This is a genomic window from Microcystis flos-aquae FACHB-1344, assembly GCF_014698375.1.
In the GTDB taxonomy this organism is placed as follows: Bacteria; Cyanobacteriota; Cyanobacteriia; order Cyanobacteriales; family Microcystaceae; genus Microcystis; species Microcystis aeruginosa.
Genome location: NZ_JACJSW010000019.1, coordinates 1 through 41,359, shown reverse-complemented (window position 1 = coordinate 41,359; position 41,359 = coordinate 1). Strand labels below are relative to the sequence as shown.

Annotated in this window: 44 protein-coding genes and 3 pseudogenes; 31 read left to right on the top strand and 16 right to left on the bottom strand. The window is 42.7% G+C overall.

From position 1 onward, the window contains the following. The 4 genes and pseudogenes from H6G48_RS00970 to H6G48_RS00955 all read left to right on the top strand — a co-directional run. Positions 1-350: pseudogene (locus tag H6G48_RS00970) on the top strand (hypothetical protein); the annotation flags it as partial. A 159-nt stretch (positions 351-509) separates the two neighbouring features. After that, positions 510-1,610 carry a type IV pilus twitching motility protein PilT gene (locus H6G48_RS00965; protein WP_002797770.1) on the top strand — a complete coding sequence of 367 codons (1,101 nt, stop codon included), beginning with the start codon at positions 510-512 and terminating at the stop codon, positions 1,608-1,610. Between the two features lie 173 nt (positions 1,611-1,783). Continuing rightward, on the top strand, positions 1,784-2,998 hold the full coding sequence (locus tag H6G48_RS00960; protein WP_190718190.1) for a type II secretion system F family protein: 1,215 nt from the start codon (positions 1,784-1,786) through the stop codon (positions 2,996-2,998). Between the two features lie 87 nt (positions 2,999-3,085). Further along, positions 3,086-3,622: a hypothetical protein gene (locus tag H6G48_RS00955; RefSeq protein WP_061432556.1), complete on the top strand. Its 537-nt coding sequence runs from the start codon at positions 3,086-3,088 to the stop codon at positions 3,620-3,622. Positions 3,623-3,664: 42 nt separating this feature from the next. On the opposite strand, the gene H6G48_RS00950 is transcribed toward H6G48_RS00955, so the two are convergent. Beyond that, on the bottom strand, positions 3,665-6,235 hold the full coding sequence (locus H6G48_RS00950) for a TIGR03960 family B12-binding radical SAM protein (protein ID WP_190718188.1): 2,571 nt from the start codon (positions 6,233-6,235) through the stop codon (positions 3,665-3,667). 266 nt (positions 6,236-6,501) lie between these two features. Here H6G48_RS00950 and H6G48_RS00945 point away from each other — a divergent pair, with 266 nt between their 5' ends. The 7 genes from H6G48_RS00945 (at position 6,502) to H6G48_RS00915 (ending at position 12,273) form a co-directional block, all read left to right on the top strand. Next, positions 6,502-7,284 carry an ABC transporter ATP-binding protein gene (locus H6G48_RS00945; protein WP_002739028.1) on the top strand — a complete coding sequence of 261 codons (783 nt, stop codon included), beginning with the start codon at positions 6,502-6,504 and terminating at the stop codon, positions 7,282-7,284. A 46-nt stretch (positions 7,285-7,330) separates the two neighbouring features. After that, positions 7,331-8,662, top strand: a complete 1,332-nt coding sequence (locus tag H6G48_RS00940; RefSeq protein ID WP_190718184.1) for an MlaD family protein — start codon at positions 7,331-7,333, stop codon at positions 8,660-8,662. Positions 8,663-8,844: 182 nt separating this feature from the next. Then, positions 8,845-9,948 (top strand): non-hydrolyzing UDP-N-acetylglucosamine 2-epimerase, encoded by a 1,104-nt coding sequence (gene wecB, locus H6G48_RS00935; protein ID WP_190718181.1) that lies wholly within the window; start codon positions 8,845-8,847, stop codon positions 9,946-9,948. 3 nt (positions 9,949-9,951) lie between these two features. Beyond that, on the top strand, positions 9,952-10,437 hold the full coding sequence (locus H6G48_RS00930; RefSeq protein WP_002763127.1) for a crossover junction endodeoxyribonuclease RuvC: 486 nt from the start codon (positions 9,952-9,954) through the stop codon (positions 10,435-10,437). Positions 10,438-10,698: 261 nt separating this feature from the next. After that, positions 10,699-10,950: a hypothetical protein gene (locus H6G48_RS00925; RefSeq protein ID WP_002778026.1), complete on the top strand. Its 252-nt coding sequence runs from the start codon at positions 10,699-10,701 to the stop codon at positions 10,948-10,950. Continuing rightward, positions 10,937-11,164, top strand: coding sequence for a hypothetical protein (locus H6G48_RS00920; RefSeq protein WP_002778028.1), 228 nt, complete (start codon positions 10,937-10,939; stop codon positions 11,162-11,164). Before H6G48_RS00925 ends, H6G48_RS00920 begins: the two co-directional genes overlap by 14 nt. A 215-nt stretch (positions 11,165-11,379) precedes the next feature. Beyond that, positions 11,380-12,273, top strand: a complete 894-nt coding sequence (locus tag H6G48_RS00915) for a rhomboid family intramembrane serine protease (RefSeq protein WP_190718178.1) — start codon at positions 11,380-11,382, stop codon at positions 12,271-12,273. Between the two features lie 36 nt (positions 12,274-12,309). Here the strand turns inward: H6G48_RS00915 and H6G48_RS00910 are convergent, their stop codons facing one another. From H6G48_RS00910 to H6G48_RS00895, 4 genes are all read right to left on the bottom strand, one after another. After that, a complete protein-coding gene (locus H6G48_RS00910) occupies positions 12,310-12,672 on the bottom strand; it encodes a DUF5615 family PIN-like protein (protein WP_190718175.1) in 363 nt (120 codons plus the stop codon). Continuing rightward, positions 12,647-13,000: a DUF433 domain-containing protein gene (locus H6G48_RS00905; RefSeq protein ID WP_190718196.1), complete on the bottom strand. Its 354-nt coding sequence runs from the start codon at positions 12,998-13,000 to the stop codon at positions 12,647-12,649. Before H6G48_RS00905 ends, H6G48_RS00910 begins: the two co-directional genes overlap by 26 nt. 45 nt (positions 13,001-13,045) lie before the next feature. Further along, positions 13,046-13,423, bottom strand: coding sequence for a pentapeptide repeat-containing protein (locus H6G48_RS27040; protein WP_242034480.1), 378 nt, complete (start codon positions 13,421-13,423; stop codon positions 13,046-13,048). Positions 13,424-13,623: 200 nt separating this feature from the next. After that, a complete protein-coding gene (locus H6G48_RS00895; RefSeq protein WP_190718171.1) occupies positions 13,624-13,884 on the bottom strand; it encodes an IS66 family transposase in 261 nt (86 codons plus the stop codon). Positions 13,885-14,229: 345 nt separating this feature from the next. Between H6G48_RS00895 and H6G48_RS00890 the strand changes: the two genes are divergently transcribed. Further along, the gene (locus H6G48_RS00890; RefSeq protein ID WP_190718168.1) at positions 14,230-14,553 is read left to right on the top strand and encodes a helix-turn-helix transcriptional regulator; all 324 of its coding nucleotides are present in this window, start codon (positions 14,230-14,232) and stop codon (positions 14,551-14,553) included. Here H6G48_RS00890 and secF read toward each other — a convergent pair. The 3 genes from secF to H6G48_RS00875 all read right to left on the bottom strand — a co-directional run bounded on the left by secF (position 14,550) and on the right by H6G48_RS00875 (position 18,021). Beyond that, complete coding sequence (secF, locus tag H6G48_RS00885; protein WP_190718166.1) at positions 14,550-15,482, bottom strand: protein translocase subunit SecF; 933 nt, start codon at positions 15,480-15,482, stop codon at positions 14,550-14,552. The genes H6G48_RS00890 and secF overlap by 4 nt on opposite strands. Positions 15,483-15,604: 122 nt before the next feature. Continuing rightward, on the bottom strand, positions 15,605-17,011 hold the full coding sequence (secD, locus tag H6G48_RS00880) for a protein translocase subunit SecD (RefSeq protein WP_061432536.1): 1,407 nt from the start codon (positions 17,009-17,011) through the stop codon (positions 15,605-15,607). A gap of 26 nt (positions 17,012-17,037) precedes the next feature. After that, complete coding sequence (locus H6G48_RS00875; protein ID WP_002763149.1) at positions 17,038-18,021, bottom strand: alpha-ketoacid dehydrogenase subunit beta; 984 nt, start codon at positions 18,019-18,021, stop codon at positions 17,038-17,040. A gap of 488 nt (positions 18,022-18,509) precedes the next feature. Between H6G48_RS00875 and H6G48_RS00870 the strand changes: the two genes are divergently transcribed. The 5 genes from H6G48_RS00870 (at position 18,510) to H6G48_RS00850 (ending at position 22,700) form a co-directional block, all read left to right on the top strand. After that, complete coding sequence (locus tag H6G48_RS00870) at positions 18,510-20,078, top strand: YcjF family protein (RefSeq protein ID WP_190718163.1); 1,569 nt, start codon at positions 18,510-18,512, stop codon at positions 20,076-20,078. Between the two features lie 80 nt (positions 20,079-20,158). After that, the gene (gene yqeK, locus H6G48_RS00865; protein WP_190718160.1) at positions 20,159-20,755 is read left to right on the top strand and encodes a bis(5'-nucleosyl)-tetraphosphatase (symmetrical) YqeK; all 597 of its coding nucleotides are present in this window, start codon (positions 20,159-20,161) and stop codon (positions 20,753-20,755) included. Between the two features lie 55 nt (positions 20,756-20,810). Beyond that, complete coding sequence (rsfS, locus tag H6G48_RS00860) at positions 20,811-21,215, top strand: ribosome silencing factor (protein ID WP_002739249.1); 405 nt, start codon at positions 20,811-20,813, stop codon at positions 21,213-21,215. A 5-nt stretch (positions 21,216-21,220) separates the two neighbouring features. Further along, positions 21,221-21,724: a CGLD27 family protein gene (locus H6G48_RS00855; RefSeq protein ID WP_002763155.1), complete on the top strand. Its 504-nt coding sequence runs from the start codon at positions 21,221-21,223 to the stop codon at positions 21,722-21,724. Positions 21,725-21,746: 22 nt separating this feature from the next. Next, positions 21,747-22,700 carry an asparaginase gene (locus tag H6G48_RS00850; protein WP_190718157.1) on the top strand — a complete coding sequence of 318 codons (954 nt, stop codon included), beginning with the start codon at positions 21,747-21,749 and terminating at the stop codon, positions 22,698-22,700. A gap of 344 nt (positions 22,701-23,044) precedes the next feature. On the opposite strand, the gene H6G48_RS00845 is transcribed toward H6G48_RS00850, so the two are convergent. Next, entirely contained in the window at positions 23,045-23,758 is a 714-nt protein-coding gene (locus H6G48_RS00845; RefSeq protein WP_190718154.1) for a PEP-CTERM sorting domain-containing protein, read from the bottom strand. 162 nt (positions 23,759-23,920) lie between these two features. On the opposite strand from H6G48_RS00845, the gene H6G48_RS00840 reads away from it, so the two are divergent. The 5 genes and pseudogenes from H6G48_RS00840 to H6G48_RS00825 all read left to right on the top strand — a co-directional run bounded on the left by H6G48_RS00840 (position 23,921) and on the right by H6G48_RS00825 (position 26,794). Then, complete coding sequence (locus tag H6G48_RS00840; RefSeq protein WP_002763166.1) at positions 23,921-24,415, top strand: helix-turn-helix domain-containing protein; 495 nt, start codon at positions 23,921-23,923, stop codon at positions 24,413-24,415. Between the two features lie 54 nt (positions 24,416-24,469). Continuing rightward, complete coding sequence (locus H6G48_RS00835; protein ID WP_190718151.1) at positions 24,470-24,775, top strand: type II toxin-antitoxin system HicB family antitoxin; 306 nt, start codon at positions 24,470-24,472, stop codon at positions 24,773-24,775. A gap of 83 nt (positions 24,776-24,858) precedes the next feature. Further along, a pseudogene (locus H6G48_RS27035) lies at positions 24,859-24,948 on the top strand (divergent PAP2 family protein); the annotation flags it as partial. A gap of 44 nt (positions 24,949-24,992) precedes the next feature. Next, positions 24,993-26,150 (top strand): AAA family ATPase, encoded by a 1,158-nt coding sequence (locus tag H6G48_RS00830; RefSeq protein ID WP_190718148.1) that lies wholly within the window; start codon positions 24,993-24,995, stop codon positions 26,148-26,150. Between the two features lie 2 nt (positions 26,151-26,152). Next, positions 26,153-26,794: a DUF3226 domain-containing protein gene (locus H6G48_RS00825; protein ID WP_190718145.1), complete on the top strand. Its 642-nt coding sequence runs from the start codon at positions 26,153-26,155 to the stop codon at positions 26,792-26,794. Positions 26,795-26,880: 86 nt separating this feature from the next. On the opposite strand, the gene H6G48_RS00820 is transcribed toward H6G48_RS00825, so the two are convergent. Next, a complete protein-coding gene (locus H6G48_RS00820; RefSeq protein ID WP_190718142.1) occupies positions 26,881-28,734 on the bottom strand; it encodes a peptidoglycan D,D-transpeptidase FtsI family protein in 1,854 nt (617 codons plus the stop codon). Between the two features lie 212 nt (positions 28,735-28,946). After that, entirely contained in the window at positions 28,947-29,504 is a 558-nt protein-coding gene (locus H6G48_RS00815) for a hypothetical protein (protein ID WP_190718140.1), read from the bottom strand. Between the two features lie 130 nt (positions 29,505-29,634). Between H6G48_RS00815 and H6G48_RS00810 the strand changes: the two genes are divergently transcribed. Beyond that, the gene (locus H6G48_RS00810) at positions 29,635-29,787 is read left to right on the top strand and encodes a hypothetical protein (RefSeq protein WP_190718136.1); all 153 of its coding nucleotides are present in this window, start codon (positions 29,635-29,637) and stop codon (positions 29,785-29,787) included. Positions 29,788-29,831: 44 nt separating this feature from the next. On the opposite strand, the gene H6G48_RS00805 is transcribed toward H6G48_RS00810, so the two are convergent. The 3 genes from H6G48_RS00805 to H6G48_RS00795 all read right to left on the bottom strand — a co-directional run bounded on the left by H6G48_RS00805 (position 29,832) and on the right by H6G48_RS00795 (position 32,612). Further along, on the bottom strand, positions 29,832-31,196 hold the full coding sequence (locus tag H6G48_RS00805; RefSeq protein ID WP_190718133.1) for a GTP-binding protein: 1,365 nt from the start codon (positions 31,194-31,196) through the stop codon (positions 29,832-29,834). Positions 31,197-31,440: 244 nt separating this feature from the next. Further along, complete coding sequence (gene folK / locus H6G48_RS00800) at positions 31,441-31,905, bottom strand: 2-amino-4-hydroxy-6-hydroxymethyldihydropteridine diphosphokinase (protein ID WP_052588148.1); 465 nt, start codon at positions 31,903-31,905, stop codon at positions 31,441-31,443. Further along, positions 31,902-32,612, bottom strand: a complete 711-nt coding sequence (locus tag H6G48_RS00795) for a sirohydrochlorin chelatase (protein ID WP_190718193.1) — start codon at positions 32,610-32,612, stop codon at positions 31,902-31,904. The genes folK and H6G48_RS00795 overlap by 4 nt, the downstream gene beginning before the upstream one ends. 295 nt (positions 32,613-32,907) lie before the next feature. Here H6G48_RS00795 and H6G48_RS00790 point away from each other — a divergent pair, with 295 nt between their 5' ends. The 3 genes from H6G48_RS00790 to H6G48_RS00780 all read left to right on the top strand — a co-directional run bounded on the left by H6G48_RS00790 (position 32,908) and on the right by H6G48_RS00780 (position 34,228). Further along, positions 32,908-33,180, top strand: coding sequence for a hypothetical protein (locus H6G48_RS00790; RefSeq protein ID WP_190718131.1), 273 nt, complete (start codon positions 32,908-32,910; stop codon positions 33,178-33,180). After that, positions 33,170-33,757 carry a hypothetical protein gene (locus H6G48_RS00785; RefSeq protein ID WP_190718128.1) on the top strand — a complete coding sequence of 196 codons (588 nt, stop codon included), beginning with the start codon at positions 33,170-33,172 and terminating at the stop codon, positions 33,755-33,757. The genes H6G48_RS00790 and H6G48_RS00785 overlap by 11 nt, the downstream gene beginning before the upstream one ends. Positions 33,758-33,961: 204 nt before the next feature. Further along, entirely contained in the window at positions 33,962-34,228 is a 267-nt protein-coding gene (locus tag H6G48_RS00780) for a hypothetical protein (protein WP_190718125.1), read from the top strand. On the opposite strand, the gene H6G48_RS00775 is transcribed toward H6G48_RS00780, so the two are convergent. Continuing rightward, positions 34,225-35,889, bottom strand: a complete 1,665-nt coding sequence (locus H6G48_RS00775) for a transglutaminase domain-containing protein (RefSeq protein ID WP_190718122.1) — start codon at positions 35,887-35,889, stop codon at positions 34,225-34,227. The two genes, H6G48_RS00780 and H6G48_RS00775, sit on opposite strands and share 4 nt — an antisense overlap. Positions 35,890-36,001: 112 nt before the next feature. On the opposite strand from H6G48_RS00775, the gene cofG reads away from it, so the two are divergent. Both cofG and H6G48_RS00765 read left to right on the top strand, forming a co-directional pair. Beyond that, positions 36,002-36,889, top strand: a complete 888-nt coding sequence (gene cofG, locus H6G48_RS00770; RefSeq protein WP_190718119.1) for a 7,8-didemethyl-8-hydroxy-5-deazariboflavin synthase subunit CofG — start codon at positions 36,002-36,004, stop codon at positions 36,887-36,889. A 437-nt stretch (positions 36,890-37,326) separates the two neighbouring features. Beyond that, on the top strand, positions 37,327-38,640 hold the full coding sequence (locus tag H6G48_RS00765; RefSeq protein ID WP_190718116.1) for a cytosine deaminase: 1,314 nt from the start codon (positions 37,327-37,329) through the stop codon (positions 38,638-38,640). Here the strand turns inward: H6G48_RS00765 and H6G48_RS00760 are convergent. Continuing rightward, positions 38,617-38,958: a DUF952 domain-containing protein gene (locus H6G48_RS00760; protein ID WP_190718114.1), complete on the bottom strand. Its 342-nt coding sequence runs from the start codon at positions 38,956-38,958 to the stop codon at positions 38,617-38,619. The genes H6G48_RS00765 and H6G48_RS00760 overlap by 24 nt on opposite strands. Before the next feature lie 235 nt (positions 38,959-39,193). Between H6G48_RS00760 and H6G48_RS00755 the strand changes: the two genes are divergently transcribed. The 3 genes and pseudogenes from H6G48_RS00755 to H6G48_RS00745 form a co-directional block, all read left to right on the top strand. Then, a complete protein-coding gene (locus H6G48_RS00755) occupies positions 39,194-40,189 on the top strand; it encodes an L-lactate dehydrogenase (protein WP_190718109.1) in 996 nt (331 codons plus the stop codon). A gap of 253 nt (positions 40,190-40,442) precedes the next feature. After that, positions 40,443-40,775 carry a hypothetical protein gene (locus tag H6G48_RS00750; protein WP_190718106.1) on the top strand — a complete coding sequence of 111 codons (333 nt, stop codon included), beginning with the start codon at positions 40,443-40,445 and terminating at the stop codon, positions 40,773-40,775. A gap of 271 nt (positions 40,776-41,046) precedes the next feature. Then, positions 41,047-41,249: pseudogene (locus H6G48_RS00745) on the top strand (ISL3 family transposase); the annotation flags it as partial. Positions 41,250-41,359: the final 110 nt, after the last annotated feature.

Genomic DNA, 41,359 nt, shown 5'->3' with positions numbered 1-41,359 from the left:
AATGGCAGAGTTGGAAAAACAGATTAATCGACTTCCCCATTTGCCAAAGTGGTTTGTGGAAATCCCTTATCAAACCACTTGACTATTGGATCATCTTTTTTATGGAGTTCTCTAAGGAGACGGCCGTCGATGAGGGCATGGTGACACTCCTAGCCTACAGTTTAAATCTGGTGCGCGAGGGTTACACCACCCTCGAAGAAGTGGAACGGGTGACATTTACCGATTCCGGTCTGGAAGCGGAACTAAAAGCCAAACGGAAAAGCGGTTTAATCTGTCGTGGTTGTCGCGCCGAACTACAACCAGAATGGCTCGATTGTCCCTATTGTATGACACCGCGATTTAGTGATTAAGACAGTTTTTCAGTTATCAGTTATCAGTTATGAGATTTGAGTTTTAAGTAAGGAGTATTAAGTGAGTAGTCTTAAATAGCACTTTCCCAATGTCTTTTCACTATTCACTGGTTACTGGTTACTGTTCACTGATTTTACCTTATAGATGGGGTTTAACTTATGGAATTAATGATCGAAGATTTAATGGAACAATTGGTCGAGATGGGCGGTTCCGATATGCACATTCAGTCTGGGGCGCCGGTCTATTTTCGCATTAGTGGCAAACTGTCCCCGATTAATGAAGAATCTTTAACCCCGCAAGATTGTCAGAAATTGATTTTTAGTATGCTCAATAATACCCAAAGAAAAGAGTTAGAGCAGAATTGGGAATTAGACTGTTCCTACGGGGTGAAAGGATTAGCAAGATTTAGGGTCAATGTTTATAAAGAAAGGGGGGCTTATGCAGCTTGTTTACGGGCTTTGTCCTCTAAAATTCCTAACTTTGAACAATTAAATTTACCTAGAGTAGTACGGGAGTTATCGGAAAGACCGAGGGGATTAATTCTCGTAACTGGCCAAACAGGTTCAGGTAAAACTACCACTTTAGCGGCAATTTTAGACTTAATTAATCGGACTAGGTCTGAACATATTTTAACTGTAGAAGACCCAATTGAATACGTTTTTCCTAATATAAAAAGTCTGTTTCACCAACGACAAAAAGGAGAAGATACCAAGAGTTTTGCTAACGCTTTAAGAGCATCTTTACGGGAAGATCCTGATATTATCCTTGTGGGAGAAATGCGGGATTTAGAAACAATTAGTTTGGCAATCACGGCGGCAGAAACCGGTCACTTAGTCTTCGGAACCCTACACACTAGCTCGGCAGCGGGAACAGTGGATCGGATTATTGACGTTTTTCCGGCTAACCAACAGGCACAAATTCGCGCCATGTTATCCAATTCTTTACTAGCAGTTTTTAGTCAAAACCTAGTCAAGAAAAAAAATCCTAAACCGGGGGAATTTGGTCGGGCAATGGTACAGGAAATCATGGTGGTAACTCCAGCGATCGCTAACCTAATTCGGGAAGGAAAAGCCCCCCAAGTCTATTCAGCAATTCAAACGGGAATGAAGTTAGGAATGCAAACCATGGAACAGGGATTAGCTAATTTAGTTGTTAGGGGTGTTGTCTCTTTGGAAGAAGCCATTTCTAAAAGCGGTAAACCCGATGAATTACAACGTCTTATCGCCGGGGCTGGCGCTAACGCTAAAGCCCGGATTTAATAACAAATAGTAACCTTTAAGCGTTCGTCAGCCCCTATCAGTTATCAGTGAACAGTAACCAGTAATCAGTGAAAAGAAAGTACCGAAGTTTTCACTTAACACTATCTACCCACTTAAAACTCCAATCTGATAACTGATAACTGATAACTGATAACTGATAACTGATTTGTCCTATGCCTAATTTTGTCGCACAAGTTAAAAACGGCTCTGGAAAAGTTTTCCAAGAGAAAGTTGAGGCCATGTCTCCCGAACAGGCCCGGTCGATGCTGAAGGCGAAATATGCCGCCGTCGGTAAGGTCAAAAAAGTGGGGGGAGAGATCGATCTTTCCGGTTTAAAGTTGATGTTTGCCAGCATTTCCATCAAAGATAAAGCGGTTTTTTCCCGTCAATTTTCGGTAATGATTAATGCTGGTGTGGCGATTGTGAGATGTTTGGGAGTTTTGGGGGATCAATGCGGTAATCCCAAGATGAAAAAAGCCCTACAAGCGATTAGTGCTGAGGTACAGCAAGGGAGTCCGTTATCGGAAGCGATGGCCAAACATCCCGAATGTTTTGATGAACTTTATGTCAGTATGGTCGAAGCTGGAGAGACGGGGGGGGTACTCGATGAAGTGCTGAACCGTCTCTCGAAACTTTTGGAAGATATGGCCCGCTTGAAAAACCAGATTAAATCAGCGATGACTTATCCGGTAGCGGTGGGAATTTTGGCGGTAATTGTGTTTTTCGGGATGACAATTTTTTTAATTCCCGTGTTTGCGAAAATTTTCATCGATTTAAACGTGCCACTACCGGCCTTAACGCAATTTATGCTCTTTTTAAGTGGTGTGATGCGTAGTTGGTTAATTTTAATTCCGATTGTCACCATTGTTGCCACGGTTTTTTTACTGCGTCGCTATTACAAAACCCCGATGGGTCGTCTGCAAATTGACCAGTTTTTCCTTAAAATGCCTCTTTTTGGTGATTTGAATGAAAAATCGGCTGTGGCTAGATTTTGCCGGGTTTTTGGGACTCTGGCGCGTTCTGGTGTCCCGATTTTAAGTTCCCTCGACATCGTTTCTAATACGGTGGGTAATCAGGTAATTGCCAATGCGATCGCTGGTGCCAAAGCGGAAATTCAGCAGGGGGGAATGATGAGTTTGGCCCTACAAAAAGCCAATGTTTTCCCACCTTTGGCAATTCAAATGATTAGTATTGGCGAGGAAACAGGAGAATTAGATGCCATGATGATGAAAGTGGCGGATTTCTACGAAGATGAGGTGGAACAGGCCATTAAAGCTTTAACCAGTATCATTGAACCCTTGATGATGGTTGGTGTTGCGGGGATGGTGGGAACTATTCTTTTGTCTATGTACCTGCCCATGTTTAAAATCTTCGATGCGTTGGGATAAGTTGATCAGTGATCAGTGACTATTGCCGGTAGCTGGAAATCGGCAAGATTTGAATTTTCATCTCCTTTTATTTGATTAGGTGAATCTGTGTCTTACGAAACTTTATTAGCGGAATATAGCTGTCGTGAGGGGGCGATCGAATTATTGCGACAATATCGCCCCTATTTAGAGTTAATTCCTAGTATGCGTCGTCCTGAAGAGAGTTTAATTACTATTCCCTTGCCCTTGGTCAGAATTCGTCCATCTTCTGCCCTTGAATCTAGAAAGACGGTACAATTAGCCTGTGATTTGGCGATTCTGATGTGTGATCCGGAATGGAAAATTAAATTAGGTTCAGAAATCCTGATTTTTATCCATCGTCCGGGGGAAGATTTTTCTGATTTGTTGAAACGCTGGCGCGAAACACAAATATGTTTAGATAAAGAATATGAATGGTTAATGCCCCCCAGAGAACAACATATGTTTAGTGAAGGTGCAGAAACAATTCATCCTTTATTTGTGGTTTTTGATCAAACGGCCGAGAGAATAAAAAAGGGTTTAAGAGGGGCTTTTTTACCGATGGTTGTTCAAAGTTATCGGCCAGCTTTGATTGATGATTGCTTAGAATTAGTCGATCAAGATTAGCTGACTCTCTGGGGTGAGTATAAAGGGAACAGTTGACGATGGTTAAGTTCCTAAAATCAAGCCCTGACGATGGCAATTAAGCAGCGAAATTTCCTGTCCAGAAACCCTTTCTAACATCTCGACGAGATGATCGGGCTGTAGTAAAGTGCCATCATTGCGACAACTGCCCACATAGCACAAAACGGCTTCCTTGTCAACAGTTTTTAACTCTAATTCATATAATTGTTCTCGCAGATTAATCGTGACTTTTTTGCCGGATTTGGTGGTTTTTTCCCGTTCCATCACCGTTGCTTGCTTAATCGCCTCGAGCCAATTTTGCCATTGTTGGCAGTCGATTCCCTCACTGTTAAAAGTGAGCAAATACTCCGCTTTTTCCAACAAACGGGTGGCAGCCGGGGCATTTAAGGGAATTTCTTCCACCTGATAAACTGGTAAATCTGCGGGCAATTGTGCGCTTAATTGCTGTTTAAACCTCTCTAAATCGATCACTTTTGTCAATTCAAAATCGACAATCTCACCGCTACTGGTTGCTCCCAAGGATAAAGCATTGGCGATCGAAATGCGCGGACCAGGGTGAAATCCACCGGTAAAGGAAATGGGAATAGCAGCCCGACGGACGACGCGATCAAATAAACGCACCAGATCCAAGTGGCTAACTAGGGCCATTTCGCCAATTTTGCCAAACCAAACCCGAATTCTTTGGGTGCGTTCTTGATTGGGTTGAAAATGTCCGGCAAAAGCGGGAATCGGGGGCGCTTCAATGACGATATTATGACCAAAATCGAGGCTACAAACGCCACAATGGGAACAACCCTCAAAAGAACAATCGGGGACCGTTGCCGCGTCTAGGGCGCGTTTTAAGTCCTCCTGTAGCCATTTTTTATCGATACCGGTATCCAGATGATCCCAGGGCAAAGGACGCTCTAAAATATCTTTGTCTGCATCGGCAAAAATATGCCATTCTCCCTGTTCTATCTGACGATATTTCCAAGTTAAACCGGATTCTTTGATCGCCTGTGACCATGCTTGATAGGCTTTCTCTGTATTATCCCACCAAGCATCCATCCCGGCTCCCAATTGCCAAGCGCGCAGCACCACTTTCCCTAAACTTCTGTCACCGCGACCGATAAAATCTTCCATGGCCGAGATGCGGACATCGGTATAATTGACTTTTACCCCTCTCATGCCTTGGAATTCCTGTCTTAATAACTCCTGTTTGCGGATAAATTCGGCCGTCGAGACGGAATGCCACTGGAAGGGGGTATGGGGTTTAGGGGTAAAATTAGAGATAGTTAGGGTAAAATCGAGGGGTTTCCGCTTCGGTAAACGACATTCCCGACGCAACCAACGCAGGGTTTCCGCGATACCGATGACATCCACATCGGTTTCCCCTGGCAAACCAATCATAAAATAGAGTTTGACCTTATCCCAACCCTGTTCGACAGCAGTTTTTATCCCTCTGAGTAATTCTTCGTTGGTTAACCCTTTGTTAATCACATCGCGCATTCGTTGGGTTCCCGCTTCCGGTGCAAAGGTTAAACCCGATTGACGATTGCCCCCAATTATGTTAGCAATATTTTCATCAAAGCGATCGACTCTTTGACTGGGTAAGGATAGAGATATATTCTCATTCTGGAGACGGTTTTTAATCTCCATACCCACGGCAGGTAAAGCTAGATAATCGGAGCAACTGAGAGATAATAAGGAAAATTCGTTATATCCCGTCGCTCGCATTCCTTTTTCAATCGATTCGATTACTGCTTCCGGTTGCACATCCCGCGCGGGACGGGTTAACATCCCCGGTTGACAGAAACGACATCCCCTAGTGCAACCGCGACGAATTTCCACCACCAGGCGATCGTGAACCGTTTCCACGAAGGGAACTAAACCGATAGAATAGGCTGGGATAGGAGTCGCTACCCGGCGTAAAATTCTTGGCGGTACATCGTCACGATTGGGGATAACTGCACCGATTGGGGTGACATCGTAGAAACGCGGGACATATACCCCCGGAATTTGGGCTAAATCTAGTAATAGTTCTTCTTTGCTTAGATTAGCTAGTTTACCTTCTTCTAAAATTAAACCGATTTCTGGCAATAATTCTTCGCCATCACCAAGGGCGATAAAATCAAAAAAGTCGGCATAGGGTTCGGGGTTAGAGGTGGCAGTTTGTCCCCCGGCAAAAATTAGCGGATAGTTACCCGAGTCTCTTGCTCTCCAAGTCAAGGGAATTGCCGCTAGGTCGAGCATTTCTAAAATATTGGTGGCTCCTAGCTCATAACTGAGACTAAAACCCAGAATATCAAAATCTGTGAGGCAACGACGGGATTCTAGGGCAAATAAGGGGGTTTTTGTCTGTTTGAGTTTTTGGGCTAAATCCGGTGCGGGTAAATAAGTGCGATCGCAGAGTTGGCGGGGTTGAGCATTGAGGATATTGTAGAGGATAATATGGCCGAGGTTAGATGCCCCCACTTCGTACACTTCCGGATAGGTTAACACCCAACGCACCACAGCACTTGCCCATTCTTTATGTTTAGCGCCTAACTCGTTGCCCAAATAACGCGCTGGTCGAAAAATGTCGGGGGTAAGCAGTTGGTCTAAAGCAATAGTCACGGCAATCTACCTCAGATATCGTCAGCAATGGGTGCTTTTCTACTATAGCAGCCAGAATCGAGTCAGTATTCAGGAGTCGGGAGATAGGGTTTTGGGGTGATAGGGTGATAGGGTGATAGGGTGATGAGACAGCTTCCCCACTTCCCCACTTCCCCACTTCCCCACACCCCACACCCCACACCCCACACCCCACTTCCCCACTTCCCTATCTACCCCACTTCCCCATCTCCCTAAAATTCCAGAGGCTATAAGATAATTAAGCGACGATGAAAGAACCGTTAATTGAATTGAGAGGAGTATCGAAAAGATTCGGGGATAATGTTATTCTCGATGGTTTAGATTTAACCATTTATCGAGGGGAGGCCCTGGTAATTATCGGGCCGTCGGGAACGGGAAAATCAACGGTTTTACGGTTAATTGCGGGATTAACGGGGATAAATGCTGGAGAAATTCGTATTAAAGGTCAATTGCGTCAGGGATTGCTAGAAGATGGTCGAGAAGCGATGCGAACTTCCTTAGTTTTTCAACAAACGGCCCTGTTTGATTCTCTCACCGTCGGGGAAAATGTCGGTTTTTATCTTTATGAACAAACTAATTTAAAAAAAGCCATAATTAGGGAATTAGTGGAAAAAAGCCTGGAAATGGTCGGTTTACAGGGAATTAGTGACCTTTATCCTTCGGAACTATCGGGGGGAATGCGTAAACGGGTGGCTTTTGCCCGCGCTATTATCACTAATCCCGATAATCCAGCTGATAATCCTGAATTACTGCTGTATGATGAACCTACCGCCGGATTAGACCCGATAGCTTCCACAATTATCGAGGATCTAGTGCGGACTCTCCATGAAAAATCAGGGTCTGCGAACACTTATGTGATGGTTTCTCACCAACAAAGCACCATCCGACGCACCGCCGATCGAGTAGTATTTCTCTATCAGGGAAAAGTGCAATGGCAGGGATTAGTGGCAGATATCGATCGTACCGATCATCCCATGATCCGGCAATTTTTTAGCGCCAGCATTGAAGGCCCGATTAGGACAATCGTTTAAGCTAGATTAAGCTAAATTAAGAACTATCGAGAATGAGAGAAAAATCATGCAGAGTTCGCGAGCTTTACGGGAAGGAAGACTAGGTTTGTTTGCTCTAGGCGGATTATTGGTCTTTGGGGCGCTCGCTATCTGGGTTCGCGGGGGAGGATTTGGTCAAAGAACCTATCAATTAATCTTCGAGTTTGCTGACGTGGAAGGGTTACAAGTCGGGGCACCGGTGCGTTTTCGCGGGGTGAGAGTGGGAAGAATTACGAGTTTTATCCCGGGGAGTAATCAAGTGGAGGTTATTGCCGAGATTGCTTCTGCTACTTTAGTTATGCCTAGGAAGGTAACTGTTACTACCAATCTTTCCGGATTAATTGGGGAGGCAGCCATCGATATCACTCCCTTAGTTTCTTTAAGTGCTGAGTCCAAAAATCTCGACCCTCTGAGTCCCGACTGTGATCAACAGCTAATTCTCTGTAATAATACTCGTTTACAGGGGACAACAGGAACACAATTAATGTCTAGTGTTGGTCGTTTAGTGGATACTTTTACCAGTCCTGAATTTGTGGGTAATCTCAATGATGTCACCAAAAATACCGCTATAGCAGCTCAAAAAATCGCCCGTTTATCCGATGATACCTCCCAGACTATCCGTAATGCCCAAAGAGAAATCTCTCGTCTATCTTTGGAATTAGCTACCACCAGTCGCTCGGTGACTAATACAGCTAATAATGCCTCCCGTTTTGTCAATACTTTAGATAATACCGTTCAGGAAAATCGCAGTCAAATCAGCAGAACTTTTCAACAATCTTCCCAATTGGTCGCTAATCTCAATGCTGTTCTCAGCGAAAATCGGGGACAAATTGTTAATACTCTCGATAATATTAATCAAGCTAGTTTAGGTATTGGTAGTCTCGCTAATAATCTCAATAATACCGCCCTGAGGTTGAATGCAGGTTTAGATGAAATTGATACTAAACAAGTCATGCAAAATATCGAGACTATTTTGAATAATGCGGTGGAAACATCGAATAATTTACGAGAAATTACTAAAACTATTAACGATCCTGCTACAATTGTCGTACTGCAAAAAACTCTCGAATCCGCTAGGGTGACTTTTGAAAATACTCAAAAAATCACCTCCGATATCGATGAGTTAATTGGTGATCCCCAATTTCGCGAGAATTTAAGACGTTTAATCGATGGCTTAAGTAATCTGCTTTCTTCCGGGGAACAATTAGAATATAATTTGCGTATCGCTCAAACTTTAGATACCATGACTCAAGAGTTAGCTAAACAAAAAGTTTTGACCATCTCTCGACCTTTAAATCCTAAGCAAATGCAACTCTATCCCCAATTTATCGTTCAACAACCACAAACGAGTGAAAAATGACAAAACAGCACAATTCAAGAGATAGAATATGAATTATGAATTATGAATTGTGAATTATGAATTATGAATTAGGGAGAATAAATAAAAATAATCCTCCTGTCTCGGAGTCTCCTGTCTCGGAGTCTCCTGTCTCGGAGTCTCCTGTCTCCTGACGGCTAAAATAACTGATAACTGATAATAATATGTTGAAATCAATTTGTATTACTCTTGGAACTCGTCCCGAAGCGATTAAATTAGCTCCCGTTATTCGTGCTTTTCAAGAATCGGAACAGTTTCAAACCCATGTAATTCTGACGGGACAGCATAAAGAAATGGTAGCGCAGGTGATGGAATTATTTGCTTTAAAAGCAGATGAAAATCTCGATATTATGCAAACTCGTCAAACGTTAACTGATATTACTTGCCGCAGTTTACGGGGTTTAGAAACGGTTTTTGAGCGCATAAAACCAGATTTAATTATTGTGCAAGGTGATACTACCACTGCTTTTGCTGCTGCTTTAGCGGCTTTTTATCAACAAATTCCTATCGCTCATGTGGAAGCAGGATTAAGAACTAATGATATCTATAATCCCTATCCCGAAGAAGCTAATCGCCGCCTAATTTCTCAACTGACTACCCTACATTTTGCTCCCACTACTTTAGCCGTGGAAAATTTAAAAAAATCTGGGGTGACAGGAAATATTCACCACACCGGCAACACGGTTATTGATGCTTTATTAACTGTGGCTAAAACCGCCCCAGAATGTCAAATTGCGGGCTTAAATTGGTCAGATTATCGGGTTTTATTAGCTACGGTTCACCGCCGGGAAAATTGGGGCGAACCCTTACAGGATATTATCAAAGGATTCACTTTGTTGTTAGAAAAATATACCGATACAGCCCTATTATTACCCCTCCATCGCAATCCCACCGTCCGAGAACCAATAAAGTCCGCTTTGGGCAATCATCCCAGGGTATTTTTAACTGAACCTCTCGATTATGCCGAGTTAGTGGGGGCGATTCAACGCTGTTATTTATTATTAACTGATTCTGGGGGCATTCAAGAAGAAGCCCCGAGTTTAGGAAAACCGGTTTTAGTATTGCGAGAAACCACGGAAAGACCGGAAGCAGTACAAGCGGGAACAGCGAAATTAATTGGTACTAATCCAGAGCAAATTTTAGCACAAGCGGGAGAATTATTAGGGGATAAAATCGCCTATGATCGTATGGCTAATGCAATTAATCCTTTTGGAGATGGACAAGCATCCCAAAGAATCCTCCAAATCGTCCAAGATTTTTTGGCTTAATCTATGACTACTTGGTTGGGTATCGACCCCGGATTAGCGATTGTCGGTTGGGCTATTCTCCGGGATAATAGTGAGTTAATGCCGATTTTAGTCGATTACGGCACGATCGAAACTTCTAAAAATCTTTCTACTGCCCAGCGTTTGATTGAAATTGAACGGGATTTAAAGGAGTTAATCGCAGAATATAAACCGGGGGAAATTGCCGTGGAAATGCCCTTTTTTAACCGGCAAATCAAGGCAGCCGGTGGAGTCCTGCAAGCATTGGGAATTATCAATCTAGTTAGCTGTCGCGATGGGGGAATTGAACCGATTTTCCTCCATCAAGCTAGTTGGAAATGTCATCTGGGCCATGGTAGGGCCACTAAAGCGGAGGTGGCCGAACAAATTAAGTATTTATTCGGATTGACAAAAATGCCCATTAATGATGCTGTAGATGCTATAGCGATCGCATACGCTGCTTTCAGTGGCGTTCGCAATCAAATCTCTTGAAGCAATTTGACGAAATTGGCGCAAAAATTTAGCTGACAACTAAAAGCCATCTTTAAGCTTGCACTATCTTAGTTCGATGGGACGGTTGAAGATAATAAGGCCTTCAAATATCTTTGATTAGCGTTGGGTTTCCTTCCTCAACCCAACCTACCATATCAGCGATCGCACCAAAGGGTTTAAGTGTGGAATTGTGATAATTGTCATCGTCAATGCTAATGGTATAGTTCTTAAATGAGTATAAGTTTAAAATAATGAAAATAAATGAAAATAAAAGTTTCTCAAAAAAAGGGATCATCAAACGAAGTTAACCCTCAGTTAAAGCATATTGCCTATTCGATGGACGCACTGATTCCAGGCTTTTATATTTGGTTGGGTTCTTTCTGTTGGCGATTGGGGGGTAGTGATGCAGAAGAAAGTTATCCAGGAACAATACATAGTTTTGCGGGTATCAGCTTAGTTTTACCCGGTTATCAAATTTTTACAACCTATAAAGGGAGTTATGACCCTCGATAAGCATCAAATTGATGGTCTTTCTCCCATTTCATCTAAAACAATGCCAGCAGAAGTTTTTGAACAATTGATGTTCAATGCTGGTTATGCCGTTGTTGGGTCTGCTCCAGCCAAGGGAAATAGAATTAAAGTCTGGTGGAATCATTCTAGTTTTCGTCGTGTTGAAGCAATTTATGGTGACGATAGAAGTCTGGTTATTACGGCTTATCATCCATGAATCATGAGCTTTCTGTTACGAAAATATATTTATTGTTTACCCACAACGGGCCCAACCTACAAGATCAGCGATCGCACTGTAGGTTAAGGGGTTATTATCGGCATCGGTGGCGGTAATTGTGCCTACAGGAGTATTGATGGTGCAAGTTAATGTTGTCTGGCTCAGTGTCTGAACTATAATGGGGAATGACTAGAGTTTTCTCCCTCAAAAAGTATATGGCAAGAAGAACTAATCATCTCATGACTGGTCACTTAAAGACAAAAATGACGATTATAGGTGTTTTTGTCGCTATTTTCTGGATTGTAGAAATTTTAGACCAATTTGTTTTTGATCATCAATTAAATCAATATGAGATTATTTCTTCTTCTTTGCCTTTTGGGTTAAGATGGATTTTATTCGCCCCGTTTCTACATGGTAGTTTTAAATATCTTATTGTCGGTACTATAGGGTTTGTGATTTTAGGCTTGTCAGTCAAGTCCTATAAAATTCGTCATTTTTGGATTGTTACTATCATCACTAGGATTGTTGGAGGATTGGGGATTTGGATCTTCGCCCCGACTAACACTCCTCAGATTGGGTTGAGTAGCCTGATTTTTGGCTATCTAGGATTTTTAGCGTTAGGAGGTCAGAGTAATTTTGATCCAAATTATGATAAGGATGGCTTTCTGGTCAATTTTTTATATGTTTACCTTTCAATTTTTTTAGTTTTTGTTTTTATATATGGGCAACAAATTTCTCACTTGCTATCTGGATTTTTAACTGGCACTTTAGCGGCTGAGTTCATTGCTCAAGAAAAAGGAAGAGCCATGAGAAGTGTGTTTTTTCGTCTATTTTTCTTTATTTTTATCACTTTTTGGTTTGTAAATTGGCTATTGACTGGTGATAATTTCATCAATTTCATATTGGGAGTCATTGGTTTTATCGCTTGTGCAATAGCTGGAGGATCTTCAAGCACATCAGGGGAACAGAAAGATACAATTCCTCAAACGGGTCACGCAGAGGCGCGTCATCGTGATCGTGTAGAAGCAGAAGAACGATATCGCCAGTGGAAAGAACAAGAACAGCGCGATTGGGAAGAACAACAACGGCAAAATAATGAAGATCGTTGATGGTGATAAATTATATTATGCTTAAGTCAAACAGATTCAAGGTAAAAGAAGATAATCAATTCGGTCTTGATACTCATTATCAAATGAAGCTTCAGCCGCCAGAATTAACTCATCTATATTTTCCCCAATACTCAAATTAGGATTCAGAATAAAAATACCTGGAATATGACGATGATTTTGTAGATGATCTGCTAAATGTACGGGCATAGAAGTCCGATTATTTGTTACCAGAATAAAATTATTTTCTTCACACCAGCAGAGAATTTCAGGATCTAATGTTCCTTTATCTGGTGTAACAGGTTCTCCAATAACTCTAATAACTAAATCAGGCTTGAGTCTTCTTAGTTGAGTCGCATAGAGAGGATCAACATTTTCATCTAAGAGATATTTCAGACTCATTTGCTTGTTTGATTGCTTTTCTTTGTTGCCTTAACTTTCTCAATTTTTCTGCAACAGGAGGAGGATTTTGTTTTTGTATTTCTCTCATTCTTTCTCCATGTTCGATCCATTCGGTTAAGTAATTGGTTATTTTTTCTTGCTCATGCAAATAGTACAGAATTGTTGCATAAACTTGTTCTAAGCTCAAAGATGAGTAAGTTTTAGCAATTTCTTCAGGTGTTTTGGCATGATAAATATAGTCATAGAGAATGGTTTCAATACCAATTCTTGTTCCTTTTAACCGAATGTCATTAGGGGCTAGAAAGTTAAAATAGTCTTCGAGTTGCATCATAAAATTTACCGAAGCTGTACTGAATCTAAAGGATAGTGTTAGTTATTTACACCATGCTGTACTTGTGCTTCCATCTAGCCCTGTGTAAGTTGTCCAAGTATGACATCTTACACCATTAAAATTAGCATCTGTAACATCGGCACCTGTAAAATTAGCCTGGCCTATATCAGCATTTATCAAACTTGCTACCTTTAAATTGGCATCCATTAATTTTGTCTCGCCCATATAAGAACTGTTAAGTCTTGCGCTAGATAGATTTGCCCCTATCAACTTGGCACCACCCAAGTTAGATCCCGTCAAAATTGCATTACTTAGATTGGCTTTTGTCAAATCAGAACCGCTTAGATTAACACCACTCAAATCCGCACCTTGTAAATTGGCTTGTCTTAGATTTAATCCCCTCAAATCCGCACCACTCAAATCACATCCTGGGCATTGTTTGGTTTACTTAAGTTTCTTAACATGATCAGGATTTTCTGCACGGCTAGGATTAGCTAAACTAACACAAGATAGGATAAAAATTGAAAAAAGAGTAGTTAATTTCATAACTGTTCCACCTCAATCAACTTGAAAACGGGATAACCAACGGACTATCGTAACACAGAATTTTCCTAAAATATTCAAGATAATAGCAAAATTTTATGATTCCCTGCTACCACCCAAATCTCATTCCCTGCTTGAGCCGCTGCACTAGAGCGCGACAGCATGACTTGAAAGAAGCTGACCGACGGGGTGACGGCCACCCACAACCAAGCTCTCTTGGACTGAGGATTTTGTCCATCGGCATTTCCTTGTGCAAAACCCGTCTCGTCGGCCCCCACTATCGGCGCGGCTTGGATGTAGGCTTCGGCTTCCGCCACAGAGGGCTGATAGTGCCTCACTTCCTTCCTTTCTCAGACGATTGACTGTCCCCAGAGACATCTTCACCCCAAATAAGTCGGACATCGTACAAACCACCATCCGATGGGAATGACGGTACATTCCACTCAAGACTGAGACGATGGATACCGCTCTCTCGGAGTAGCCGCTCTCTTCTACGTCTTTGGGGAGGAGGGATCGGGTTTTTTCGCCGCAGTAACGCACCAAATCCCCAAAATGGCTACCAGATATTATAAGGCGATCGCCGCTTTGATTGACACAAGCAAAAACTTCAACAGATATAATGGGGCTTGACAGGTGGTATCAGTTATCAAAGCACGGCTCAAGGGATTGAAGGAGGAACTCTCATGAGTGAAGAACAATTTGAACTGGTACAAGGTAGCGGTAATGTGTACCGCGATTTTGGCGATGTAGATGCGGACGTGCGACAAGCGAAAGCACTGCTTGCTGCTGAAATTATCAAGGTTCTGGAGAAGGAAGACTTATCAACCCGCGATGCTCAAGTGCGAACTGGAATTAATCACAGTGAATTTGTCCAGATTCGCCGTGCTAATTTGGGACGCTTTACTATTGACCGTTTGATCTCAATTTTGGGTCGTCTCAATCAACAGGTTGAAATTACTATTACGACCTATCCAAGAACCACTGATTCTTCACCAATGGCATCCTAACTGTAATTGAGTGTGGGTCGATGGGAACGACCGCGCCACCAAGCTAGTAGGGTACTAGCGATAAAAATACTCGAATAGGCCCCGGCTACGAAACCAATAATTAAAGCTAGGGCAAAATATTTTAAGGTGCTGCCACCAAAGAGAAAAATCGCCACCAGAGGCAATAAAGTGGTCAGGGTGGTATTAATTGAACGAGTTAGTGTTTGACTCACCGCATTATCGACAATTTCATCCACGGATAATTCGGGGGTATTGACAAAATTTTCCCGAACGCGATCATAAATTACCACTGTGTCGTTAACAGAAAAGCCCACAATTGTCAAGAGGGAAACCAAAAATAAACTATCCACTTCTACCCCCGCAATTAAGCCTAAAACCGCAAAGACCCCTAAAGTGATCAAAACGTCGTGCAGCAGGGCGACAATGGCAAAAAAAGCGTAATCCCGTTGAAAACGAAAGCTTAGATAGACAGCAATGCCAAAAAATGACACTAATAAAGCTAAAAATCCCGACCTAAATAATTCTTGACCGATGGTGGGACCGACGGTATCGATTTGACTGGTTTCGGGGTCAAAGGCACCGATTTTCTGGTTTAAGGTGTCGAGTAATTTTGTTCTCTGTTCTTCTGCGAGGGTTTTCGTCCGCACCGATAAAGTATATTTATCCAACACCTGCACACTACTGTTACCCAATCCTTCCTCGTCTAAAATCACTTGCACTTCGGCAGTAGTTAAGGGTTTCTCACAGTTATTCTTTTTGGCACAGGCTAATTCTATCTGAATTCTCGTACCACCAACAAAATCTAAACTCGGTCGCAAAGGCGCTTGAATAGTGAACCAAGAAATTACCATGGCCAAAATACTACCAATCGTCAGCAGGGCCGAGACTGTCCACCAAAAATTACGCTGTTTTGTAACGTTAAATGCCATATTGATTAAGTAAAAAAGTAAAAAGGAAAAAGGAATTTGGGGAGTAGGGAGTGGCAATCGGTGGGTTACGGCGAATATGAAATTATTGGTTAACAGCATAACTTGTCGTCGCCTAACCCACCCTACTGATTTGCCGGTAAATTAGGGCAGAAAAGTTCGGGTTTTTGACGGACGCTGGGGACGTTTAACACGGTGATTAACAGGAGAGTGCGACTACAGGTTAAAGCGGTAAACATACTCACAGCTACCCCAATGGCTAAAGTTAAAGCAAAACCTTTGACTAATCCTGAACCCAACCAAAATAAGGCAGCACAGGCGATTAAAGTAGTGACATTACTATCAAGAATACTGGAAAAAGCCCGATAAAATCCCGACTCTACTGCCCGAAATAGGGATTTTCCGGCCCTTAATTCCTCCCGGGTACGCTCAAAAATTAGTACATTTGCATCAACTGCCATGCCGATACTGAGGATAAATCCGGCAATACCGGGTAACGTCATGGTGACTCCCACTAAGGCAAAAGCCCCCAGAGAGAGAATAGTATAGATAATCAGGGAAACATCGGCAATAATACCGGGTAAACGGTAATAAACCGCCATGAAGATTAAAACTAACAGTAAACCCACTAAACCGGCGTAGATACTGCGACGGATGCTATCCTGGCCTAAAGTTGCCCCGACGGTGCGAATTTCTTCCACTTTAACGGGGAAAGGTAGAGAACCACCGCGCAATTGAATCGCTAGATCGTTGGCAGTTTCGGCGGTAAAATTACCGGTAATCACGGCCCGGCCTCCTGTAATTCCCGTTTGGGCAAACTGCACATCAACCACAGGGGCGCTAATTAATTCATTATCGAGGAAAATCCCAATACTGCGACCAGTACCTGCGATCGCTTTAGTCAGTTCGGCAAATTTACTGCCCCCTTCCGAGTCGAAGGTAATGGCCACTTCCCAGTTAGTCCCTTGGGTGGAACTAATGGTGGCATTTTGCAGATTTTTTCCAGTTAAGTCCACCGATTCAAATAAATTTAAAATCGCCTGTTTAGATTTTTGCAGAGATTGTTCTAGTTCGGCAATTTTAGCGGCATTTTCGGGTTTATTCTCGGCTTTGAGGGCGGCTAATTCCGCTTTTTTTTGTTGAAAAATTGAATATTCAGCCCGGAATTCTCCTTCTGTACCTTGTTTTTGCTGACGAAATTCTAATTGGGCCTGAACATTTAAGTTTCTCTCCGCTTCTTTGGGATTTGTGACCCCGGGTAGTTGCACGATTACCTGATTTTTACTGTCCACAGTCTGCACTAATGATTCAGAAACACCCAGGGCATTAACGCGGTTTTCAATCACATTTTGTACGGCTTTTAAATCATTAGGTTGAATGGTTGTGACGGTTTCAGTGGGTTTAACCTGAATGGTTAATTGACTACCACCGCGCAGGTCTAAACCTAATTGTAGGGGTAACTTAATCAGGACGAAGATCGAGGCAATAACCAGGCCGATGATCAGTAACAATAACCAATTTTGTCTCTGCATAACTTCAGTATCAAAAGGAGAATTTTTTAAATGCGATCACCGACGATTTTTTGGACAGCTTCGACAATTTGATTAGGTTGAATAATCGTCAATCTTTCTAGATTACCGTTATAAGGTGTGGGGATATCTTGGGAAGATAATCTTAACACGGGGGCATCTAATTCATCGAATAACTGCTCGTTAATTAAAGCAATTAACTCGGAAGCAATTCCTGCCGTTTTCATACATTCTTCCACGATAATCACCCTGTGAGTCTTGCGAATCGAAGCGGCGATCGTCTCCATATCAAAGGGTTTCAGGGAAATTAAATCGATAATTTCTGGATCATAGCCATCTTTTTCTAACTGTTTTAATGCCTGTAAACAGTGATGACGCATCCGCGAATAGGTGAGAATGGTGATATCTTCTCCCTTGCGAACGATTTCGGCTTTATCGAGGGGTAAAAGATACTCGGTATCAGGTAAATTTTCCTTGAGATTATAGAGAAGAACGTGTTCAAAGAAAAGCACGGGGTTATTATCTCTAATCGCCGATTTTAATAAACCTTTGGCGTTGTAAGGAGTGGAACAAGCGACAATTTTTAGTCCGGGTACCGCGTGAAAATAGGCCTCTAAACGTTGGGAATGTTCCGCACCTAATTGTCTGCCCACACCCCCCGGACCACGGATAACCATGGGTATTTTAAAATTACCGCCGGAAGTATAACGTAACATCCCGGCATTGTTGGCAATTTGGTTAAAGGCAAGCAGAAGAAAACCCATATTCATGCCTTCAATAATCGGACGCAATCCCGTCATGGCTGCCCCCACTGCCATGCCCGTAAAACTATTTTCAGCGATGGGAGTATCTAAAACCCTTAAATCGCCATATTTTTTGTAGAGATCTTTGGTAACTTTGTAGGAACCACCGTAATGACCCACATCTTCACCCAAAACAAATACTGTCTGGTCGCGGCCCATTTCCTCATCGATCGCCTGTCGCAAAGCATTAAATAATAGGGTTTCTGCCATATCAAGTCCCCGCTTACAATTCGGTCATCTTATCACTAAACTTATTATCTTACCCCTTTTCTGGCCCGAGGGAATAGGAAGTGGGGAAGTGGGGAGAAGGGAGAATAAATAAAAAGCTATCCCCTGACCCCTGAATACGGCTGCATCTCACATTTGCAGGAATACCGACAATCAGCAACTGTCAGTGACTCTTAGATGACGATAAATGTATCAGCAGCTGCCTGTAAGCATCCCACCGAAAAACTAATGCGCGGGGGGGTGTTTGGGGGGTAGAACCCCCCAAAAGCTGGGATTGAGCGATAAAATCGCAAGTAACGCCCAATTTGAGCAGAGAGTTTCCCTTTAAAAATCCCAACTTAGTAGATTTACAGAAATTGGCTGATGAATAAAAACAATTATGACTATAGATAATAGTCTATTCTAGTTCCCGACAATCGGCCGGCAAAGAACTAAGATCAAGATCAAGCAATCCCCTACCGTTAAAGCTAATGAAATTACCCCGTCTTGCCACTTTAATCATTGGTCTGAGCTTTATTTTCGGATTAATGTTGTGGTTAGTCAACTCTATCTATCGTCTTTACATCCAGATCGCCTTTACCGCTCCTATCTTAGCTAATATTCTGCTTTTGCTGATTATCGGACTGCTGGGCTTGCTGATCTACATTCTTTTGTACTACTTTTATCTGCTGCCCCAGCGCCAAAAAAGTCGCCGCGGGTTGCGTTCTTCCTCCCGTCCACCCCTAAAATTACCGGTAGAAAAAACCGAGGCCGCCGGGGAAACCTTAAAAGCTATCCGGCAACAAGTGGAGCAAATTCAAGATAAAGTAACCCAACAGGTTTTTATTAAGCGTTCCCAAGAAATTGAGCGAAGTTTAGCCAGAAAAGAAGTTAAAATCATTGTTTTCGGCACGGGATCGGCGGGAAAAACCTCCCTAATTAACGCCCTCATCGGTCAAATGGTGGGCAATGTGGAGGCAACCATGGGAACCACGGAAAAAGGGGAAACCTATAGTTTAAAAATGAAAGGTGTGAATCGGGAAATTCAAATTACCGATACCCCCGGCATTCTTGAAATTGGTGCAGCCGGAGGTCAAAGGGAACAGTTAGCGCGACAATTAGCCACGGAAGCAGATTTACTTTTATTTGTCATTGATAACGATATTCGACAATCGGAATACGGCCCTTTATTGCGTTTAATTGATATTGGTAAACGTTCTCTCTTAGTCTTTAATAAAATCGATCTCTATAGCGATGAAGATCGAGACATTATTTTAAAACAATTACGAGAACGTCTAAAAGGAGTGGTCCTTTCAGCCGATATTATTGCCGTCGCCGCTAATCCCCAACCAGTACAGTTAACCGGTGGACAAATGATCACACCGGAACCAGATATTTTAGCTTTAATTAAACGTTTGGCTTCAGTTTTACGGGCCGAAGGGGAGGATTTGGTGGCGGATAATATCCTCTTACAATCCCAAAGATTAGGAGAAGAAGCTAGGAAAATTATTGATCGCCAACGTCGTCGCCAAGCTGATAAAATTATCGCTCGCTATCAGTGGATCGGTGCGGGAGTGATTGCGGTGACTCCCTTACCAGTGTTCGATATGTTAGCAACGGCGGCGGTTAATGCTCAAATGGTCAGGGAAATTGGTCAAGTTTATGGCTGTGAAATTAACAGCGATCGAGGCAAGGAATTGGCTCTATCTTTGGGCAAAACTCTAGTTAGTTTGGGAGTAGTGAAAGGAGCAGTAGAATTATTAGCCAGAATCCTACAGTTAAATTTTACTACCTATATAGTCGGTAAGGCAATTCAAGGGGTCAGTGCCGCCTATTTAACCCGCATTGCCGGCAAAAGTTTTATTGAATATTTCCGTCAGGATCAAGACTGGGGTGACGGTGGTATGACGGAAGTGGTACAAAGACAATTTCAACTCAGTCGCAAGGAAGAATTTATTAAGTCTTTTGTGGCCGATGCGATCGGTAAAGTGGTACAACCTTTTCAGGATGATTGGCAGCAAGAAGAAGTTTTAGAAGCTAGTTGCGAGGATGATTGGTAAAGATCGAACCCGGGAGCAATAGGCAAAATTGTATAGTAATTGTTACAATCGTTTTGGGGTTCCACAAGGGCAAAAAAAAGATGCGACAGCAAGTTATCGACTGGTTAAAAGAAAACGTCAACGAACACCGTCTGCGACATATTCTCGGTGTGGAGACCATGTGTATTGATTTAGCTCGTCATCACCATCTCGATCCCGTCCAAGCAGGGCAAGCGGGATTACTACACGATCTGGCTAAATTTTTCAAGCCCAAAAAACTGCTAAAAATGGCGGAATCGGCGGGAATAGACGTGGATAATATCTGTTTATCCCATCCCCACTTACTCCACGCCGATGTCAGTGCAATTGTCGCCCAAAAAGAATTTAACGTTACCGATGAGGAAATTCTCGAAGCAATTCGCAATCATACCCTCGGTAAACCCAATATGAGTGATCTTAGCTGTATAGTCTTTATTGCCGATGCCTTGGAACCCAATCGCGGCGATACACCCGAATTAAACGCCCTACGACAACTCAGCTATCAAAATCTCCATAAAAGCGTTCAACAAACCTGTGATTATTCCCTAAAATATCTTTTAAGTAGCCATTGTCCCATTCATCCCCGCACCGTGCTAACGCGCAACTGGGCGTTACAAATTGTTAAAGAACAACCAACAAAAACTAAAACCATTGATTAACATAATCTCAAGACTCGCTTAAAACCACCTCAGCCAAAGGATAACTACAACCTGAATGACCAATCCCACTGGAATTATTACCCCCGTCGCCGAAAATCTCAAGACCGAAAATTTTCTAGAGACAATTGTTACCGCTGCCGAGGACAAGAAAGCAGGGGACATCGCCATCCTGAAAGTCGCCGATATCTGTTATTTAACCGATTATTTTCTGATTATTACCGGCTATTCTACCACTCAAGTGCGAGCGATCGAGGATGCGATCGAAGCTGCTATGGAACTAGAATGGCAGCAATCCCCCCGACAAGTGGAAGGAAAAAGCGAAGGTAGCTGGATCCTGATGGATTATGGCGATATCATTGTCCATATCTTTTTACCAAAAGAGCGAGAATTTTATAATTTAGAAGCTTTTTGGGGTCATGCCCAACGTATTCCTCTACCTAGCGACCATTTAGAGGAGTAGAATCCATGAAATCCTCCCTTGATTTCTGTCCCGTCCCGGAAGAACAGCAACCGGTTAACGAGTACGAACAATTAAAAGAATCTTGGTTTTTCCGTTGGGCGACGCTAGATGTAGCCTCTTATACAAAAAAAATTGTCTGGTTATGGTTATGGACATGGTTAATTGTCGGACCGATTGCCGCCGCTAGTTTTCCCCTCAAAAAGGCCCCTTTTCTCTTCTTCTGCGCGGGGATTTTTGGCTCGACAATTTTGGTAGGATTGGTGTTATTGCGCTTGTATCTGGGCTGGATCTACGTCTATGATCGCTTGCAATCGGAGAAAGTATTTTATGAAGAGTCGGGCTGGTACGATGGCCAAATCTGGACAAAAACCGCCGCCATTTTAACCCGCGATCGTTTAATCGTCTCCTATCAAATCCAGCCCATTCTCCAGCGTTTACAAAAAACCGCCCTGATTCTAGGGGCAATTGTCGCTATCAGTGGTCTTTTCTGGCTATTTTTCACTCACTAACCGCAACCAATCACCAATCTGAATGAATAGGGTAAAACGTACACCAACCCACCGCTTAGAAATTCATCTCCTCCGGGAAGGCATTATTGAATCGGTCCATCATGTCGAGGCCGCTATTTGCGATGACCGCGGCCGGGTATTATCCACCGCCGGCAGCGCCGAAACTAGCGCCTTTATTCGTTCGGCCCTGAAACCTTTTCAAGCACTGGCTGTCATCAGTACCGCCACCCTCGAACGCTACGATCTCAACGATAAGGATCTAGCCATTATCTGTAGTTCTCACCAAGGCACGGTGGAACACGCCCGTCAAGTCTTTAATATTCTCTGGCGCGCCGATATCGATCCTAATGCCCTGCAATGTCCTCTCCCGGAAGGTAAACCCAGTCGCTTGCAGTACAATTGTTCTGGTAAACACGCCGGGATGTTAGCGGTGTGTCAACAGCGTGGCTGGCCGTTAAATAGCTATCTGCGGCGTTCTAGTCAGATACAGAAGCTAATTCTCAGCAAAATTGCCGAATTATTGGGGATGCCGGGGGATGAATTAATCAGCGCCCACGATGACTGCGGCGCGCCCACCTATTCAATGCAGTTGGGGCAAATGGCCCATCTCTACGCCCAGTTAGCCTCTGGCAACCGTTTAGACTTAGAAAGAATCGTCCGGGCGATGACCTATCATCCCCGCATGGTAGCAGGAGAAGGGGCTTTTGATACGGAATTAATGCAGGTTAGCCAAGGGGAAATCGTCAGTAAAGCCGGGGCCGAAGGTATTCAATGTATTGGGCGCGTCGGTGAAGGTTTAGGATTAGCAATTAAAGCCCTAGATGGTTCCAAACGGGCTAAATATGCCGCCGCTTTGCAAATTCTCAAACAGTTAGGCTGGATTACTCCTAATGTGGCCGAATCTCTCTCGGAAAAATTCCTCAAAATCGGCAGTTATACCCGCTTGGAAGTGGTGGGAGAAATGGCTTTGTTATAAATAGTGGGTAGCTGTTAAAAATTGTCAGATACCCCCCTTAATAAGGGGGGACTAAGGGGGGATCAGCACCCCCCTTATTAAGGGGAGATCCCCCCGCCTATCGGCACCCCCCTTATCAAGGGGGGCAGGGGGGATCAGAGGCAAAATCTATCTTCAATTTAATTATAACCAGCTACTTAGAACAAAAACTTTTTTTTGGTGTGTTAGGGCAGTATTTATATCTTGATTTTTTTCCCTAAAAACAAGGCATTGCCTAACCCAACCCATTTATATCAAATTATAGCCCATAAAAATCCCCCTCAATTCTGTAAAATTAAGGGGCATGAGTTATATTAATGGGCAATTTAGCCTATTTTGGTGGTTTCTTTTTCGATAGAATGATGGCGTTTAACTTGGCGTTTTATGGTTGCACCAGCACCGAGTATTCCTAGAGAAAAGAGTCCTAAAGTTGAAGTGGGTTCGGGAACTTGTATAAGGCGTGTATAAACTACCTCAACATCAACAGGTAAATCTATAAAGCCTACCTCTATAAGGGACTTGCGTGGGAATAATATCCCAGCCAGAAAATCGCTCTCTAGAAGAATAAGACCAGCCCTAAATGGTACATTATCAAAGCGCAAGTCCCTAAGTCCTGGTGGTTGGACTACTTTTTTACTAGAACTTACATCAACGTTAACGGAATCCGTAAAATATGGAATATAAAATGCATCTGTTCCTAAAGATTCAAATGACAGATTTTCAGATACATTAGTAATATAAAAGTTTATACCCTGAGCAGAAGCATTCATGGCAGCTAAAGCATCTTCTTCAGTAAACACATCAAATAGTGGAGGTGTACCATAGATATCATTTACTGTTCCTCGTTCAAGAATAATATTGTAGGTTTTTGAGATACCCGTACTTGGCAAAGTAAAAGACACTCCATTTACACCTTTGATTACACCAGGACTTGAAAATACAAGTTCAACGGCCTGACTTGGTAAACTAACAATACAGGTTGTTATCCCTACCGTAGCAATAGGTACAGAGAACAGGGCGCAAAAACGAAGAAACTTCATAAAAAAACTCTATCAGTAAAATAATTAATGAAAGTGTAAATAAATCAAAATTTACTTTCAAGACCCATAAAAGCCCTATAAAGAAATATAAAGACACTAAGTTTGCATTTTGCGCTATAATATCAGGCAATCCTGACTTAACTCCCTGTTTAAAATCATCCTATGAACTCATTCGATATTCAATCTTTTATAATAACTATTGATGAGCTTGTTTTCTCCCATACAGGAGAACATTTAGACGATCTTCAGCATGAAATCTTAGAGGGAGTCGTCAATCATCAAAAATACGCCGAAATAGCTCAAAAAAATCATCGTTCTCAGAAATATATCAAGGAAACAGCAGGTAAATTATGGAAAACCTTATCAGAAATATTAGGACAGGAAGTCAGTAAGGCTAACATTAAATCGAGTTTACAAAGATATTGTTATTCTAATTTCTCTAACTCTAGTAATATTAAAGACGTTATACAAATCAATAGCGGTAATTTTTGTACTGGAAAAGAGAACAGTGAATTACCCTCATCTAAAATTTATCAACAAGCTAAATTAGAAACCATTCCCGAATTAATCAAAGAAGGATTAACTATCGAACAAATTGCTAGAGTTTTAAAACTTCCCCTAGAATTAGTGCGATCGCAATTAGAAGAATTTGAGTAAGTCCCCGGCAACATCACTTATAATATAGTTATCTTATTATTACCCTGAGCCAATATGAAAGTAAATGTTATTTTAGAACCAAGCGAGGAAGGAGATTATAATCTTTCTGTTCCTTCTCTCCCCGGTTGTATTAGTGAAGGACATAATCTCGAAGAAGCTTTGAGCAATATTCAAGAAGCTATGGAACTTTGTCTCGAATTAGAGGAAAAAGAAAGACGAATTGCAGAAGGTAATTATACGATAAGCGATTTTAACCAAAAAACTCAACAAGTCATTCAGAATATTGAAGAACAAAAAACCTTAACTGTTTGCAAGGATGAGGTTGAACTGTATCAGCAGCTAGGAATTTATTGTCATTAATCTCTAGAGTCAGCGATTCCCTCTGTAGTCATGTTTTTGCTGGTTTTCTGCCCCGAAACCAGCTATAATGCTCGAAAGGTGAAAAGGGACTAAAAGCGCTGATTGAGTTAATCCGCGATGGTAAGGTGAGTCTGCGCTATCTAGTCTCGTCGGGGGCTTTGGCTACTGGGGTTGAGATAAACTAGATTTAATAACTGAAAATCCGGGGTAATCACTCATGTTACAATCCCTAAAAATTGAAGGCTTTCGCGGGTTTCAGAATTTTGAGATGGCCAATCTTGGTCGAATTAATCTCTTAGTGGGTAAAAATAATAGCGGTAAAACTTCTATTTTAGAAGCGATTCAGTTTTTGTATGCTCAGAATAATATAGATATATTTCTTGAAACTATTAGCTATAGAGGTGAGTTTGGTTGGTCAGAAAGTAATCTACCTAGTCGCACTAAAGTTTTTGAAATTTGTCATTTATTTCCTGGGCATGAAATCATCCCAAGTAAAAAAATTATCATCAGTGGATATGGCAAATCCTATCTAGCAAGTGTTACCATTTCTGTTGAAAGCATTCCTATACAACTATCTTTATTTTCAGACAAAAATGATGATATAAATCAAAATAATGATAACAATTTCGACGATGAGGAATGGGGTAAACTTATTTTAAGTATTGGATGGATTGGCTCACAAAAACCTATTGAAATGGAACTTCTTGCCAACGGTACTCTTGCCAGAGATTCTATAAGAAGAATAGCTAGTTTAAGCAGAATTTCCCATAAAATAGGTATTGATAATAAAATTAAATTGAAGTTCTTAACACCATTTTCTCTAACAAGTTCTGATATGGCAGCACTTTTTGATAACATTGTTCTCTCTCCTTTAGAAGATTTAATTATTGAATCTTTGAAAATTATTGAGCCAAAAATTGAAAGAATAGCCATTGTTGGTTCTGGCAAGTATTTAACTTCAAATAACCTAGGTGTTAGAGGTGGGTTTTTAATCAAAATTAAAAATCATGATCAACCTATACCTATTGGCAGTTTAGGCGATGGATTTTGGCGAATGTTAGGATTAGTTTTAGCAATGGTTAATCTTGAAAATGGAATTTTATTAGTTGATGAAATTGATAGCGGATTGCATTTTACTGTCATGACTGATATGTGGAAAGTAGTCTGGGAAACCGCCAAAAAACTCAATATTCAGGTATTTGCCACCACTCACAGCCGCGATTGTTGGCAAAGTTTAGCCGAATTAATTACCGAAGAAAAAATTACCGATAACGAGATTACTATTCAAAGGATAGATAGGGAAAAAAGCCAATCTGTAATCTTTGATCCAGAAGAAATTGTTATTGCTGCTACAAGTAATCTTGAGGTGCGGTAACAATGCCTAAAATAGAGACAAAAAAGTTATTAGTGGAAGGTGCAGAGGAATTGAGAGTTATTCCCCAATTAATGGCAGCAAATGGAGTTACTTGGAATAGAGGGGAAGAACCATTGAATATCATAAATTGTGATGGTGTTGAAAATTTACTAAAACCTAAATATATCTCTACGCAACTAAAAACTCCTAACGGACTAACTCATTTAGGAATTATTATGGATGCGGACGAAGAACCTGATAATCGTTGGAAAAGTTTATATAATGCCTGTTTACCAAATATACCTAGCTTACCTCAAAATTTACCAGCAGCGGGATTAATTATGACTCTAGAATCGGGGATAAAATTCGGTGTGTGGATGATGCCAGATAATCAATCTAGAGGGATGTTAGAGACTTTTTTAGCCTATTTAGTTCCCGATAATAATCTTTGGCAATATACACAAAACAAGGTGATAGAGGCAAAACAACAGGGGGCAACCTATAGAGATTATCATCTAGATAAGGCTAATATTCATACCTATTTAGCTTGGCAATATCCGCCGGGGAAACAACTTCACGATGCAGTAAAACAAAGAATACTTAATCAATCCCATCCCCAATCGGCAAATTTTTTGAGATGGTTACAGGAGTTATACGAGATTTGATAGAAGTATGGATCGAAATGGGAATGACAGCCCCATAATATTTCTCTGTGCTTTGTTAAATAAAGCCTCTTTCAAAAAGACTTAAATTAATCGTGCCGCGGGGGTTTATTGGTCGCAGAACCCGCCGGAACGACCTTGGAGGTGGGGGGGATACCTTTGAGGGAAATGAGCGTATTCATCACCGTTTTTGCCACTGGAGCGGCAACAGTGGAGCCAAAAGTATTGGCACCCTTGGGTTCATCCACCACCACCAAAACCACATAACGGGGCGATTCGATCGGTAAAATCGCCACAAAACTGGTAATTTTGGCGTTAGGTAGATAACCCCCCGTCGGACTAGCTTTTTGTGCGGTTCCCGTTTTGCCTCCGATGCGATAACCGGGGATTTGGGCCGCTACCCCCGTCCCCTTGCTGACGACGGTTTCCATCATTTCCACCACTTGCCGGGCCACGGTGGGAGAAAAGACTTTTTTGCTGGGATAACCGGGCCGCCAGTGCAAACGGCCGCGGTCGTCGGCTAATCCTTTGATCACATGGGGAGTTACTAAGGTGCCACCATTGGCCAGCGCACCGTGCAACTGTACTAATTTTAAAGGCGTTAGGGATAAACCTTGACCAAAGGAAGCGGTGGCCGATTCAATGGCATTATCCAGAAATTCTTGTTCGGGTTTGAGATATCCTGCCACTTCTCCGGGTAAATCTACGCCAACCCTTTGATTTATTTCCAATCCTAATAAACTTTTATAGAAATCAACTCGCCCCATTTTTTGGGCAATTTGCACCATGGCCACGTTACTAGAGGTTTGCAGAACTCTGGCCATATCTAGCGCCCCATAACCCTGTTTAGAGGCATTTTTAATCGTCCAGGGACCGACAGTAATTGCCCCCGGATCATTGACTACCGTACTAGCTTTAATTGCCCCCGCTTCCATGGCCATGGCGACAATAATTGGTTTAAAAGTTGACCCCGGTTCGTACTGATCGGCTACGGTCCAATTTTTAAATAGAGCCACATTGGCTTTATAGTATTCGTTGGGGTTAAAAGTTGGCTCACAAACTAGGGCTAAAAGAGAACCATCAAGGGAGTCCATGACGATGACGGCTCCCCGTTTAGCATTAAATTTTTTTAGCTGTTCTCGTAGGGCCGTCCGCGCCGCTCTTTGTAGTTTTAAATCGAGGGTTACTTCTAACTGTAATTCATCAAATTGAAAGATACCATGGGGAACAAAAGCTGGTAAAATTCGCCCGTCTCCCATGCGTCTTGTATTGACAGAAAAGGGATCTCTTTCTAATAACTGACTGGAACCTCTCTCTAATCCTGCTTGACCACGATGTTCTTTATCTACATAGCCAATCACGTCGGCTGCCACATCGTCTTGGGGATAATAACGAGCGTACTTTTCCTCTAATTCTACACCGTCAAGAGATAATTGTTTTAAGCCCCTAGCCACGGATTCGGTTAATTGATTGGCTAAACGAATTCCTGTTTCTTTTTCTTTAAATTTTTGAATCAGTTGATTACTGGGAATATTTAATAAAGGAGCTAATTTATCAGCCACTTCTGCCGGCGGAATCGCAAACAGTTTTGGGTGTACATAAAGAGTATAAATCAAGCGATCGGTCGCCAAAACATTACCATTACTATCGACGATCGCCCGTCGGGGAATATAGGGTCTAATACTGGTAGTTTGCTGTTGTCTGGCTCTTTTTTGCAACTCCTGTCCTTGTACTATTTGCAACTGGTACAATCGCCAAGCTAAACCCACAATACCCATGACTAAAATCAACCACACCGCCACCAATCGCCCGTTACTCAAAGGCCAATTTTTTAACTTTTTTTGCCGTTTTTTGGCGTTTAAATAGGACTTTCTGTCCCGGATCCTGCCAGAGGGCGATCGAGTTTTTTTACCTCTAAATCTGGGTCTTTTTGTGTCAGTCATGAGCAGTATCTTTCAGTAACCAGTGAACAGTAAGCAGTAACCAGTGAACAGTAATCAGTAAGCAGTAACCAGTGAACAGTAATCAGTAAACAGTAAACAGTAATCAGTAATCAGTAATCAGTAAACAGACAGTAGGAAACTTCTATTTAATACTGCACACTTAAAAACTCACATCTGATAACTGATAACTGATAACTGATAACTGATAACTGTTAATAGGCACTTCTCGGTCGAGAATTGACGGTAGATTGGGGTTGAGAAGCGTTGGCAGGTTTCAGGTTAGGGGCAGATTTACGCTGTAAAAAGATAGTTTGGAAGGGTTGGGGATGAGTTAATCCGGTTTCGGGTTTTTCTGCTTGTTGAGCTAGTTGATGTTTAAGGGTTTCATTGGTGGACAAAAGATGGCGCTCGTGACGTTGCAGTGTTTCCAGTTTACCAAATTCTTTGTCCCAAACCTTGGGAATATATACCGTCCAAGCATATATTCCCAGAGTCGAACCCAACAGACAAAAAGTAATCACGGCCACTATTCTTTCTAGGAGGCAAAGGGAACGTAATTGACGCGAGGCTAATTGTTTTTGTGTCGGGGCCACGGGAACTCTCGCCACCGATTTAGTCGTCGGTTTGACGGTGGGAGTCGGGGAGGATTGAGTAACTGGTTTAGTAGTGGGGTTGGGGGGAGTTACCCGCGACTGGGGACGACGTTGACTCCCTTGGCTTTTTTGGCTAGGAACGGGAACGGGAATATAGGACTTATGGGCAGCAGACATGATTTTCTCTCAATATTTCTAGCTAGTTGTCGTTGTCAAAAATTAAGTTTCTAAAATTAGGAGTCGGTCATCAGTAGTCAGGAGTCGGTCGTCAGTGGTTCGTGTTATGCAATGGACGGGGTTATAAGGGATGAAACCATTATATAGAAAGACATGGCTGCGATTTTTGTCAATTGTTTTCGCTCTAAAACGAACTAATCAATTAAGTCTCTTGCCAGATAAGAATTTAGTCGATTTATGCCATCCGATCGAACCATGCCAAGTAACGAAGAACCATATTTAATTGATCACTGTTGCCTTTTTTCCTTTTTACTTTTTCCTTTAAAATCACTGTTCTAGTTCTAGACGTAAACGATATAAAATAGTTTGCGGATGAACTTGAGCGAGAATTTGATTGATCACCGTACTCGGTCCGGATGCCCCCCAACTACAACCGCGTTCTAGATAGATTTTAGCGGCTTTCCCGATGATATAGGTTCCATAAGCGGCAATTGCTCCCTGTAAGAGAGCGGTGCTACCGTAGAGGGTTAAAGAGGTGGGATTTTCAAAAATACTCGCCGCTGCCGCCGCCGTTTTGCCCAAACCGATAATCACAGTGCTGAGGATTTCCCCCACCAGCAACCCCGCACTACTCAAAAGTAGAGTCCGCCAGAGTTGACCAGCTTGGTGACTGGTAATCGGCAAGCCGTACAAACGAGCTAAAGCCCGAACTAGAGTTAAATCGACGATTGAAGCCCCTAGTAGGTCTAAAATAGCGATCGGATTGGCCGCAATCGCTAAAGCCTTATATTTCGCGTATTGCCAGATAATTTCCTCCGCTTGACTGTCCCGGAGTTCCAGGGTTTTTCTAGCGATATTTTCCTCCGCTTCTTGCCCTTGCACTAGAGCATTTAAGGCCAGCAGCGATCGCCCTTCCCGATTTAAAATCGTTAAGAGTTTATCTTGCAGCTCCTCAATTTGGGGGGGAGGGGTTTCCCACTCAGTCACCACGCACCCATCGGGGTATTCCACCCGGACGGGAATCGGTTGCGGTTCGGCGGCTACCATAACTATCTCATCGCTAGTTAACAAATCTTCTAACGTTTTTTCGTCCCGATTGGTTCCTAATCTCTGTAACTGCTGAAAAATCTGGCGGCGATCGGCTTCCGGATAGAGATCAATCTTATTAAACACCAAAATGATCGGTTTTTTCGCCTGGCGCAATTCTGCCAAGGCCTCGTATTCAGTGCGGGTAATATCCCCCGCGACGATAAATAAAATTAAATCGGCACTTTTAGCGACTTCTCTGGCCATATTCGCCCGCGCTTCCCCTTCAATCTCATCCAATCCGGGGGTATCGATTAATTCTATCTGAATTTTACCCGTGGCTGGTGTCCAACGCACCGATCGCGGCCAGCGTGTCACCCCGTGCAGGGGTCCGGTTGCCAGGACTTTTTGACCGACTAAAGCGTTTACCACCGAGGATTTACCGCGACTGACTAACCCGAAGGCTGCCACCCGAATCACTGTTTCATCCAGTTTATGCAAGGCCGATTTTAGGGACTGCAAATCCTGTTTAACGGCGGCCTGAAGTTGGGGATCGGGGGGATAATTCCAATGGCGGCGAAAACTGGCATACCAAGTTAAGGCCTGTTGTAAACTAGCTTTAGCCTGATTGTAATGAGTTTCCTCGAGGGATGGGGTCTTGGTCACGGTTGATTTTTTTACTGTTTATTGATGCTGCTGCTGCCTTTATTGTAGAGTTTCGGGGCGGTAACTGAGACGCGGTTATTTGGGGTTAGGGGAGGTGGGGAAGTGGGGAGGTGGGGAAGTGGGGTAGTGGGGTGGTGGGGAGTTGGGGAAGTGGGGAAGTGGGGAAGTGGGGAGCAGGAGAGATGGGGGAATTTCAACTAAAACCCTAAAACCCTAAAACCCTAAAACCCCAACACCTAACATCCTACTCCGCCAATCCCAATTGCCCCAATAGCTGAAGGATAGTTTTTCCGGTTACGGGATCTCGCCAATCGGGGGCAATTTCTGCCAGGGGAAGCAGCACGAAGGCCCGTTCTCGGCAGCGGGGATGGGGTATCTGTAATTCGGGCGTTTCTAAGATCAGGTCATCATAAAATATTAAGTCTAAATCGAGGGTACGCGGTCCCCATCTTTCCCGTCGGACTCTCCCGAATAACTGCTCGATTTCTAATAATTTATGCAGTAAATCTAAGGGCGATAAATCCACTTGCACAATGGCGCAACCGTTGAGATAATCGGGCTGAGGAGGGCCGACGGCTGCGGTTTGATACCATTGGGAATGAGCTTCTAGTTTAATTCCTTTGACTCGCTCTAATTCCCCTAAAGCTTGCCCTAAAATTGTCGCTGAATCCCCTAAATTACCGCCCAAAGCGATCGCTGCCCGCTTCATCCACATCCTTCCTCAACAATAATCTCGGCTAATTCCCCCGTCGCCCCCAAAGATTCACCTAAAAATATATTGACATTTGGATGCTTTTGTGATATGTCAAAAACTTGAGCTTCGATCGCATCCGTAATTCCACCAGCAAAGAGGAAATAGGGCAGTATAGCGATTTTTTGGCTACCTTGAGCGATTAAACTCCCGATTTGTTGGGATAAACTCGGTTCTATCGACCAATAAGCTGTAATTGCCCCAGAAAACGCCGCTAGATTTTCCACTTCCCGATTACCCCCGGGGCGACGACTACCGTGGGACAGTAAAATGCGGTCTTGGTGGCTTAAATCGGCAAATTGTCGGGATAACAGCGATTTTATGCCCTGATAACTGCCTAAATGGGGCTTTAACTCTAGCTTAATTGGCGCTCGCACTTTGGCCACGGCCGCGGGAATATCTTCTTTAACGTGAACCCCCGACAGGAGAAACAGGGGGATAATCTGCAACCGGTTACATCCTTGGCTTTGCGCTTGTTGGGCAAAAGCTTCTATTTGTTGATGGAGAGGTGTTATCGCTAATTCTAGGGCGGCAGTCCCTACTAATACCCGATTATCTGCTTCTAGAACCGCTATAGGTGGGCTAAACTCCGATTTACTCGCCAATCTTTCGGCGGGTTGACTGATTTTTTCCTGAACTAAGGCTGCTAATCGTGTCACCGCCATGGCTGGACGCGGATCGCGACTACCGTGGAAAACCAATAAGTAGGCTGAGGAGGTCTTCAAAGAAATCTTGCCAAAATAGTTTAGTTTTTAGCCTAATACATTTTCTCTCCCTTTAGGCATCAATGCCCCTGATATTCTCGATTTAGCTGGTAGCGGAAAAACCTCCCCACTAGACCCAAGTGCTACCATTTTACGGGATGTAAAGTGTGAGCAAATCAGCCCGCCGCCTTGAGTTAGTCTAGATATTGAGGTATAACCTAATTAATCGCCCAACTTAGTCAACGAGGCAGTTAACGTGAAAGTGGAAACAGACAGTAAACAATTACCCTCCTACGAACAACCACCCTTGATAGAAGTGGTAAAATTACCCACAGCTTTATCATCAGAATCTTGCCGGATAGACGCAGCAGCAGAAGATGATGATGAACTGGATTGTCGAGGAGTTTTTGTAGTTTCTCATCAAACGAAAATCTTATTTTCCGAAGAAGTAAACATTAAATCTCAGGAAAAATCCACTTGGAAACCTTGTGTTATAATTGATAATTCTCGAATCGAAGATGATAACTAATGACCTTTGGTATGAGGCGGTAGATGCAAATGTTGAGTTAACCCAAGGGGATATTATTCTTAATTGTCCTGTGGTTCGTTGGGCTTCTAAATCTGTTGAGGTAAGCAATCAAACAGAAATTGAAACACTTCGATCCTTAGTGGAAGTAGCTGAGATTGATCTGGTTGTTATCACCCAAGGCTGCGACTTAGAAAACAAGAAAGTCAATAATGTCATCCTTTGCCCTCACTTTGCTCTCAGCCAATATCAAGAATATTGGGAACAGACAATGAACAATATGAAACAAAATCCTACGGCCAAGGCGTGGGGGAGATATTGTGATGATATTAAAAATGGTTATATATGGAATCTTTCTATGCTCAACGAAGGGGAAATTGGCAACCTAAAATTAACTCATCGAATAGTTGATTTTCATGATGTGTACACTTTGCCGAGGACTTTTTTGGAATCCTTCTTGCAAAATAAACAGCAACCTCGACTTCGTTTACGTCCTCCCTATCGTGAACATTTATCTCAAGCTTTCGCTAGATTTTTTATGCGAGTTGGTTTACCTACAGGAGTAAAAAAAGTCTGGTAATAGATAAATCACCTTAACTTTTACCAATAACTACCTATAGGGAAAGATTGGTTTTTTGACGATTCGATAAATCCTATGGTTTCCTATCCACAGTTCTAGCTTTGTGGGCGATTTGGTTCACTTGATAACGAATTATTGCGATCGCTTGCCAGGAACTAATTTTCAGCGATAATCTAAAGTCAGAGTCCATCGGGAGATAAGATCATGAACTTTCGTCTAGTTCTATTTTCAGGCCTAGTGACGGCTTTAGTCGGGGCAGGTATCGGTTATGGCATTAGCCGCATTGAACGCAATCCCAGCCAAGTCAACTATAAAAATCCCTATAACTATCAAATCATCTATGGACGTTATTTTGCCAGTGCCGGAGCAGCCCTAGGCTTCTGTGTGGGTGCGGGTTTACAAATGGTCAAAGAACTCAAAGAAGAAAGAGACAGAGAAATGGGCATCCTAGATGATGGCTCAGAATTCTAGTCTTTTGGGGCTAATTCCTCAAGAATGATAAATTGAACGTGATTAATCGCTAAATCGCCGATGGGAACTTGGGTTTTTAACACCGGTTGTCCTTGACTGAGCATTCGTTCAAAGGGGATATCTTTGGCAATTTCCGTATGATACCAAGCTAAACCCATAAAGAAACGATTGGGATAGGGACCACCTTCAAAAATATCATCGGGATTGGACTCCATGGGAACCCAACCGATAGAGGGCAGATAAAATTCCATCCAGACGTGATTGTAATCCGGTTCGAGGGGTAAATTACGTTCGAGGGGATGGGGTGGGCATTTATAACGTCCTACCGTACGACAGGCAATACCATTGAGACGACACAAAGCCAATAATAAACCCACATATTCGCCACAGGAACCCACTCCGCGCCGCAGGGCAATATCGGGGGTGTCGATGTTGGGTTTGATGCCGTAGGAAAGCTGATCATAGACGTAGTTACGAATACTATAAACTTTTCTGAGTAGATTGGTTTCCCGACCGATCGCTTCTTGGGCAGCATTGAGGATAATTTCTGTATTCATAGCCAGATCATCATTATCGATCAAATAGCGATCGGGAAAATCGGCGGGTAAGGGTGGTAAATCTTCGCAATCTTTGGGAGTAATTTGGTATTTAATTCCCCACACTTCTAAGACCACTTTCCAACCAAAAATATGACGTTGTTTGGCGGTTATTTGCTTGAACTTAAATACTGCCACCCGCTGCCCATCCTGAATTTCTTCAGTAAAAGGCAATCCCACCGCTTCGACGCTGCGAATTTTTTGCCGCGGTGTTTCTAGGGGTAAAGCGATGCGCCATTCCACATCTTTTAGTTCGATATTATATAGAGGTTCCAATTCCTCGACGTAGGATAATTCAATCAGATAACCATTAGAAAGGGCGTATTTTTTAGCGGGATCGTAGTGAAAATATAGAGGATGGACAAAAGTACGCGGACGATAACTAAGTTCGTAAACCTGTTCGGAATTGGGATTATCGCGGATAAAGGGTTCTTGGAAAGCATAGGCCACATATAAGATATCCTTGCCACTGTTCGCATCGCGATAAAATGCTAATCCCGTCGGTGATTCAAAAGGAGTTATCATGCTAAAAAGCTGTTCTCCCGTGGCGCGATCAAGACAGTAAACCGTTTGTTCTAGGGTATCCGTTAGCCAAAGTTCTTCCCCGCGAATGGTGATATTTTCGATGCCGATACCCGGCGCGTACAAACGAGTAATTTCCTGTCCCGATTGGCGATCAAATATAAAGATTTGTCCAGAACGTTGACAAGTGACATAAATTGTGTTACCAGTTACGGCGACTCCGTTAGCGGTGTAGGGAAGACGGGTAAAAAATTTCGGGGTAAAATCTTCGAGAGTGCAGCAGTAGAGATTTTCGCGGGTAGTAAACCAGAGGTTATTTTGATCATCGATGGCCAATCCCGTCGTCCCGACGAATTCTTGCCAGCGATGGGAATTAAGTACAGTTGTATGACCAGTATCGAGGGCAATTTGGTATAAATAGCCGTTTTTTGCGTCGATAGCGATTAATTTGTTATCTTGAAATACAATTCCGTGCAGGGCCGTGGCGCTAATCGGACGAATCGTTTGACGATGGGAGGGAAGACTGGCAGGATCGAAAATCATAGGAGGAAGCGAAAAGGGAGAGCGTTTTTAAGTGAATAAAACAGCAATTCTTCCCACGATAGCAAATTTTATCGCCCTTGAATGCTCGTAATGAACTCCAATTCCGAAAAAAATGTCAAGAATTGTCACCTATAGTCCCTCTCATACCCTTGTACCTACCTACGAGTGTTTCAATCGTTGCAGTTATTGTAATTTTCGCAGGGATTTAGGCACTGATGGCTGGTTAAGTCTAGACAAGGCCAAAGAGATTTTAACTGCTTTGCAGGGTTCGGAAATTACGGAAATTTTAATTCTTAGCGGCGAAGTTCATCCTTTAGCAGCCAATCGAGAGTCATGGTTTCGGCATATTTATAATTTAGCAGCATTGGCTTTAAATATGGGTTTTTATCCCCATACCAATGCGGGGATTTTAACTTTTGCCGAGATGGAAAAACTGAAAAATGTCAATCTATCTATGGGCATAATGTTAGAACAAATGACGGTGACTTTATTAGATACCGTCCATCGTCATGCCCCCAGTAAAGTGCCATCCCTGCGCTTAGAGCAGTTACAATGGGCGGGAGAATTAGGAATTCCTTTTACCACGGGTTTATTATTAGGAATTGGTGAAACAGAATGCGATCGCTTAGTAACCTTAGAAACTATTGCCACTATTCATCAACGTTGGGGACATATTCAAGAAGTGATCCTACAACCCTACAATCCGGGCAAAAGAGAACAGTGGCAAAATAATCCTTTTGATCTGCAAAAATTACCCGATCTGGTTAGACAAGCTAGGGAAATTTTGCCCCCAGATATTGTCATTCAAATTCCCCCGAATTTAGTACCCGATCCTCTTTTTCTCTTGGATTGTTTAGCGGCAGGAGCGCGGGATTTAGGCGGTATTGGCCTTATCGATGAAGTTAATCCCGATTACCTCCATTTACACCCCGATAAATTAAAGGAATTTTTAGCAATTTATGGCTGGGAATTAAAGGCGCGACTACCGGTTTATCAGTAATCAGTAATCAGGGAAAAGATAGCACTGTTGATGCCATTTAACAATCCTTACTTAATACCCCTTAATTGATTATTATTCATTCTTAATTCTCCTGACAACCGACGACCGAGGCTGCATCTCATTTTTGTCAATCTACCAATTGGGATTTTTACGGGGAAACTCTCGGCTAAGATCGGGCATTACTTCCGATTTTATCACTCAATCCAAGCTTTTGGGGGGTAGAACCCCCCAAACCCCCCGTTGGGGGCGTGGCGCCGCCCCCAAACCCCGGAGCGCATTAGTTTTTCGGTGGGATGCTTACACGCGGCTGCTGATACATTTGTAATCATCTAAGAGTTACTGATAATTGCTGATTGTCGGTATTCCTGCAAATGTGAGATGCACCGACAACCGACTCCTAACCCTAACAACAATTTTTGATTTTTACCAGAGGTCTTATGATTCCCTCAAGCGAGCGCTACTGGCTCAAAAATGCTCATATTCCCGTTTCCCTGCTAGAAAATGAGAGTTTCTCTCCCCAAACCTCCGAGGGATTAACCTTAGTTAATCTGGAAATTAATGACGGTTACATTAATCGCATCACCTCAACAATCCCCCCCGAAGATAATATTCCCGTTATTGACCTCAAAAAAAAGATTGTTTTTCCTTGCTTTGTTGATATGCACACCCATCTCGATAAAGGTCATAGTTGGCATCGTTGTCCTAACCATGATGGCACTTTTGACAGCGCCTTAAAAATGGCCCTAGAGGATTCCCGACGGGAGTGGCGCTTAGAGGATGTGTATCGTCGCATGGAATTCGGCGTTAAATGCAGTTATGCCCATGGAACTGCGGCTATTCGCACCCATATCGACTCTTTTGGTCAACAGGCACAGATTAGCTTAACTGCTTTGGCAGAATTGCAACGACAATGGGCCGGTAAAATCACCCTGCAAGCGGTTTCTCTAGTTTCCCTTGACTACTATCAAACCTCCGAGGGAGCGGCCTTAGCCGATAAAATTGCCGAATTTGGGGGCATATTAGGGGGAGTAGCCTACACAAATCCCGATTTACAGGCACAAATTGATATTAGCTTCAAATTAGCCCAAGAAAGGGGTTTAAATCTCGATTTTCATCTGGATGAAAACGGCGATTCCGATTCTACCTGTTTAGCAGCGATCGCCCGTACTGCTATCAAAGAGCAATTTGACGGACAAATCATCTGTGGTCACTGTTGCAGTTTAGCGGTACAATCCCCTGAAATAATCCAAGAAACCCTAAATTTAGTCAAAAATGCGGGCATTGCTATCGTTAGCTTGCCGATGTGCAATCTCTACCTACAGGATCGTCAAGAGGAAAAAACCCCCTTTTGGCGCGGGACAACTAAGGTAAAAGAGATGAAAAAAGCGGGAATTCCGGTGGCTTTTGCCAGTGATAACTGTCGCGATCCCTTTTATGGTTTTGGGGATCACGATGGTTTAGAAGTCTTTACCCAAGCGGTGCGGATTGCCCATCTCGACACACCCTACGCTGACTGGGTAAATAGTGTCACCCTCACCCCAGCAAATCTGCTCGGATTGCCCCATTTAGGGCGCATTAAGACGGGTCTAGAGGCAAATTTGTTAATTTTCAAGGCTCGCTACTTTAGCGAGCTATTATCGCGACCACAGTGGGATCGCCTCGTGATTCGGCGCGGGTTGAGCATCGATACTACTCTCCCCGATTACCAAGAGTTAGATGATTTAGTTCTAGGAATTGAGCAAATCCTGTAAGGGTTTGACAAAAACCACCGATTCTAGGTTGATAGCACCGTAAATATGGGGAAAGGTCTCTTTTTCTAGCTCTAGAGTGGCATTTTCTGGGTTAGGATGTTGGGGCTGCTCCCATTTGACCGGGGACTGCAATTGTTCGAGAGAAATGGCTAAAACCAGCAAATCTGGCTGATTTTGATAAAAAGCGGCCACAACTTTCGGAATTTGTTCTAAGGTGGAGCAATGGATAAATCCCTCATTTTTTAGGGAATACGCCCGATATTCCCCCATTTCACGAGCTATTTGCCAACCTCTTTCTGTGGTGATGTGATAGATCATCGGTTCGCCTCCTACTGTCACTTTATCCCTAATTTTAGGATATAGCCTGAAGCTGTCAGCGGCCCTCAATTCTCTTAAACTAGGGGTCAGGGAATAAAGACAAGAAATTTGTCCGACCAATTACCAGAAAAAAATTGCCGATAATGGCCTCAAAATCTCTTGATAGTCTCCTTTTACCTGATATTAACCTTTTCCCCTTAAAATGAGCTTACCGAGCCAGTAACTGCAAAAATCTATGCTAGATAAAATATTTACTCCCAATCCCTACGCTGAAAAACCCGCGCCGCTGCGTCCTCGCAAGGGGGTAATTATCGGTGTTGGTCAGGTGGGGATGGCCTGCGCTTACTCGATGTTAATTCAAGACTGTTTTGATGAATTAATTCTGCAAGATATCGCCACGGATAAAGTCGAAGGGGAAGTGATGGATTTAAGGCACGGAATGCCTTTTATTGAACCCACAGACTTGAAAATGGGAACCGTGGCCGATGTGGGACAAAATGCCGATGTGGTGATTATTACTGCCGGGGCTGCCCAAAAAGAGGGAGAAACCAGATTACATCTCCTTGAGCGAAATGTGGCGATTTTTCGCCGTATTCTGGAGGATGTGGCTGTTTACTGCCCCAGTGCTTTGATTTTGGTGGTGAGTAATCCCGTCGATATCATGACCTATGTTACCTTGAAAATCACCAATTTTCCGCCTTCTAGGGTGATTGGTTCGGGTACGGTGCTAGATTCTGGCCGTTTACGCTCTCTTTTATCCACCCAACTCCATGTAGATGCGCGTAACGTCCACGCTTATATTATCGGTGAACACGGGGATAGTGAGCTTGCTGTCTGGAGTTCGGCCAATATCGGAGGAGCAAGGTTACTCGAAGGAGATTGGCAGGATTTAAGCGCGGCCGACCAAGAAAGCTTAACAGAAATTTTTCTTCAGGTTAAAAACGCCGCCTATGAAATTATCAAACGCAAGGGTTATACTAGCTATGCGATCGGTTTAGCTACCACGGATATCGTTAAAGCGATTTTACGTTCCCAAGAAAGAATTCTGACTATTAGCACTCTCCTCGATGGTCAATACGGTCTCAAAGATGTGTGTTTAAGTATTCCCTCGGTGGTTAACGAGAAAGGAGTGATTAAAACTCTGAATCTTGCTCTCAGTCCCAGAGAAACCCAACAGTTACATAATTCGGCCAAAATCATGCGCGATTTAATCGATCAACTCGAAATTTAACTGAGGGTTGGCTGAATAAATCTAAAAACATTGTTGGGTAAGATTTTAGATTTTTTGCCCTGAAAAAGTGCCAGACATAAGAGCGATCGAGGGGAAATTTTAGGCACTTTTTCCCCGAAAATTAGGTAATTGTGGGGTGGACTGAAGCAATTAGTGCTAGACTTCCCGAAAAGTCTATTTTATTTCAGCTTGTTGTATAGAACTTAGTGAAGCTATTAAATCAGAACCTAATCAGGAAATACTTTTTCAAATCTTGAGTAACGTTATTGCACATCTCCAAGAAGAACCGCGTCAGATGTATAAGGTTCAATACAACTTTCCCAATAGCATTACCACTCTTAATGGAGAATTTACCCCAGCAAGTGTAAGGCAACAAAATTACAATATGAATACACAAGGACAACCTTCTTACAGTAAAAATAAGCAATCACAATTGATTGGATTTTACTTTTCAATCTTAGCTCTAGTTCTAGTTGGTTTGCTGGCATTTGCTCCCCTTTCCATTGCAATTCAGCAAGTTTTTGTTGCACTTATTGCCTTGTTTTCTATATTTTCGTTAAGTGCCTTTAAGCGGTCTATAAAATAAAAAAGTGCGATGCCGAAGGCACTGGGTAGCAGCACGCCGCTCTGGTAGCTCTGGTAGGGTGCGTTAATGAAATGTAACGCACCTCTTTTTTTTCTAGTAGTAGCACCATGTCCATTCATTGAGGCAAGTGATTGTTGGGTAATTGGGTAAGACGCAGGTGATTATTGATTTAAAAACGAAGAAGATAATGTGTTTAAGGCATGGAAAAGGAAGGCTCTTCTAGGTTCTGTGTGAGCATGGTATAATGGTAACACAGAACAGGAGGTGGGTTATGTGGATAAATTTTGTCAACTCCTCGATTTACCAAATGTAACAGTGGTCAATTATCAAAAAATTGCTCAGACAATTTTCCTAAAGCTCGCTCTTTTAAATGAAACAATTGAATGTCCGAATTGCCATCAAACCTTGGACAGAATCAATCAGACAGAGTATAATCTAGTCAGAGATTTGTCAAGATTAGGCAATCGAGTATATAGCAATTCTTGGAGCTATGAGGTACAATAGAAAGCAAATAGACAAATAATAGAACTTACCAGCTTCCTATGAGACCCTATTCCGTAGATTTTCGCCAAAAAATTATCGAT

Coding starts and splice junctions, on each gene's coding strand:
- H6G48_RS00890 (WP_190718168.1), top strand. CDS start 14,230: ATGAGTGAAGAACAATTTGAACTGGTACAAGGTAGCGGTAATGTGTAC.
- H6G48_RS00905 (WP_190718196.1), bottom strand. CDS start 13,000: ATGCAACTCGAAGACTATTTTAACTTTCTAGCCCCTAATGACATTCGG.
- H6G48_RS00845 (WP_190718154.1), bottom strand. CDS start 23,758: ATGAAGTTTCTTCGTTTTTGCGCCCTGTTCTCTGTACCTATTGCTACG.
- H6G48_RS00875 (WP_002763149.1), bottom strand. CDS start 18,021: ATGGCAGAAACCCTATTATTTAATGCTTTGCGACAGGCGATCGATGAG.
- H6G48_RS00925 (WP_002778026.1), top strand. CDS start 10,699: ATGAAAATAAAAGTTTCTCAAAAAAAGGGATCATCAAACGAAGTTAAC.
- H6G48_RS00835 (WP_190718151.1), top strand. CDS start 24,470: ATGAAAGTAAATGTTATTTTAGAACCAAGCGAGGAAGGAGATTATAAT.
- secD (WP_061432536.1), bottom strand. CDS start 17,011: ATGCAGAGACAAAATTGGTTATTGTTACTGATCATCGGCCTGGTTATT.
- H6G48_RS00760 (WP_190718114.1), bottom strand. CDS start 38,958: ATGATCTATCACATCACCACAGAAAGAGGTTGGCAAATAGCTCGTGAA.
- H6G48_RS00775 (WP_190718122.1), bottom strand. CDS start 35,889: ATGATTTTCGATCCTGCCAGTCTTCCCTCCCATCGTCAAACGATTCGT.
- H6G48_RS00815 (WP_190718140.1), bottom strand. CDS start 29,504: ATGTCTGCTGCCCATAAGTCCTATATTCCCGTTCCCGTTCCTAGCCAA.
- H6G48_RS00910 (WP_190718175.1), bottom strand. CDS start 12,672: ATGAGTCTGAAATATCTCTTAGATGAAAATGTTGATCCTCTCTATGCG.
- H6G48_RS00920 (WP_002778028.1), top strand. CDS start 10,937: ATGACCCTCGATAAGCATCAAATTGATGGTCTTTCTCCCATTTCATCT.
- H6G48_RS00810 (WP_190718136.1), top strand. CDS start 29,635: ATGAAACCATTATATAGAAAGACATGGCTGCGATTTTTGTCAATTGTT.
- H6G48_RS00820 (WP_190718142.1), bottom strand. CDS start 28,734: ATGACTGACACAAAAAGACCCAGATTTAGAGGTAAAAAAACTCGATCG.
- H6G48_RS00765 (WP_190718116.1), top strand. CDS start 37,327: ATGATTCCCTCAAGCGAGCGCTACTGGCTCAAAAATGCTCATATTCCC.
- wecB (WP_190718181.1), top strand. CDS start 8,845: ATGTTGAAATCAATTTGTATTACTCTTGGAACTCGTCCCGAAGCGATT.
- folK (WP_052588148.1), bottom strand. CDS start 31,905: ATGAAGCGGGCAGCGATCGCTTTGGGCGGTAATTTAGGGGATTCAGCG.
- H6G48_RS00945 (WP_002739028.1), top strand. CDS start 6,502: ATGAAAGAACCGTTAATTGAATTGAGAGGAGTATCGAAAAGATTCGGG.
- H6G48_RS00930 (WP_002763127.1), top strand. CDS start 9,952: ATGACTACTTGGTTGGGTATCGACCCCGGATTAGCGATTGTCGGTTGG.
- H6G48_RS00785 (WP_190718128.1), top strand. CDS start 33,170: ATGATAACTAATGACCTTTGGTATGAGGCGGTAGATGCAAATGTTGAG.
- yqeK (WP_190718160.1), top strand. CDS start 20,159: ATGCGACAGCAAGTTATCGACTGGTTAAAAGAAAACGTCAACGAACAC.
- secF (WP_190718166.1), bottom strand. CDS start 15,482: ATGGCATTTAACGTTACAAAACAGCGTAATTTTTGGTGGACAGTCTCG.
- H6G48_RS00755 (WP_190718109.1), top strand. CDS start 39,194: ATGCTAGATAAAATATTTACTCCCAATCCCTACGCTGAAAAACCCGCG.
- H6G48_RS00795 (WP_190718193.1), bottom strand. CDS start 32,612: ATGGCGGTGACACGATTAGCAGCCTTAGTTCAGGAAAAAATCAGTCAA.
- H6G48_RS00830 (WP_190718148.1), top strand. CDS start 24,993: ATGTTACAATCCCTAAAAATTGAAGGCTTTCGCGGGTTTCAGAATTTT.
- H6G48_RS00915 (WP_190718178.1), top strand. CDS start 11,380: ATGGCAAGAAGAACTAATCATCTCATGACTGGTCACTTAAAGACAAAA.
- rsfS (WP_002739249.1), top strand. CDS start 20,811: ATGACCAATCCCACTGGAATTATTACCCCCGTCGCCGAAAATCTCAAG.
- H6G48_RS00855 (WP_002763155.1), top strand. CDS start 21,221: ATGAAATCCTCCCTTGATTTCTGTCCCGTCCCGGAAGAACAGCAACCG.
- H6G48_RS00780 (WP_190718125.1), top strand. CDS start 33,962: ATGAACTTTCGTCTAGTTCTATTTTCAGGCCTAGTGACGGCTTTAGTC.
- H6G48_RS00870 (WP_190718163.1), top strand. CDS start 18,510: ATGAAATTACCCCGTCTTGCCACTTTAATCATTGGTCTGAGCTTTATT.
- H6G48_RS00850 (WP_190718157.1), top strand. CDS start 21,747: ATGAATAGGGTAAAACGTACACCAACCCACCGCTTAGAAATTCATCTC.
- H6G48_RS00960 (WP_190718190.1), top strand. CDS start 1,784: ATGCCTAATTTTGTCGCACAAGTTAAAAACGGCTCTGGAAAAGTTTTC.
- H6G48_RS00965 (WP_002797770.1), top strand. CDS start 510: ATGGAATTAATGATCGAAGATTTAATGGAACAATTGGTCGAGATGGGC.
- cofG (WP_190718119.1), top strand. CDS start 36,002: ATGTCAAGAATTGTCACCTATAGTCCCTCTCATACCCTTGTACCTACC.
- H6G48_RS00940 (WP_190718184.1), top strand. CDS start 7,331: ATGCAGAGTTCGCGAGCTTTACGGGAAGGAAGACTAGGTTTGTTTGCT.
- H6G48_RS00825 (WP_190718145.1), top strand. CDS start 26,153: ATGCCTAAAATAGAGACAAAAAAGTTATTAGTGGAAGGTGCAGAGGAA.
- H6G48_RS00840 (WP_002763166.1), top strand. CDS start 23,921: ATGAACTCATTCGATATTCAATCTTTTATAATAACTATTGATGAGCTT.